The 54525-nt window shown below is 63.4% G+C and carries 59 protein-coding genes and 1 tRNA gene (2 of these 60 running past the window's edge); 21 read left to right on the plus strand and 39 right to left on the minus strand.

Going from position 1 to position 54525, the window contains the following annotated elements:
- Together rapZ and VOM14_RS22455 are read left to right on the plus strand one after the other, a co-directional pair.
- On the plus strand, positions 1-24 hold the end of the coding sequence (gene rapZ / locus VOM14_RS22450) for an RNase adapter RapZ (RefSeq protein WP_327630950.1). Its footprint begins 870 nt before the window's first position; 24 of the gene's 894 nt are visible here — the last part of the coding sequence; its start codon lies off the left edge, out of view; its stop codon occupies positions 22-24.
- A 39-nt stretch (positions 25-63) separates the two neighbouring features.
- On the plus strand, positions 64-699 hold the full coding sequence (locus tag VOM14_RS22455; RefSeq protein WP_327630951.1) for an LON peptidase substrate-binding domain-containing protein: 636 nt from the start codon (positions 64-66) through the stop codon (positions 697-699).
- Positions 700-722: 23 nt separating this feature from the next.
- Here VOM14_RS22455 and mutY read toward each other — a convergent pair whose 3' ends face one another.
- Both mutY and mutM read right to left on the minus strand, forming a co-directional pair.
- Positions 723-1844 carry an A/G-specific adenine glycosylase gene (gene mutY / locus VOM14_RS22460; protein WP_327630952.1) on the minus strand — a complete coding sequence of 374 codons (1122 nt, stop codon included), beginning with the start codon at positions 1842-1844 and terminating at the stop codon, positions 723-725.
- Positions 1845-1851: 7 nt separating this feature from the next.
- Entirely contained in the window at positions 1852-2682 is an 831-nt protein-coding gene (gene mutM / locus VOM14_RS22465; protein WP_327630953.1) for a bifunctional DNA-formamidopyrimidine glycosylase/DNA-(apurinic or apyrimidinic site) lyase, read from the minus strand.
- A gap of 87 nt (positions 2683-2769) precedes the next feature.
- Here mutM and VOM14_RS22470 point away from each other — a divergent pair, with 87 nt between their 5' ends.
- From VOM14_RS22470 to hisC, 8 genes are all read left to right on the plus strand, one after another.
- Positions 2770-4611: a tetratricopeptide repeat protein gene (locus VOM14_RS22470; RefSeq protein WP_327630954.1), complete on the plus strand. Its 1842-nt coding sequence runs from the start codon at positions 2770-2772 to the stop codon at positions 4609-4611.
- Positions 4611-5243 (plus strand): lipoprotein insertase outer membrane protein LolB, encoded by a 633-nt coding sequence (lolB, locus tag VOM14_RS22475; RefSeq protein ID WP_327631077.1) that lies wholly within the window; start codon positions 4611-4613, stop codon positions 5241-5243. Before VOM14_RS22470 ends, lolB begins: the two co-directional genes overlap by 1 nt.
- A 61-nt stretch (positions 5244-5304) precedes the next feature.
- Positions 5305-6186: a 4-(cytidine 5'-diphospho)-2-C-methyl-D-erythritol kinase gene (ispE, locus tag VOM14_RS22480; protein ID WP_327630955.1), complete on the plus strand. Its 882-nt coding sequence runs from the start codon at positions 5305-5307 to the stop codon at positions 6184-6186.
- Positions 6187-6238: 52 nt separating this feature from the next.
- A tRNA-Gln gene (locus tag VOM14_RS22485) sits at positions 6239-6315 on the plus strand.
- Positions 6316-6361: 46 nt separating this feature from the next.
- Positions 6362-7318, plus strand: a complete 957-nt coding sequence (locus VOM14_RS22490) for a ribose-phosphate pyrophosphokinase (protein ID WP_006048037.1) — start codon at positions 6362-6364, stop codon at positions 7316-7318.
- A gap of 164 nt (positions 7319-7482) precedes the next feature.
- Positions 7483-8100, plus strand: a complete 618-nt coding sequence (locus tag VOM14_RS22495; protein WP_327630956.1) for a 50S ribosomal protein L25/general stress protein Ctc — start codon at positions 7483-7485, stop codon at positions 8098-8100.
- 150 nt (positions 8101-8250) lie between these two features.
- Positions 8251-8853, plus strand: coding sequence for an aminoacyl-tRNA hydrolase (gene pth, locus VOM14_RS22500; protein ID WP_327630957.1), 603 nt, complete (start codon positions 8251-8253; stop codon positions 8851-8853).
- Positions 8854-8918: 65 nt separating this feature from the next.
- The gene (gene hisC, locus VOM14_RS22505) at positions 8919-9998 is read left to right on the plus strand and encodes a histidinol-phosphate transaminase (protein WP_327630958.1); all 1080 of its coding nucleotides are present in this window, start codon (positions 8919-8921) and stop codon (positions 9996-9998) included.
- Between the two features lie 70 nt (positions 9999-10068).
- Here the strand turns inward: hisC and VOM14_RS22510 are convergent, their stop codons facing one another.
- The 3 genes from VOM14_RS22510 to rsmD form a co-directional block, all read right to left on the minus strand.
- Positions 10069-10326: a YfhL family 4Fe-4S dicluster ferredoxin gene (locus VOM14_RS22510; RefSeq protein WP_327630959.1), complete on the minus strand. Its 258-nt coding sequence runs from the start codon at positions 10324-10326 to the stop codon at positions 10069-10071.
- A 63-nt stretch (positions 10327-10389) separates the two neighbouring features.
- On the minus strand, positions 10390-10905 hold the full coding sequence (gene coaD / locus VOM14_RS22515; protein WP_327630960.1) for a pantetheine-phosphate adenylyltransferase: 516 nt from the start codon (positions 10903-10905) through the stop codon (positions 10390-10392).
- Between the two features lie 112 nt (positions 10906-11017).
- Positions 11018-11632 (minus strand): 16S rRNA (guanine(966)-N(2))-methyltransferase RsmD, encoded by a 615-nt coding sequence (gene rsmD / locus VOM14_RS22520; protein WP_327630961.1) that lies wholly within the window; start codon positions 11630-11632, stop codon positions 11018-11020.
- 242 nt (positions 11633-11874) lie between these two features.
- On the opposite strand from rsmD, the gene ftsY reads away from it, so the two are divergent.
- A complete protein-coding gene (ftsY, locus tag VOM14_RS22525; RefSeq protein ID WP_327630962.1) occupies positions 11875-13047 on the plus strand; it encodes a signal recognition particle-docking protein FtsY in 1173 nt (390 codons plus the stop codon).
- A gap of 105 nt (positions 13048-13152) precedes the next feature.
- Here the strand turns inward: ftsY and maiA are convergent, their stop codons facing one another.
- Both maiA and VOM14_RS22535 read right to left on the minus strand, forming a co-directional pair.
- On the minus strand, positions 13153-13797 hold the full coding sequence (gene maiA / locus VOM14_RS22530) for a maleylacetoacetate isomerase (RefSeq protein WP_327630963.1): 645 nt from the start codon (positions 13795-13797) through the stop codon (positions 13153-13155).
- Positions 13798-13821: 24 nt separating this feature from the next.
- Complete coding sequence (locus VOM14_RS22535; RefSeq protein WP_327630964.1) at positions 13822-14520, minus strand: fumarylacetoacetate hydrolase family protein; 699 nt, start codon at positions 14518-14520, stop codon at positions 13822-13824.
- A gap of 226 nt (positions 14521-14746) precedes the next feature.
- On the opposite strand from VOM14_RS22535, the gene ybiB reads away from it, so the two are divergent.
- A complete protein-coding gene (ybiB, locus tag VOM14_RS22540; RefSeq protein ID WP_327630965.1) occupies positions 14747-15718 on the plus strand; it encodes a DNA-binding protein YbiB in 972 nt (323 codons plus the stop codon).
- Positions 15719-15781: 63 nt separating this feature from the next.
- Here the strand turns inward: ybiB and VOM14_RS22545 are convergent, their stop codons facing one another.
- Both VOM14_RS22545 and VOM14_RS22550 read right to left on the minus strand, forming a co-directional pair.
- Positions 15782-16165, minus strand: a complete 384-nt coding sequence (locus tag VOM14_RS22545; protein ID WP_327630966.1) for a nuclear transport factor 2 family protein — start codon at positions 16163-16165, stop codon at positions 15782-15784.
- Positions 16166-16208: 43 nt separating this feature from the next.
- A complete protein-coding gene (locus tag VOM14_RS22550; RefSeq protein WP_327631078.1) occupies positions 16209-16772 on the minus strand; it encodes an acyloxyacyl hydrolase in 564 nt (187 codons plus the stop codon).
- 362 nt (positions 16773-17134) lie between these two features.
- On the opposite strand from VOM14_RS22550, the gene rpoH reads away from it, so the two are divergent.
- Positions 17135-18070: an RNA polymerase sigma factor RpoH gene (rpoH, locus tag VOM14_RS22555; protein ID WP_327630967.1), complete on the plus strand. Its 936-nt coding sequence runs from the start codon at positions 17135-17137 to the stop codon at positions 18068-18070.
- A gap of 229 nt (positions 18071-18299) precedes the next feature.
- Here the strand turns inward: rpoH and nagE are convergent, their stop codons facing one another.
- From nagE to VOM14_RS22580, 5 genes are all read right to left on the minus strand, one after another.
- Positions 18300-20090 (minus strand): N-acetylglucosamine-specific PTS transporter subunit IIBC, encoded by a 1791-nt coding sequence (gene nagE / locus VOM14_RS22560; protein WP_327630968.1) that lies wholly within the window; start codon positions 20088-20090, stop codon positions 18300-18302.
- Positions 20091-20162: 72 nt separating this feature from the next.
- The gene (ptsP, locus tag VOM14_RS22565; protein WP_327630969.1) at positions 20163-22727 is read right to left on the minus strand and encodes a phosphoenolpyruvate--protein phosphotransferase; all 2565 of its coding nucleotides are present in this window, start codon (positions 22725-22727) and stop codon (positions 20163-20165) included.
- A gap of 38 nt (positions 22728-22765) precedes the next feature.
- On the minus strand, positions 22766-23773 hold the full coding sequence (locus VOM14_RS22570) for an SIS domain-containing protein (RefSeq protein WP_327631079.1): 1008 nt from the start codon (positions 23771-23773) through the stop codon (positions 22766-22768).
- Complete coding sequence (nagA, locus tag VOM14_RS22575) at positions 23766-24869, minus strand: N-acetylglucosamine-6-phosphate deacetylase (RefSeq protein ID WP_327630970.1); 1104 nt, start codon at positions 24867-24869, stop codon at positions 23766-23768. The genes VOM14_RS22570 and nagA overlap by 8 nt, the downstream gene beginning before the upstream one ends.
- Positions 24870-24957: 88 nt before the next feature.
- Positions 24958-25692 (minus strand): GntR family transcriptional regulator, encoded by a 735-nt coding sequence (locus VOM14_RS22580; protein WP_327630971.1) that lies wholly within the window; start codon positions 25690-25692, stop codon positions 24958-24960.
- Between the two features lie 368 nt (positions 25693-26060).
- On the opposite strand from VOM14_RS22580, the gene VOM14_RS22585 reads away from it, so the two are divergent.
- Positions 26061-26987, plus strand: coding sequence for a bifunctional helix-turn-helix transcriptional regulator/GNAT family N-acetyltransferase (locus VOM14_RS22585; protein ID WP_327630972.1), 927 nt, complete (start codon positions 26061-26063; stop codon positions 26985-26987).
- 6 nt (positions 26988-26993) lie between these two features.
- On the opposite strand, the gene VOM14_RS22590 is transcribed toward VOM14_RS22585, so the two are convergent.
- Complete coding sequence (locus tag VOM14_RS22590) at positions 26994-27806, minus strand: MetQ/NlpA family ABC transporter substrate-binding protein (RefSeq protein ID WP_327630973.1); 813 nt, start codon at positions 27804-27806, stop codon at positions 26994-26996.
- Between the two features lie 286 nt (positions 27807-28092).
- Between VOM14_RS22590 and VOM14_RS22595 the strand changes: the two genes are divergently transcribed.
- A complete protein-coding gene (locus VOM14_RS22595; protein WP_327630974.1) occupies positions 28093-28383 on the plus strand; it encodes a YciI family protein in 291 nt (96 codons plus the stop codon).
- Between the two features lie 18 nt (positions 28384-28401).
- On the opposite strand, the gene VOM14_RS22600 is transcribed toward VOM14_RS22595, so the two are convergent.
- The 5 genes from VOM14_RS22600 to VOM14_RS22620 form a co-directional block, all read right to left on the minus strand.
- Positions 28402-29019, minus strand: coding sequence for an SCO family protein (locus tag VOM14_RS22600; RefSeq protein WP_327630975.1), 618 nt, complete (start codon positions 29017-29019; stop codon positions 28402-28404).
- Positions 29020-29023: 4 nt separating this feature from the next.
- The gene (cyoE, locus tag VOM14_RS22605; RefSeq protein ID WP_327630976.1) at positions 29024-29929 is read right to left on the minus strand and encodes a heme o synthase; all 906 of its coding nucleotides are present in this window, start codon (positions 29927-29929) and stop codon (positions 29024-29026) included.
- A gap of 6 nt (positions 29930-29935) precedes the next feature.
- A complete protein-coding gene (locus VOM14_RS22610) occupies positions 29936-31045 on the minus strand; it encodes a COX15/CtaA family protein (RefSeq protein WP_327630977.1) in 1110 nt (369 codons plus the stop codon).
- Between the two features lie 23 nt (positions 31046-31068).
- Positions 31069-31752 carry an SCO family protein gene (locus VOM14_RS22615; RefSeq protein ID WP_327630978.1) on the minus strand — a complete coding sequence of 228 codons (684 nt, stop codon included), beginning with the start codon at positions 31750-31752 and terminating at the stop codon, positions 31069-31071.
- 67 nt (positions 31753-31819) lie between these two features.
- A complete protein-coding gene (locus VOM14_RS22620; RefSeq protein WP_327630979.1) occupies positions 31820-32536 on the minus strand; it encodes an SURF1 family protein in 717 nt (238 codons plus the stop codon).
- 111 nt (positions 32537-32647) lie between these two features.
- Here VOM14_RS22620 and VOM14_RS22625 point away from each other — a divergent pair, with 111 nt between their 5' ends.
- Positions 32648-32857: a twin transmembrane helix small protein gene (locus tag VOM14_RS22625; protein ID WP_121316432.1), complete on the plus strand. Its 210-nt coding sequence runs from the start codon at positions 32648-32650 to the stop codon at positions 32855-32857.
- Positions 32858-33019: 162 nt separating this feature from the next.
- Here the strand turns inward: VOM14_RS22625 and VOM14_RS22630 are convergent, their stop codons facing one another.
- The 8 genes from VOM14_RS22630 to VOM14_RS22665 all read right to left on the minus strand — a co-directional run bounded on the left by VOM14_RS22630 (position 33020) and on the right by VOM14_RS22665 (position 40227).
- Positions 33020-33877, minus strand: coding sequence for a cytochrome c oxidase subunit 3 (locus tag VOM14_RS22630; protein WP_327630980.1), 858 nt, complete (start codon positions 33875-33877; stop codon positions 33020-33022).
- Positions 33878-34013: 136 nt separating this feature from the next.
- A complete protein-coding gene (locus VOM14_RS22635; protein WP_327630981.1) occupies positions 34014-34223 on the minus strand; it encodes a DUF2970 domain-containing protein in 210 nt (69 codons plus the stop codon).
- A gap of 31 nt (positions 34224-34254) precedes the next feature.
- Positions 34255-34869, minus strand: coding sequence for a cytochrome c oxidase assembly protein (locus VOM14_RS22640; RefSeq protein ID WP_327630982.1), 615 nt, complete (start codon positions 34867-34869; stop codon positions 34255-34257).
- Between the two features lie 43 nt (positions 34870-34912).
- Positions 34913-35047, minus strand: a complete 135-nt coding sequence (locus tag VOM14_RS22645) for a cytochrome oxidase small assembly protein (protein WP_327630983.1) — start codon at positions 35045-35047, stop codon at positions 34913-34915.
- Positions 35048-35177: 130 nt separating this feature from the next.
- Entirely contained in the window at positions 35178-36791 is a 1614-nt protein-coding gene (gene ctaD, locus VOM14_RS22650; protein ID WP_327630984.1) for a cytochrome c oxidase subunit I, read from the minus strand.
- Positions 36792-36834: 43 nt separating this feature from the next.
- Positions 36835-38454 (minus strand): cytochrome c oxidase subunit II, encoded by a 1620-nt coding sequence (gene coxB / locus VOM14_RS22655; RefSeq protein ID WP_327630985.1) that lies wholly within the window; start codon positions 38452-38454, stop codon positions 36835-36837.
- A gap of 74 nt (positions 38455-38528) precedes the next feature.
- Positions 38529-39002, minus strand: a complete 474-nt coding sequence (locus tag VOM14_RS22660; RefSeq protein WP_327630986.1) for a DUF2244 domain-containing protein — start codon at positions 39000-39002, stop codon at positions 38529-38531.
- Between the two features lie 259 nt (positions 39003-39261).
- Positions 39262-40227, minus strand: a complete 966-nt coding sequence (locus VOM14_RS22665; protein ID WP_327630987.1) for a methyltransferase domain-containing protein — start codon at positions 40225-40227, stop codon at positions 39262-39264.
- 84 nt (positions 40228-40311) lie between these two features.
- Here VOM14_RS22665 and VOM14_RS22670 point away from each other — a divergent pair, with 84 nt between their 5' ends.
- Complete coding sequence (locus VOM14_RS22670) at positions 40312-41097, plus strand: ComF family protein (RefSeq protein WP_327630988.1); 786 nt, start codon at positions 40312-40314, stop codon at positions 41095-41097.
- 18 nt (positions 41098-41115) lie between these two features.
- Positions 41116-41586 carry a tRNA (uridine(34)/cytosine(34)/5-carboxymethylaminomethyluridine(34)-2'-O)-methyltransferase TrmL gene (trmL, locus tag VOM14_RS22675; RefSeq protein WP_327630989.1) on the plus strand — a complete coding sequence of 157 codons (471 nt, stop codon included), beginning with the start codon at positions 41116-41118 and terminating at the stop codon, positions 41584-41586.
- 26 nt (positions 41587-41612) lie between these two features.
- Here the strand turns inward: trmL and VOM14_RS22680 are convergent, their stop codons facing one another.
- The 5 genes from VOM14_RS22680 to VOM14_RS22700 all read right to left on the minus strand — a co-directional run bounded on the left by VOM14_RS22680 (position 41613) and on the right by VOM14_RS22700 (position 44585).
- The gene (locus tag VOM14_RS22680) at positions 41613-42137 is read right to left on the minus strand and encodes an O-acetyl-ADP-ribose deacetylase (protein ID WP_327630990.1); all 525 of its coding nucleotides are present in this window, start codon (positions 42135-42137) and stop codon (positions 41613-41615) included.
- A 118-nt stretch (positions 42138-42255) separates the two neighbouring features.
- Positions 42256-43254 carry an NAD(P)H-dependent glycerol-3-phosphate dehydrogenase gene (locus tag VOM14_RS22685; protein WP_327630991.1) on the minus strand — a complete coding sequence of 333 codons (999 nt, stop codon included), beginning with the start codon at positions 43252-43254 and terminating at the stop codon, positions 42256-42258.
- Positions 43255-43275: 21 nt separating this feature from the next.
- Positions 43276-43752, minus strand: coding sequence for a protein-export chaperone SecB (gene secB, locus VOM14_RS22690; protein ID WP_327630992.1), 477 nt, complete (start codon positions 43750-43752; stop codon positions 43276-43278).
- Between the two features lie 150 nt (positions 43753-43902).
- The gene (grxC, locus tag VOM14_RS22695; RefSeq protein WP_327630993.1) at positions 43903-44163 is read right to left on the minus strand and encodes a glutaredoxin 3; all 261 of its coding nucleotides are present in this window, start codon (positions 44161-44163) and stop codon (positions 43903-43905) included.
- The gene (locus VOM14_RS22700) at positions 44160-44585 is read right to left on the minus strand and encodes a rhodanese-like domain-containing protein (RefSeq protein ID WP_327630994.1); all 426 of its coding nucleotides are present in this window, start codon (positions 44583-44585) and stop codon (positions 44160-44162) included. Before VOM14_RS22700 ends, grxC begins: the two co-directional genes overlap by 4 nt.
- A 137-nt stretch (positions 44586-44722) precedes the next feature.
- On the opposite strand from VOM14_RS22700, the gene gpmA reads away from it, so the two are divergent.
- From gpmA to VOM14_RS22715, 3 genes are all read left to right on the plus strand, one after another.
- Entirely contained in the window at positions 44723-45469 is a 747-nt protein-coding gene (gene gpmA, locus VOM14_RS22705; RefSeq protein WP_327630995.1) for a 2,3-diphosphoglycerate-dependent phosphoglycerate mutase, read from the plus strand.
- A 362-nt stretch (positions 45470-45831) separates the two neighbouring features.
- Entirely contained in the window at positions 45832-47406 is a 1575-nt protein-coding gene (locus VOM14_RS22710) for a S41 family peptidase (protein WP_327630996.1), read from the plus strand.
- A 76-nt stretch (positions 47407-47482) separates the two neighbouring features.
- Positions 47483-48241, plus strand: a complete 759-nt coding sequence (locus VOM14_RS22715; protein ID WP_327630997.1) for a HesA/MoeB/ThiF family protein — start codon at positions 47483-47485, stop codon at positions 48239-48241.
- Between the two features lie 79 nt (positions 48242-48320).
- Here VOM14_RS22715 and ptsP (VOM14_RS22720) read toward each other — a convergent pair whose 3' ends face one another.
- The 6 genes from ptsP (VOM14_RS22720) to VOM14_RS22745 all read right to left on the minus strand — a co-directional run.
- Positions 48321-50069, minus strand: coding sequence for a phosphoenolpyruvate--protein phosphotransferase (gene ptsP, locus VOM14_RS22720; RefSeq protein WP_327630998.1), 1749 nt, complete (start codon positions 50067-50069; stop codon positions 48321-48323).
- Positions 50070-50278: 209 nt separating this feature from the next.
- Complete coding sequence (locus VOM14_RS22725; protein WP_327630999.1) at positions 50279-50548, minus strand: HPr family phosphocarrier protein; 270 nt, start codon at positions 50546-50548, stop codon at positions 50279-50281.
- A gap of 65 nt (positions 50549-50613) precedes the next feature.
- Complete coding sequence (locus VOM14_RS22730) at positions 50614-51102, minus strand: PTS sugar transporter subunit IIA (RefSeq protein ID WP_327631000.1); 489 nt, start codon at positions 51100-51102, stop codon at positions 50614-50616.
- Positions 51103-51418: 316 nt separating this feature from the next.
- Complete coding sequence (gene gshB / locus VOM14_RS22735; protein ID WP_327631001.1) at positions 51419-52375, minus strand: glutathione synthase; 957 nt, start codon at positions 52373-52375, stop codon at positions 51419-51421.
- A 117-nt stretch (positions 52376-52492) separates the two neighbouring features.
- Positions 52493-53782, minus strand: a complete 1290-nt coding sequence (gene gshA / locus VOM14_RS22740) for a glutamate--cysteine ligase (protein WP_327631002.1) — start codon at positions 53780-53782, stop codon at positions 52493-52495.
- Positions 53783-54027: 245 nt separating this feature from the next.
- Positions 54028-54525, minus strand: partial view of an ammonium transporter gene (locus VOM14_RS22745; protein ID WP_327631003.1) — the final stretch only. It continues 1014 nt past the right edge of the window; only the last 498 of its 1512 coding nucleotides appear in the window; the start codon falls outside the window, past its right edge — the gene reads right to left on this strand; it ends in the stop codon at positions 54028-54030.

Raw genomic sequence — 54525 nt, forward strand, 5'->3', positions numbered from 1 at the left:
GCGTCATCGAAGTTAGTGGCTTAACCGGCCGCATCGCGCGGCCTTAACTCGAAGCGTTGCGCCATGTCCTCTACTTCTACTGTGCTTGCAGATGTGCCGCTGTTCCCGCTGCATACGGTTCTGTTTCCCGACGGAATTCTGCCGCTGAAGATTTTCGAAGCGCGCTACCTCGACATGGCACGCGACTGCCTGCGGGAGAAGACGCCCTTCGGCGTATGCCTGTTAAAAAGCGGCGCGGAAGTCGCGCGAGACAACGAGCCTTCAGTGCCCGAATCAATCGGCTGTCTCGCGCAAATCGAGGAGTGCGACGTCGAAGCGTTCGGCATGCTGCTGATTCGCGCACGCGGCACGCGGCGCTTCCGGCTGCTGTCGCATCGCGTGGAAAGCAGCGGTTTGCTGGTCGGCATGGCCGAGCCGCTCGGCGAAGACCGGCCGCTCGAAGGCAACGAGCCGCTGGCCAAATTCGGCGCGTGCGCCGAAGTGCTGGAGCGGATCATTGCAACGATCCGTGAACGCGACCCGGAAAGCCTGCCGTTCGCCGAGCCTTTTCGACTCGACGATCCGTCCTGGGTATCGAACCGTCTTGCCGAAGTACTGCCGATCGCGCTGCGAGCGCGCCAGAAACTGATGGAAATGCTGGACGCCGGCGCGCGCATCGACGTGGTTCATCACTACATGCAGCAACATCAGTTGCTTTAGCTCCGAACGTCCGCGCCCATTCGTCAGATCAGCGAGCCCTGCAAGCTGTCCAGCAGCTTGCGCACGGGCGCGGGCACGCCGAAAGAATCGAGATCGCTTAGCGCAACCCATGCCGTATCGGCATCACCGAGCGCGGCGAGCGCACCGACCGCGCGATCCAGTTCCGCGAGCCGCGGCTCGATATCCAGCTTGAAATGCGTGAAGACGTGCGTGAGCGGCGCGAGCGGCGACACCGCTCCGTCACCGCCGAATTCGCGCGCGCGCACCGCGAGCGACGCTTCGTCGGCGGCTTCGGGCAAGCTCCACAAGCCGCCCCAGATGCCCGACGGCGGGCGCTTTTCGAGCATCACCGCGTTGCCGTCGCGCAGCACGAGCATCCACGTGCGACGCGTAGGCACGGCTTTCTTCGGGCGCGCCGCCGGCAGTTCACGCTGACGTCCCGTCACGTTCGCGACGCAGTCGCCGGCGAAAGGGCAACGCAGGCAGTCGGGCTTGCCGCGCACGCACAGCGTGGCTCCCAGGTCCATCAGGCCTTGCGTGTAGGCGCTAACTTCGTCGTCCGATGCATTCAAAGGCAACAGCGATTCCGCCAGCGTCCACATCGCATTCTCGACCCTCTTTTCGCCCGGAAAGCCTTCGACGCCAAACACACGCGCCAGCACGCGCTTCACGTTGCCGTCGAGAATCGTCGCGCGGGCGCCGAACGCGAACGACGCGATCGCGGCCGCCGTCGAGCGGCCAATGCCCGGCAATTCCGCGAGTTCGTCCACTGACGCCGGAAACGCGCCGCCATGCTGCTCGACCACGGCCTGCGCGCAGCGATGCAGGTTGCGCGCACGCGTGTAGTAGCCGAGGCCAGCCCACAGCGCCATGACGTCGTCGATGGGCGCGGCGGCGAGCGCGGCGACATCCGGAAACCGCGCGAGAAATTTCGCGTAGTACGGAATCACCGTCGACACCTGTGTCTGTTGCAGCATGATTTCCGACAGCCAGATGCGATACGGATCGCGCGTGTTCTGCCACGGCAGGTCATGTCGGCCGTGTTCGCGTTGCCACGCAATGAGCCGCGCGGAAAAGTCGGACACGAGCGCGGAAGGGAATGAAGTCGAACCGGAAGCTGAACCGGAAATCAGGCGTGAAGGCATTGAAAATTTAGCGCTGGCAGGTGGGACAGAAATAAGTGGAGCGCTGACCTTGCACGATCTGTCTGATCGGCGTGCCGCATACGCGGCACGGCTCGCCCGCGCGGTCATACACGAAGTAGTCGAGCTGGAAATACCCGCTCTCGCCGTTGCTGCCGACGAAATCGCGCAGCGTGCTGCCGCCTTTTTCGATCGCTGCGGCGAGCGTCACGCGCACCGCGTCCGCGAGGAGCCCATAGCGCACGAGCGAGACACGGCCCGCCGCGGTGGTAGGCCGGATACCTGCACGAAACAGACTCTCCGACGCGTAGATATTTCCCACGCCGACCACGATTTCACCGGCCAGCAACGCCTGTTTCACCGACACCTTGCGTCCGCGCGTGAGTCGATGCATCAGCGCGCCCGAGAACGCCGGCGAGAAAGGCTCGACGCCGAGACTCGCGAGCAGCGGATGCTCGAGCACGTCCCCGGCTTCGCGCGGGTGCCACAGCACCGCGCCAAAGCGCCGCGGATCGCGAAAGCGCAAAATGAAGTCGTCGAAAATCCAGTCGACGTGATCGTGTTTCGCCGCGGCGGGCGGATGCGGCACGTGACGCAGCACACGCAACGTCCCTGTCATGCCAAGATGCACGATGAACCAGCCCGCGTCGATTTCGAAGAGCAGATATTTGCCGCGCCGCTCCACGTTGCGCACCGTGCGGCCGCGCAAGGTCTTCGCAAGGTCCGGCGGAATCGGCCACCGCAATGCGGGCGTGCGGACCTCGACGCGCTCGACCTTGCGGCCGGCCACATACGGTTCGATTCCTCGTCGGGTAACCTCAACTTCTGGCAACTCTGGCATGTCTAACTGGTGTGCAACTTGCGTGAGTGGTTGTGCGCGTATTGTAGCGAGCGCGTTACAATCGTCCGAAACATTGAACGGATTTCCATGAACTTGTCCTTCGTGAAGCTGTTTTTGAAGCGCCCCGCCAGCGCATCCCGCGTGCCGCACGCCGTGTCCGCGCGACGGGTGCTCGGCGCAGCCGCGCTCGCCCTGTGGGCGCTGGGCGCAGCGCCCGCGCACGCGCAGGACCCGCAGCCGGGCCCCGACGACAACTCGGTCACGCTAACCGACTCGCTCGGCCCGGCGTCGGCGGAAGAAGAGAAGTCGCTGCCCAATGTGCAGTTGACGAGTCAGATCGTATTCCAGGTGCTCGCCGCCGAAGTCGCGCTGCAACGCAATCAGCCCGCGCCCGCGTATCAGACGTATCTCGCCCTCGCGCGCGACACGCATGATCCGCGCATGGCGCAGCGCGCCACCGAAATCGCGCTGGCCGCGCAAAGTCCGTCCGACGCATTGGCGGCCGCGCAATTGTGGCAGCAGTACGCGCCAAGCTCGGAGCGCGCCTCGCAACTGGACGCTTCGCTGCTCGTGCTGTCGGGAAAACCTGACGACGCGGAGCCGCTGCTCACGCGCGAACTCGCCAAGGTGCCCGCGGAAAACCGCGGCAATGCCATTCTCGCGCTTCAGTTGCTGCTCTCGCGCGGACCGAACCGGATCGGCGGCCTGCACGTGCTGCAAGACATGCTGAAGAACGACATGAACCGGCCGGAAGCGCAATTGGCGCTCGCGCGCCAGCAACTGGTTTCCGACGACGCGCCCGGCGCGCGCAAGTCGCTCGAACAGGCGCTCCAGATCAAGCCGGACTACTTGCCGGCCGCGCTCACGCTGTCGCAAATGGGTCCGGAGGAGCGCAAGGAAGGCATTGCGTCGCTCGAAAAATACGTGCAGCAAAATCCGAAGTCGCATGACGCGCGTCTCGCGCTCGCGCAAATGTATCTCGCGAGCGACCGTCTGGACGACGCGCAGAAGCAGTTCGAGGTCATGCACAAGGCCAACGCGAACGACCTTACGCCGCTCATGGCGCTCGCGCTCATCAAGATCCAGCAGAAAAATTTCAACGATGCGCAGGCGTACCTCACGCAGTACGCGCAGCAAGCCGAGAAAACGCCCGGCGCCGACGCCGGTCAGGCGTATATCTATCTGGCGCAGTTGTCGCTCGAACAGAAGAACGAAGCGGCTGCGAGCGGCTGGCTCGACAAGGTTTCGCCGTCCAGCCAGCAATACATGCCGGCGCAGATCACGCGCGCGCAATTGCTCGCCAAGCAAGGCAAGCTCGACGACGCGCGCAAGCAGCTCGCCAACCTGCATCCGGCCGATCCGCGCGACCAGGCGCTGCTCGCACGCACCGACGCGGCCATGCTGTTCGACGCCAAGCGCTACCCCGAGGCGGAAACACGCCTGCAACAAGCCACGGCCGCGTTCCCCGAAGACCCGGATCTGACCTACGACTACGCAATGGCCGCTGAAAAAAACGGCCACTACGAAGTCATGGAAGCGCAATTGCGCAAGCTGATCCAGACGCAGCCGGACAATCCGCAGGCCTACAACGCGCTCGGCTATTCGCTGGCCGATCGCAATCAGCGTCTCGCGGAAGCGGACAAGCTGGTGGAAAAGGCTTCGTCGCTGGCGCCGAACGACGCGTTCATCATGGACAGCGTCGGCTGGGTCAAGTACCGCATGGGCGACACGTCGGACGCGATCAAGCTGCTGCGCAAAGCCTATGACATTCAGCCGAACGCCGAAATCGGCGCGCACCTCGGCGAAGTGTTGTGGAAGTCCGGCAACCAGGAGCAGGCACGCGCCGCATTTCGCGAAGCGCGCAAGCTCGAACCGGACAACGAAACGCTCGTTAAAACGCTGCAACGTCTTCAGGTGAACGATCTTTGATGCGTCTTTCCCGCTTTTTTTCTTCTCCGTGCGTGCCGCGTCGCGCGGCGCTCGGTCTTGCGGCGGCGGCCGTCGTGGCCCTGGCCGGCTGTGCATCGGTGAAACCGCAAGGGCCGTCCACGTCGAATGCCGCGACCGCGGTAACGGCGCAAACGAGCCGTGCTTACCAGGGACGTTTCGCGGTCCAGTACAACGACCAGAACGGCCAGCAGCGCAACGCGTACGGCAATTTTTCGTGGCAGGAAACCGGCGACACGGTCACGTTGCAATTGCGCAATCCGCTTGGGCAGACGCTCGCGATCGTGACCTCGTCACCTGCTTCGGCCACGCTTGAATTGCCGAACCGCCAGCCGCTCACCGCGGACAATGTCTCCACGCTGATGCAAAACGCGCTTGGCTTCGCGCTGCCCGTCGAGGGATTGCGTTACTGGCTGCAGCCTTCGCCCGCGCCCACTTCACGCGCCAAAACCGAGAAGGACCCGCAGCAACCGTCGCATTTCAAGGAAATCATGCAAGACGGCTGGACGATCGACTATCTCGCCTACGCCGAAGCGCCGGCAACCGGCGTGAAACGGGTGAACCTGACCCGCTCGGAGCCGCCGCTCGACATCAAACTCGTGCTGGATCAGTAACCGCGCCCTCGCGCGAGCCTGCCGCTTATTCGGCGCCACGTGGCGCCTGTATCCTCGACTCATGATTGAAACCACCGATTCGCTGCGCGATTGCCTCGCGCCAGCGAAACTCAACCTCTTTCTGCACATCACCGGGCGCCGGGCAGACGGCTATCACACGCTGCAAACGGTCTTCCAGTTGCTCGACTGGGGCGACACGCTGCACTTTACGCGGCGAGGCGACGGCCTCGTCAAGCGCAGCACCGAAATCGCCGACGTACCACCTGAGCACGATCTCACCGTGCGCGCCGCGAACCTTCTCAAGGCGCACACGGGCTCGCCCGAAGGCGTCGATATCGAAATCGAAAAGCGTCTGCCGATGGGCGCCGGCCTGGGCGGCGGCAGCTCCGATGCGGCGACCACGCTGCTCGCCCTGAACCGGCTGTGGAAACTGAATTTGCCGCGGCTGGAATTGCAGGCATTGGCATTGAAGCTTGGCGCGGACGTGCCTTTCTTCGTTTTTGGAAAAAATGCGTTCGCCGAGGGTGTCGGAGAAGCTTTAGACGTTGTACAATTGCCGCCGCGTCATTTCCTGGTAGTGACGCCAAGGGTTCATGTTCCGACTGCAGCGATTTTCTCCGAAAAAGCGTTGACAAGAGATTCAAAAGCCCTCATAATTACGGACTTTCCTGCAGAACTTAGCTGCAACACTGAATGGCCGGAAAGCTTCGGCCGGAATGACATGCAGCAGGTTGTCGTGGGAAAGTACGCGGAAGTGGCGCAAGTGTTGCGATGGTTTGAAAACGTCGCACCGGCGCGGATGTCTGGATCAGGCGCAAGTATTTTTGCAGCGTTCCGTAGTAAAGCTGAAGCAGAAGCGGCGCAAGCCAAGCTGCCAGCCGAATGGAACAGCGCAGTAGCCGCCAGCTTAGATCAGCATCCACTCTTTGCTTTCGCGTCATAGGTTTTGCATCGTCGAACGAAACTCCACGTTCGGCGAAGCTCAAAGTTAGTGTAGGGGAGTCGCCAAGCTGGTTAAGGCACCGGATTTTGATTCCGGCATGCAAAGGTTCGAATCCTTTCTCCCCTGCCAAAAATTCTCGCATTTCCCCTCGCCCCCAGCCTGAAGCAGGTGCACGATGAGCAGCCATGACGGCCTGATGGTTTTTACTGGCAACGCAAATCCGGCGCTTGCACAGGAAGTCGTCAAAATTCTCGGTATTCCCCTCGGCAAAGCAATGGTTAGCCGTTTCTCGGACGGTGAAATCCAAGTCGAGATTCAGGAAAATGTGCGTGGCAAGGACGTCTTCGTTCTTCAGTCCACGTGCGCGCCGGCGAACGACAATCTGATGGAACTGATGATCATGGTGGACGCGCTCAAGCGTGCATCCGCCGGCCGGATCACCGCAGCCATCCCCTACTTCGGTTATGCACGCCAGGATCGCCGCCCTCGTTCGGCGCGCGTCGCCATCTCGGCGAAAATCGTGGCGAACATGCTGGAAATCGCAGGTGTCGAGCGGATCATCACGATGGATCTGCACGCCGACCAGATTCAAGGCTTCTTCGACATTCCCGTCGACAACATTTACGCTACGCCCGTGCTGCTCGGCGATCTGCGCAAGCAGAACTACGAGAACCTGCTGGTCGTTTCGCCGGACGTCGGCGGCGTGGTGCGCGCCCGGGCATTGGCGAAGCAGCTCAACTGCGACCTCGCGATCATCGACAAACGCCGCCCCAAGGCGAACGTTGCCGAAGTGATGAACATCATCGGTGAAGTCGAAGGCCGCACGTGCGTGATCATGGACGACATGGTCGACACCGCCGGCACGCTCTGCAAGGCAGCACAGGTTTTGAAGGAACGCGGCGCGAAGCAGGTTTTCGCCTACGCCACGCACCCGGTTCTGTCGGGTGGCGCCGGCGAGCGTATCGCCGCATCCGCACTGGACGAACTCGTCGTCACGGACACGATCCCGCTCGGCGAAGAAGCCCGCTCGTGCGCAAAGATCCGTTCGCTGACCAGCGCGGGCCTGCTTGCCGAAACGTTCTCGCGCATCCGCCGCGGCGATTCGGTCATGTCGCTGTTCGCTGAAAGTTAAGTATTTGCGAAGGCGCGGCGTATCGCTTCATGCGGCACGCGGCGCTTTTGCACAATCGGCGTGAACGAACGAAGGTTCATGCCGCAGCTCTGGGGCCTCAGCCATAACGGCTTGCGGGCCCCGTTTTTACTGCCTGGTCGCGGGCAGTGCATTGGAGATACAAGATGAAAGTTGTCGCCTTCGAGCGTTCTTTGCAAGGTACGGGTGCGAGCCGCCGCCTGCGTAACTCGGGCAAGACGCCGGGTATCGTGTATGGCGCGGATGCTGAAACGCAATTGGTCGAACTGGACCACAACGCGCTGTGGCACGCACTGAAGAAAGAAGTTTTCCACTCGTCGATTCTCGATCTGGAAATCGCTGGCAAGTCGCAACAGGTTCTGCTGCGCGACGTGCAATACCACCCGTTCCGTCAGCTCGTACTGCACGTGGACTTCCAGCGAGTCGACGCGAAGAAGAAGCTGCACACGAAGGTGCCGCTGCACTTCATGAACCAGGAATCGAACCCGGCAGTGAAGCTGTCGAGCGCGGTGATCTCGCACGTCGTCAACGAACTGGAAATCGAGTGCCTGCCGACGGCACTCCCGGAATTCATCGAAGTCGACCTGGCCAAGATCGAAGCGGGTCAATCGGTTCACGCCAAGGACATCCCGCTGCCGGCAGGCGTCTCGCTGGTTGCTCACCTTGAAGCAGAAAACCCGGTGGTTGCAGCTGCAACGATCCCGGCTGGCGCAGTGTCCGAAAGCGACGCCGCTGCTGATGAAGGCGAAACGCCGGCTGCTTAAGCGCCAGTCAGGCACTGAGCAAGTAATCCTCTCGATCCGTTTCCATGAGACGGTCGATATGACCCGCCGAGGTTCGCCCCGGCGGGTTTTTTTTCGGTTTTTTTCGGCCCCGCCGTATTCGGCGTGCGGGCCAGACGGACCCACACAATCATGATCAAGCTGATCGTCGGGCTCGGCAATCCGGGCGCCGAATACACCGCGACGCGCCACAACGCCGGCTTCTGGCTGGTCGACCAACTGGCACGCGAAGCCGGCACGACGCTGCGCGACGAGCGGCGCTTCCACGGCTTTTACGCGAAGGCGCGACTCCACGGGGAGGAAGTGCATTTGCTCGAGCCGCAGACTTATATGAATCGCTCGGGGCAGTCGGTCGTCTCGGTCGCGCAGTTTTTCAAGATTCTGCCCGATGAGATTCTGGTCGCGCACGATGAACTGGACATGCCGCCTGGCAGCGTGAAGCTGAAGCTCGGCGGCGGCAGCGGCGGTCATAATGGTTTGAAGGACATCACCGCGCACTTGTCGTCGCAGCAATATTGGCGGCTGCGAATCGGCATCGGGCATCCGCGCGACCTGATTCCGGAGAGCGCGCGCGCCGGCGCAAAGCCGGACGTCGCGAATTACGTGCTGAAGCCGCCGCGGCGCGAAGAGCAGGATGTGATCGATGCATCCATCGAGCGTGCGCTGGCAGTCACGCCGCAGATCATCAAGGGCGAACTCGAACGAGCGATGATGCAGTTGCATCGCAATTCGTAACGGCCCCGTTTGCAATACCCTGCCGCGCCGTCTGATCATCGGCTTCGCAAAGATAGGAGAATCGTTTGAGCCGCTATTGGAGTGACATCGTCCACCGTCTGACGCCCTATGTGCCCGGCGAACAGCCGCAGCTCGCGCATCCCGTCAAGCTGAACACCAACGAGAATCCCTATCCTCCTTCGCCGCGCGTGCTCGCGGCGATCCGCCAGGAACTCGGCGATGCGGCGGAGTCGCTGCGGCGCTACCCCGATCCGACCGCGCTCAAGCTGCGCGAAACGGTTGCCGCCTATCACGGCATCCGCGCAGATCAGATTTTCGCGGGCAATGGCTCGGACGAGGTGCTGGCTCTCACTTTCCAGGCATTGTTGAAGCACGACAAGCCGCTGCTGTTCCCCGACATCACATACAGCTTTTATCCCACTTACGCGCGGCTTTTCGAAGTCGACTATCAGACGATTCCGCTCGACGACGTCCTCGCCATCAACATCGACGACTATGCGGTGCCCAACGGCGGCGTTCTCTTCCCGAACCCGAACGCGCCGACCGGACGTCCTTTGCCGCTTGCCGACATCGAGCGGCTTCTCGCGAAGAATGTCGATTCCGTCGTCGTGATCGACGAAGCCTATGTGGATTTCGGCGCCGAATCGGCAATCGCGCTAATCGACCGTTACCCGAATCTGCTGGTGGTGCAGACGGTGTCCAAGTCGCGGTCGCTGGCGGGCATGCGTGTGGGTTTCGCCTTCGGCAATGTGGAATTGATCGGCGCGCTGAATCGCGTGAAAGACAGTTTCAATTCGTATCCGCTCGACCGCCTCGCGCAAGTCGCCGCGCGCGCGGCGTACGAAGACGACGCCTGGTTTCGCGACACCTGCGCGAAAGTGATGGCAAGCCGCGAGCGGCTGGCGGCGGGGTTGACGGCGCTCGGTTTCGACGTGGTGCCGTCGGCGGCGAATCTGCTGTTCGCGCGCCACGAAGCGTTCGACGCCGCGACGCTCGTCGCGCGGTTGCGCGATAAAGAGATTTTCGTGCGCCACTTTACGGCGCCGCGAATCGACCAACACTTGCGCATCTCGGTCGGCACCGACGCCGAATGCCAGATCCTGCTCGACGCATTGCGCGACATTTTCGGCGCTTACGTCGGCTAACCGCGGCTCGACGCAAAAAAACGGCGAGGCCCGCGCCTCGCCGTTTTCGTTTATTTGAAGCTGGATGACGTCACTCAGTCTTTGCCGCCTGCAGCGCGTGATACTTCGCCATCAAACCTTCCGGCGTTTCGAGATGTTCGGGGTCTCGCGGAATGCACTCGACCGGGCACACCTGAATGCACTGCGGTTCGTCGAAATGTCCGACGCACTCGGTACATTTCTTCGGGTCGATTACATAGATTTCCGGGCCCATCGAAATTGCGTCGTTCGGGCACTCCGGCTCGCACACGTCGCAATTGATGCACTCGTCGGTAATCATCAGGGCCATACTTCTCTCACTTCACGCCGGCGGGAGCCGACTCTCATCCGTCAAACCGACAGTTTACGCCGGTTACGGCTGCCCCGCCGAGCCGCCATTATTCGCGTCCAATGCCGCGACCTTTTCCTTCAGCCGTTTTTCGACCGATGGGAAAACGAACTTGCTCACATCGCCGCCCAGTTGGGCGATCTCACGCACGATCGTGCCCGAGATGAACTGGTACTGATCGGACGGCGTCATGAACATGGTTTCCACGTCGGGCAACAGATAGCGGTTCATGCCCGCCATCTGGAACTCATATTCGAAGTCCGACACGGCGCGCAGGCCGCGCACGATGACTCGCGCGTTGTTGGTGCGCACGAAGTCTTTCAGGAGCCCTTTGAAGCTCATCACCTGAACGTTCGGATAATGGCCAAGCACCTCGTGGGCGATATCAAGCCGCTCTTGCAACGTGAAGAACGGCTTCTTGTTGCGGCTATCGGCCACGCCGACCACCAGCGTGTCGAAAATGCTCGACGCACGCCGAACGAGGTCTTCGTGACCGCGCGTCAGCGGATCGAACGTGCCCGGGTACACGGCGACTACCATGAGATTTCTCCTCTCTTCAGACAGTTGGGCACGTCAAAGCGTCCACGCGACGCATCTGGCACCGGCCGCGCGCGTGGCGGCAAATCGCCCGGCGCCTGTTATGGAAGGCGCATTATTCCTCATTTTCGCGTTGCAGCAAATGGAAGTGGACGGCGCCCGCTTTACCCTGGCGGACAATCTCCCAGCCAGCAAGCGCTTCGTTCGCGTCCGGCTCCAGCGCGGCGCCGGACTCGACGTACAGAAAACCGTCTTGGCTGACGAGCGGAACAGCCAACGCGAGTGCCTTGTCGAGCAGATCGTCGCCGAAAGGTGGATCGAGAAACACCACGTCGAACGAAGCTGGCGGCAGGCTCGCGGCCAGGCGCAAGCCGTCTGCTTCGGCAATTTCGATCATGCGCGCCGCGAGGCGCTCCTGATTCGCCCGCAACTGACCGGCGGCCCGCGCGTTGCGCTCGACCATCAGCACACGCGCCGCTCCGCGCGACGCCGCTTCGAAGCCGAGCGCGCCGCTGCCCGCGAACAGATCGAGGCAGCGCTGGCCGTCCAGACGTTGTCCGAGCCAGTTGAACAGCGTTTCGCGGACGCGGTCCGGCGTGGGACGCAGCCCGTCGAGGTCGAGCACGGGCAGCGGCGTGCGTTTCCAGTCGCCGCCGATGATCCGGATGGCATGCGGCTTACCGCCCTTGGAGGAGGCGCCATGGGCGCGGGAAGGTGCTGAACGGGGCATGCAGATTCGATTACGTTGATAAAAGCGTCCGCGTCAATCAAGCAAGCGGACCGGAGCGCCCACGTTACCACAGGGGCGCCGCGCGTCCAGCCTGGCCGTTCGGCCTATACGACGTGGGACGGCGCGCCTGATAAAATGTGCGGCTTCCAGCGCCTTGCATCCCGCATTGCAACGCTGCCTGCCGCTCCCGCCGGTGCTGTACCGGCTGCGCGCATCGGCGCGCGCTCTCACCACGCCAGATCATGTTCAGCTTTTTCAAACGATTCAAGGGTTCGAAAGAGCCCGACAACGCGCCAGACGAGTCGCAAACCGCGCCTGAAGGCGTGGCCGACGAACCGGCTGTCGAGGCGCCCGCCGCGCCGCAAGTGCGCGCGCCCGCTAGCGTCGTCATGCCGCCCGCAGTCGCCGCGCCCCAATATCTGCCGGAAACAGAGCCCGAAGCCGAGGCGGATTTCGACGAAACGTCGCTCGAAACCGTCGAAATCGTGCCCCCGCCTTTGCAGGATGCGAGCGCGAGGCGCTCGTGGCTGACTCGCCTGAAAACCGGCTTGTCTAAAACAAGCTCGAGCCTCACCGGCATTTTCGTCGGCACGAAGATCGATGAGGATCTTTACGAAGAACTCGAAACCGCGCTGCTGATGTCGGACGCGGGCGTCGACGCCACCGAATTCCTGCTCGAAGCGCTGCGCGAGAAAGTGCGCGCCGAGCGTCTCACCGAACCGTTGCAGGTCAAGACGGCACTGCGCACGCTCCTCGTCGATCTGCTGAAGCCGCTAGAAAAGTCGCTAATGCTCGGGCGCGCGCAGCCGCTCGTCATGATGATCGCGGGCGTCAACGGCGCGGGCAAAACCACCAGCATCGGCAAGCTCGCCAAGCATTTGCAGAGTTTCAACCAGTCCGTGCTGCTGGCCGCCGGCGATACGTTCCGCGCCGCCGCGCGCGAGCAGCTCGCCATCTGGGGTCAGCGCAACAATGTCACCGTGGTGTCGCAGGAAAGCGGCGACCCGGCCGCTGTGATTTTCGACGCAGTCGGCGCGGCTCGGGCCCGCAAGATCGACGTGATGATGGCGGACACCGCCGGCCGTCTGCCCACGCAACTGCATCTCATGGAAGAGCTGCGCAAGGTGAAGCGCGTGATCGGCAAGGCGCTGCACGGCGCGCCGCACGAGGTGTTGCTCGTGATCGACGCCAACACGGGCCAGAATGCGCTCGCGCAAGTCAAAGCTTTCGACGACGCGCTCGGCCTGACCGGCCTCATCGTCACCAAGCTGGACGGCACGGCCAAAGGCGGCATTCTCGCGGCCATCGCGCGGCAGCGTCCGATTCCGGTGTATTTCATCGGCGTCGGAGAAAAGGTCGAGGACTTGCAGCCGTTTAGCGCCGAAGAGTTTTCCGACGCGTTGCTGGGCGGCTGAACGGCAATCGCGCGCAGGCACCGCCGCCCGCGTGGGTTCTCATACGGCCGCTGCATGAAAAAGGGCACTCCGCGGAGTGCCCTTTTTGTCTTCAACCTCACTGGATCATTCGGCGTCCGGCTGCACGCCCGGCGCCGCGCGCGCGAATGCATCGAGTTGCATCGCGTAATCGTGGATGCGCTGAATGGTCGGAAACTTCGCGGTATCAATCTTGAAGCGCTGCGCATTGAACACCTGCGGAATCAGGCAGGCGTCGGCGAGCGTGGGCGTGTCGCCGAAACACAGCTTGCCGGTGCGCGCGTCGGCCGCGAGATGCGCCTCGAGCGTCGCAAATCCCGCCTCGACCCAATGCCGATACCAGGCATCTTTTGCATCGTCGTCCACGCGCAGCGTGTGCTTCAGATACTTGAGCACGCGCAGGTTGTTCAGCGGATGAATCTCGCACGCCACCTGCAACGCCACCGCGCGCACAAACGCGCGGTCGGCGGGTGACTTCGGCAGCAGCGGAGGCTCCGGGTGGGTTTCCTCCAGATACTCCATGATCGCCAGCGACTGCGGCACCGTCTCGTGGCCGTCGATCAACGTGGGAACGATGCCGTCCAGGTTGACCTTGCGGTACTCCGGCCGCAACTGTTCGCCGCCGTCGCGCACGAGATGCACGGGCACATACTCGTAGGGCAGATTCTTCAGATTCAGCGCAATACGCACGCGATACGACGCCGAGCTGCGGAAATAGCTGTAGAGCTTCATGTCGTTGTCTCCTCCGAAACCGCGTCAGACGACGCGCACGCTCAGCTCGCCGAGACCGTCCACGCCGCCTTTCATCAGATCGCCGGGAACCACTGCGCCGACACCTTCCGGCGTGCCGGTGAAAATCAGATCGCCGGGTTGCAATTCGAACAGCGTCGAGAGATACGCAATGGTTTCGCCAATCGACCAGATGAGCTGCGACACGTCCGAACGTTGCTTCTCTTCGCCGTTCACGGAAAGCCAGATCGCGCCCTTGCCGATGTGGCCGACCGTCGAAACCGGATGAACCGGGCCGAGCGGCGCCGAGCGGTCGAAGCCCTTCGCGGTGTCCCATGGACGCCCCAGCTTCTTCGCCTCGGCCTGAAGATCGCGGCGCGTCATGTCGAGACCGAGCGCGTAGCCGTAGACGTGATCGAGCGCGCTTTCCGCCGGGATGTTCCTGCCGCCTTTGCCGATCGCCGCCACGAGTTCCATCTCGAAGTGGACGTTTTTCGACAGCGACGGATACGGAAATTCGCCCGTCTCGCCCGGCGCGACGTACAGCACGGCATCGGCCGGCTTGCCGAAGAAAAACGGCGGCTCGCGGTCGGGATCGTGTCCCATCTCGCGGGCATGCGCCTCGTAATTGCGGCCGACACAGTAAATGCGGCGCACCGGGAACTGCTCGCTGGACCCCACAACCGGCACCGCGACCACTGGCGCGGGTGCAAATACGTAACTCATCCCGTTCTCCGTTTTTTGATATGAGCCGCAAGGCGGCGATAAAAGGCGAGTGTAACGCGCGGCACCGGGCGGCGCGCGCCAGTCCGGCATGCGCCCGCGACAGCCGCGCGCCGCCCGCAATGTCTCGCCGCGCGGCTATAGATGCGATACTCACACCAGACAGCGTCCCTTGAATACTGTGGCGGCCCGCTCGCGAGCGGCACGCCAGCACGTCCACCTTACCCTCATGACAGACTCCGCCGACACCGCCGCCCCCTTTCCCTGCGCCCGTTTCATCAAGGAAATCGGACGCGGGCCGAACGGCGCCCGCGCGCTCACCGCCGACGACACCCGCGCGCTCTACACCGCCATGCTCGACGGCCGCGTCGGCGAACTGGAACTCGGCGCGATCATGCTGGCTTACCGCGTGAAAGGCGAAACCGCCGACGAACTCGCCGCGATGCTGGCGGGCGCGCATGCGTCGTTTGAGCCGGTGCACCTGCCGACCGGCGAATTCCAGCCGGTATCGATACCGAGCTACAACGGCGCGCGCAAGCAGCCGAATCTCGTGCCGCTGCTCGCGCTGCTGCTCGCGCGCCAGGGTGTGCCGGTCCTCGTACACGGCATCACCGAAGATCCGGGCCGCGTGACGAGCGCTGAAATTTTCACGCATCTGCGCATTCCGCACGCCGGCGCGCACGACGATATCGAAGACGGCCTCGCCGAGCATCGTCTAGCCTTTGCGCCGATCGAGGTGCTCGCGCCGAAACTCGCGCATCTGCTCTCGCTGCGCAAGCGCATGGGGGTGCGCAATTCGACGCACACGCTCGTCAAGATTCTTCAGCCGTTTGCGCCTGCGGGACTGCGCCTCGTCAACTACACGCACCCGCCGTATCGCGAGAGTCTCACGCAACTGTTCAACACGCATCCGGACGCGGCGGCCGGCGGCGCGCTGCTGGCGCGCGGCACGGAAGGCGAAGCGGTCGCCGATACGCGGCGGCAGGTGCAGGTCGACTGGCTGCACGACGGCATCTGCGAAACGCGCGTGCCGCATGAGCGCTCGTCGCGCGACGCGCCCGAGGTCGAGCTGCCCGAAGCGCGCGACGCAGCAACCACCGCGGCCTGGATCGGCGCCGTGCTGCGCGGCGAGGCGCCGGTGCCGAGCGCGATCGAGCGGCAGGTGGAGTTGATCGTCGACGTCGCGAGAATCGCGGCGTAGTGCGTAGTGCAATGAAGGAGGATTAGGCGCGGCCCGCGCGAGCGGACCCGAACCGGCAGCGCCTCACTCGATCGCGCAGCGCGTGGCCTGCCACGCGATTAGACGCCACTGCCCGTCTTCCTGCGTGTGGATCGCGGTGTAGGCGATCGGAAACAGCAGCGCGCCATTGTTCGCTTCCATCTCGATCAGCGCGCGGCCGGTCACGACGCAGGTCTCCCGGCCCACCGGCAACACCTCTTGCGATTGCACTTCGATCTGCCGGTAGCGACGCCGCCCGGCCGTGATGCCGTCGATGAACTGCCGCTTCGTCTCGCGCTTGCCGTTCGTGTGCACATAGCTCACGTTGTCCGCGAGCAGCGTGTCGAGCGATTGCCCGTCGCCCTCGACCATCGCGCGGAAGCGCTCCCGCTCCAGCCCGCGAATCGCCTCGATTGTCTTTGCCGCCATTGCTCAGCCCCTTGCACCGGTGAGCCGGACGTGGCCACGGTCGTCAGAAGTTATATTGCAGATATAGCTGGTGGAAATTTATACCAGGATTCGGCTCTTTGATACCGCCATTCGAAACATGCTGGAAGCGGTAGCCTGCCAGGTACTGCTGGTGGCCGCCGAACTGCACGCCCACGCCGGCCAGCTCGGCGAACTGGATCGCGGTGGACAAGGTGAGGGTCGAAGAAATTCGCGGGCTCGACAGCAGGCGGACACCTGCGCCCACTTCGGCGAAGGGCCGGATCGACCCCGCGCCGTTAATGAAGCGAATGATAGGCGTCACACCGATTTCGCCGATGTTCTCGTGCACATTCCCTTCGGTGGTATGCCACCAGCCGACGTGGGCTTCGCCGATCAGCGCGAAATGCCAGTCGCCGATCTGCCACCACGTGAGATTCGGGTCCCACACGAGGCCGAGATCCAGCTGTTTGATATGGTGGTCGCCGATTGCGCCCGCGACCTGCACGCCGAACTGATCCGCCGCGACGAGGCCTGAGCCACTGAACAGCACCGCCGCGCACAGAGTTTTGAGAGCCAGACCACGCACAGCGTTTTTTTTCTTGTTCATCGGGCACCTGAACTCAGCGAAGGTTGAACAATCTGTTACAGCTTTGCGTATTCTATCGACAATCCTCGTTCGGCGGATCGTATTAAGAAACTTGTTTTTTTGCAATTAATCACGTCAAAACACCCGAAAACGGTCGAATGTCACGCCGAATACGCGACCATCCGGTAAGTTCGACGGCTCGCACATGCACGCCCAAAGCGGCGTATCATGGCTATTGAATGTCGAATTTCAATAGGAATTTTCGGAACTTGGATGGCCCTACGGGCTCTAAGTATTAGCACTCGGGAAATGAGAGTGCTAACATCCAACGCTGGAGTCGTTACCTGAACACGCTTTTGCCTGATTCCAAAGGAGTTTTACACGTGAGCCATGCATTGACCCTTCCGAGTACTCTGAGCCCGTCGTCGGCTAAGGCCGCTCCGGCAGGTGCACTGGCGCTCTCGCATTCCTCCCTGCTGCCCGGGCAACTGGGCAATATCGACGCCTACATCCAGGCCGTAAATCGGATTCCGATGCTGACGCCGGCAGAAGAACGCCAGTTCGCCACAGAATTCCGCGAGCACGACAACCTCGAGGCTGCACGCCGCCTCGTGCTGTCGCACCTGCGGCTGGTCGTCTCGATCGCTCGTAACTATCTGGGTTACGGGCTGCCGCACGCCGACCTGATTCAGGAAGGCAATATCGGCCTGATGAAGGCCGTGAAGCGGTTCGACCCCGAGCAGAACGTGCGTCTCGTGTCGTACGCCATGCACTGGATCAAGGCTGAGATTCACGAATACATTCTGCGCAACTGGCGCATGGTGAAGGTCGCCACGACCAAGGCGCAGCGCAAGCTGTTCTTCAATCTGCGCAGCCACAAGCAGGGCTTGGGCGCCTTCACGCCGGACGAGATCGAAGGTCTCGCCAAGGAGTTGAACGTCAAGCGCGAAGAAGTGGCCGAAATGGAAACGCGCCTGTCCGGCGGCGACATCGCGCTGGAAGGTCAGGTTGAAGACGGCGAAGAGTCGTACGCGCCCATCGCGTATCTCGCCGACTCGCACAGCGAGCCGACCGCCGTGCTGGCTTCGCGTCAACGCGACAAGCTGCAAAGCGACGGTATTGCGACGGCGCTTGATTCACTGGACGCGCGCAGCCGCCGCATTATCGAAGCGCGCTGGTTGAAGGTGGAAGACGACGGTTCGGGCGGCTCCACGCTGCACGAACTGGCCGACGAGTTCGGCGTGTCGGCCGAGCGGATTCGCCAGATCGAAGCAAGCGCGATGAAGAAAATGCGCGGCGCACTGACCGAGTACGCGTAAGAAGTCAGACACGCGCCCTAGCAGGCGGTTAGGACGCCGCACGTGACGTCAGTCGCAAAGCCCTGCCCTCGTCAGACGGCAGGGCTTTTTTACGCGTGCATTTTTGCGCGATGCAGCCGCATTTTTGCGGCATTTTCGCGGTAGCTCGACTAAACGCGAGCATTACCGCATCGAGCGCGGCGATGAAGCGCCAGAGCGGCTTCGTCGCCACGTTCACGCTGACAAACCGTCACGCGGGCAGCGGCGTCGCCCCGCCGCTCGCCGGCATGCGCGTCGCCAGCGTTTCGGCGTAACGCCGCGCCGCATCGCCCACGACGACATGGAACGTGTCCGCCGAGACCCACGCCGTATCGAGCGTGGCAAGACGCTGCCGATCCACCGCCGACGGATCGCGCACGACGACACGCAGACGCGTTGCCGCGATCGCGTCGAGCGACACCACATTGCCCGCGCCGCCGAACACTGCGAGCCAGTGCAACGGTTCCGGATCGAGCGGACCCTTGGCCGCGCCTGCCGCGCCTGCCGCGCCTGCCGCGCTCGCCGCAACCACGGCCGGGGCCGCAGCCGCAGCGGCAGGAGAAGCCGCTCCCGCATCACCGCCCGCTTGCCCGATGACCGTGCGAATTTCATCGGCGATGATGTCCGCTTCAGGCCCGATGATCACCTGCACATTGGTCGCGCCCCGCTTGAGCACGCCGCGCGCGCCGATCGTCTTCAGTTCGTTTTCGGAGACCTTGTTCGCATCCACGACGGATAGACGCAGACGCGTCGTGCACGCATCCACCACCGAGAGATTCGACGCGCCACCCAGCGCCGCGATGTAACGCTGCGCGCGCGGCACCGCTGCGCCCGCAACGGGCGAAACGAAGCCGCCGGCGCTGAACGAATCCACCTGCTCGTCGGCCGTGGCCGGTTCGCGGCCCGGCGTCGCCATATTGAATTGGCGGATGAAGAAGCGGAACAGGCCGTAATAGACCACCGCGTACACGAGGCCGAGCGGAATCGCCCACCAGCCTTTGGTCGACAAGCCGTAGTTCAGCACGTAGTCGATTGCGCCTGCGGAGAACGTGAAGCCGATGTGAATGCCGAGCGCCGAGCAGATGGCGAGCGACAGCCCCGTCAGCAGCGCATGGATCACGTACAGCACGGGCGCGAGGAACATGAAGCTGAACTCGATCGGCTCGGTGACGCCCGTCAGGAACGACGTGAGCGCCATGGAGAACAGCAGCCCGCCGACCACCGCGCGACGCTCCTTCGGCGCTTCGTGAAACATGGCCAGACACGCGGCCGGCAGGCCGAACATCATGACCGGGAAGAAGCCCGTCATGAACGTTCCGGCCGTCGGGTCGCCGGCGAAGAAGCGATGCAGGTCGCCCGTCACCGCCGCGCCGCCCGGCGGCGTGAAGGTGCCGAACACGAACCACGACAGCGAGTTGAGGATGTGATGCAGACCCGTGACCAGCAGCAGCCGGTTCAGCACGCCGAACACGAACGCGCCGAGCGCGCCCGCCGTGGTCAGCCAGTGCCCGGCCGTGTCGATCACGCTCTGCACCGGCTGCCACGCGTAGCCGAACACGATGCCGAGCGCGAGACACACCACGCCCGTGACAATCGGCACGAAGCGCTTCCCACCGAAGAACGCCAGGTAGTCCGGCAGCTTGATGTCCTTGTACCGGTTGTACAGCAAGCCCGCGACGATCCCCGCCACGATCCCCGACAGCACGCCCATGTTGAGCTTGTCGTTGATGTCCTTCATCACCGCGACTTCGATCAGATAACCGATCGCGCCCGCGAGACCCGCGACGCCGTTGTTGTCCTTCGCGAAACCGACCGCCACGCCGATCGCGAAAAGCAGCGGCAGGTTGTCGAAAATCGCGCCGCCGGCGTCGGCGATCATCTTGATGTTGAACACGTCGGGTTGACCGAGCCGCAGCAGCAGGCCGGCAACCGGCAGCACCGCGATAGGCAGCATCAGCGCGCGTCCCAGGCGCTGAATCTTCAGAAACGGATTTCCATCCATTGATATCTCCAATCCTTGTCTCGTTGTCGACGAATGTCGTCGAGTTATCCTGCGTGGCGAACCGTGCCGGGTTCAGTCCAGCGGCCAGGTTTCGCGGCTTGCTGCTCTTACCGCCTGCGCCGATTCGAGCGCCAGCGCATCCTGGGCGCGTTGGCGGCACAGTTGATAATCGAGGTTGCGCACTCGCGCCTTGATGCCCGGCACCGACACCGGGTCCACCGACAGCTCGGTCACGCCGAGACCGACGAGAAGCGGCACCGCGAGCGGATCGCCCGCCAGTGCGCCGCACACGCCGACCCATTTGCCGTGCCGGTTCGCGCCCTGCACGGTCGCCGCGACAAGGCGCAGCACAGCCGGATGCAAACCGTCGGCTTGCGCCGCCAGATCGGCCTGGCAGCGGTCCATGGCGAGCGTGTATTGCGTCAGGTCGTTGGTGCCGATCGACAGAAAATCCGCGTGTTGCGACAGTTGATCGGCGAGCAGCGCCGCCGACGGCACCTCGATCATCACGCCGACTTCAATCGGCTCCGTGCGGCCCAATTCACGCGCGAATTCGTCGATACGCTTGCGGATGCGGATCAGTTCGCCGACGTCGGTCACCATTGGCAGCAGAATGCGCACGGCGCCGAACGGCTTCACCGCAAGCAGGCCGCGCAGCTGGTCGTCGAGCAGATCGGGGCGCACCTGCGCGAGGCGAATGCCGCGCAAGCCAAGCGCGGGATTCGGCTCCGGCGGCAGCGTGAGGTAATCGACTTCCTTGTCCGCGCCGACGTCGAGCGTGCGAATGATCGCGGTGCGGCCGCTCAACGCGTCGACAATGCCCTGATAGCTCTGCCGATGCTCGTCCGTGGTCGGCGCAGCAGCGCGGTGAATGAACAGCAATTCGGTGCGCAGGAGGCCCACGGAATCCGCACCGTTTTCGACGGCCGTTTTCGCGTCGTCGAGCGTGGCGATATTCGCGGCCACTTCGATCGCGCGGCCATCGGCGGTGAGCGCCGCTTGCTGCGACGTGCGGCGGTTCGCTTCTCGCACGCCCGCGAGACGCTTGCGCTCCAGGCGCGCGCGCTCCACGTCGAGTTCGGTCGGGGCAAATTCGAGGCGGCCAGTGCTCGCGTTCACCACCACTTGCGTGCCCTCGGGAATCGCATGCAACGCGTCGCCGACTGCCACCAGCGCGGGAATGCCCGCCTGGCGCGCGAGAATCGCCGCGTGCGAGGTCGCGCCGCCGCGCGCCATGACGAGCGCCGTGACACGCGAGCGATCCAGCGCCGACAGATCGGACGGCGTGAATTCCTCCGCGGCGAGCACGGCTTCGTCCGGCAGCGTGCGCGCGGCGGCGTTCGTGTAGCCGAGCGCGCGCAGCACGCGCTTGTCGATGTCGCGCAGATCGGCGGCCCGCTCGGCGAGCAGTGAGTCTTCGATATTGGCCAGGATGCCGGTTTGCGCGCGGATCGCTTCGCGCCACGCGAAGCCCGCGCTCTTGCCGAGACTGATCAGATCGCGCGCGGCGTCGAGCAACGTCGGGTCTTCGAGCAACACGCGATGCACCGCGAAGATGCCCGCCTCGCCGACCGCTCCGCGCTGCGACGCGTCGCGCACCGTCGTGCCGAGATCGGCGTCGACGCTCGCAATCGCCTTGTCGAGCAAGCGGCTTTCCGCCGCCGACGTGCCGCTCGCCTGTTCCGGCGGATCGATGTCCGCGTCGTCCCAGCGCACGAGCTTGCCGATCGCGACGCCGGGCGCCGCGCACACACCCGCGAGCGTGTTCGGCGCGAGAGCTTCGCCCGCCGCGAGCGCGACCGTTTGCGGCGCGGGCGAGCTTTGGCGCGCGGGCTTCTCTTCGACTTCGCCGTGCGCCTCACGCGTCAATTCATGAGCGACCGCATCGACCGCGGCCTGAGCTTGCGGGCCCACGCCGAGCAGTTCGACGGTCGCGCCCTGACCCGCGCCGAGCGCCAGCAGACCGACCACACTTTCGATCGCCGCCTTGCGCCCTTCGTAACGCACCTCGACGCGCGCGTCGAAAGCGCGCGCCGCTTCGCGAGCGCGCGCGGCCGGCCGCGCATGCAGCCCGCCCGCGTGAGCCAATGAGATTTGCGCGCGCGCCTCGTCGGTCACGCTCGTCGCGCTCACCTGACGCGATGCCGCAGCCACGGCGCCCTCGCGCGGACGCAGCAACAACAGCGGGGTTTCGCCCGCCTTCAGCACGCCTTCCTGAGCGCGCTCGACAATCTCGAACGCGTCCGAATTCGCAATTGCGATCACCGAGACGAGGCTCGGCGCATTCAACGCCACCTGATCCTGGTCGAACTCGATGAGCACGTCGCCGGCACGCACCTGCGCGCCCTGCTCGACCATCGGCGCAAAACCCTTGCCGTTCAGCTCGACCGTGTCGATGCCGATATGCAGCAGAATTTCAGCGCCTTCCGCGGTCGCCAGCGTCACGGCATGACCTGTGCGCGCGAGATGCGTGACGATTCCGTCGCACGGCGCGACGAGTCGCCCCTCGAGCGGATCGATGCCGATGCCGTCGCCGAACATGCCGCCCGAAAACACCGGGTCGGGTACGTTGGCGAGCGGCACGACCGGACCGGTCATCGGCGCGAGCAAAACAATATGGCCTTCGGAATGGCTCATTAAACGGGACTCCTCGACACGTCGCATCTGATTTCTCGTCAGTGAGTTTCGGTGACTTTGTTGAGATGGCGCGGCGCGTCGGGATTGCGCCCGCGCGCGGCCGCAAGGCCCGCGGCCATCACGTAAAAGGACAGGATGGCGCCGATCGGATCGAGCGCCGCATGAGCGGTGGTGGCCAGCGGCAGCGTCGCCTCGGGCACGTCGGACGGCGCCGCCAGCAGCACGCGCGCGCCGCGCGCCCGCATGTCGCGCGCGAGTTGCAGCAGACCCGCCTGCTCCGGCCCGCGCGGCGCGAACACGAGCAGCGGATAGTCGCGATCGATCAGTTCCATCGGACCGTGGCGCACTTCCGCGCTCGAAAACGCTTCGGCCTGAATGCCGGAGGTTTCCTTGAGCTTGAGCGCCGCTTCCTGCGCGATGGCGAGACCGAGACCGCGTCCGATCACGATCATGCGTTCGACGTCGCGCAGTTCCTCGACGGCCTTCGACCAGTCCAGCTTGCCCGCGCCTTGCAGCGCGTCGGGCAGCGTGTTCAGCGCGCCGAGCAGCGCGGCGTCGCCCTGCCAGTGGGCGACCAGTTGCGCGGAAATCGACAGCATCGCGATATAGCTCTTGGTGGCCGCGACGCTCAGTTCCGGGCCGGCGACGAGCGGCAGATGCCACTCGCACGCGTCGGCGAGCGGCGAGGCCGGCGCATTCACCGCGGCGACCGTCAACGCGCCGGCTTCGCGCAGCGCTTGCATCGTGCCGACCAGATCGGGGCTCTTGCCCGATTGCGAGAACGCGAGCGCGAGCTGATCGCGCACTTGCAGCGGCGCCTGCTGCAGCGTGGCGACGGACATCGGCAACGAGGCGACGGGCACGCCGAGCCGGCTCATGATCAGGGATGCGAAGTAACTCGCGGCGTGGTCGGAACTGCCGCGCGCGACCGTCAGCGCGACGTGGCGCGGATGCTGCGCGAGCCGCGCCGCCAGGGCCGCGACGCGCGAGGTGTCCGTGAGTTGCGCGGCGACCGTTTCGGCGGACGCAAGCGCCTCTTTAAGCATATTCGACAATTGCTTCTCCTTCGACGTAGGTCGCGCTCAACGCCAGTTCACGATCGAACACGACGACATCGGCCCACGCGCCGCGCGCGATGCGGCCGCGGTCTTCGATGCCGAGGTAGTCGGCGGCGTAGCGCGACAAACGGTTGGATACATCGGCGATCGGCAGACCGATCGAGACAAGATTGCGCAGCGCCTGATCCATGGTCAGCGTGCTGCCCGCGAGTGTGCCGTCGGCGAGACGCACGCCGCCGAGACACTTCGTCACATGCTGGCTGCCGAGACGGTATTCGCCGTCGGGCATGCCGGTTGCCGACGTGCTGTCCGTCACCACGTAGAGGCGCGGAATCGCGCGCAAGGCGGCGCGGATCGCGCCGGGATGGACGTGCAGCAGGTCGGGAATGATCTCGGCGAACTCGGCGTGCGCGAGCGCGGCGCCGACGAGCCCCGGATTGCGGTGATGCAGCGGCGACATCGCGTTGAACAGGTGCGTGAAGCCGCAGGCGCCGTGCTTGAGCGCGGCGACGGCGTCGTCGTAAGTGCCGAGCGAATGGCCGAGCTGCACGCGCACGCCGCGCGCCGCCATCTCCGAGATGATGTCCATGTGCCCGGCGATTTCCGGCGCGAGCGTGACCACGCGAATCGGCGCGATGGACAGGTACTTCAGCACTTCGTCCATGACGGCGGAGACGGCTGCGTCGGGCTGCGCGCCGAGCTTGCCGGGGTTGATGTACGGCCCCTCCAGATGCACGCCGAGCACGCGCGAGCAGCCCGCCGTGCGCACGCGCGCGACGTCGCCGAGACCGGCGACCACGCTCATCAGTTCGTCGCGCGGCGCGGTCATGGTGGTGGCGAGCAGGCTCGTAGTGCCGTAGCGCGCATGCGTGCGGGTGATCGTCTCGATCGCGTCGCCGGCTTCCATCACGTCGGCGCCGCCGCCGCCATGCACGTGCAGATCGATGAAGCCCGGCAGGATGTACGGGGCGTCGTTCGTCGCGGGATCGACGCGCTCGCCGGCGAGCGCCGTGATGCGGCCGTTTTCGTATTCGAGCGTGCCGTGAATCCACCCGTCGGTGGTGAGTATGTTTCCGGTCAGCATGGTTCTCTCTTGCAAGGCGTGATACAGGGCGTGGCTGAATTGCGCTCGACGGCGCCGCGTGCGGATACGGCCCGCTCGGATGCGGCGCTCAGGTCCGCAATTCAGCAACGAAGTCGTAGTAGTCGTCGCGGCAATAGGTGTCGGTCAACTCGATTGCGCGCTGGTCGGCGCTATAGCCGATACGCGTAATGACCAGCAATGCCGAGCGCGGTTCGATGTCCATGAGTGAAGCGATCTCGCTCGAAGCGTTGACGGCGCGAAAGTGCTGCAAGGCGCGCACGACAGCCGCGCCGCGTTGTTCCAGATAGCTGTAAAGCGACACGCCGATGGCATGCGGGTCGTGAACGATCACCGCCGGCAGCGCCGAATGCTCGACCGCCATCACGATGCCGTCGGCGCGGCGCAAGCGGCGCAGGCTCGCCACCATCGCGCCCGGAGACAGCCCAAGGTGCACCAGCTCGTCGCGATTGGCGGCGCGGATATCGCGCTCGAGCCACACCGAGTCGGGGCGAAAGCCGCGCTGCTGCATCTTCTTCGTGAAGCCGGTGAGCCGCGACAGCGGGTCTTCGACGCGCGGCGTAATGAAGCTGCCCGCGCCCCGCGCGCGCCGGATCAGTCCTTGCTCGACCAGCAACTCGATCGCCTTGCGCGCGGTGATGCGCGACACGCCGATGGCATCCGAAAGCGTGCGCTCCGAAGGCAGCGCCTCGCCCGCCGACCACACGCCGCAATGGATCGCGGTCGCAAGATTGCGTGCGAGCTGCAAGTACAGCGGCGTGACGTTGCGGGCGTCAGGCATTAGTGCGGACCAGCGAGTTTCCATGGCGCTCCGGGCGGCCGTCGCGAATAATCGGCCTGCGAAAATGAGAGCCCATTATATAACCAACATAATACCAGTCAACGAACTGGTTCTATCTTGGTATCGATTGGCGGAAAGGCTTGCGACACAAGGCCGACAGGCCTGTTTGGCACTTTTTCAGGCGCCTTTTCGATACCCAGGAATTACCCGTATTTGAGACAATTGGGATGGGCTTGCGTCCCAATTACGGACCAGAAGATCGGGCCCGCAAAAGCCGGTATTCGTATATCTCGAATCTCAATGACTCGCAGCGCCAAACGCGCGCCTTTGTTAATAGGGGCGCGTTCCAATATAGTGGTGCGTACGATTCCTCTTTATCCGGAGAGCAGCACTTGACCGATTCCGAGGCGCTCCGGCGAGCCCAGGCAGTCCGCCATTTCAATCGCTTTTATACCCGGCTGATCGGCGCTCTGCACGAGCACCTGATTAACAGCACGTTCTCGTTGACGGAAGTGCGCGTGCTGCGCGAACTCTCGCGCGGCAGCGCTCAAACTGCGTCCGCGCTCGGCCGCACGCTGGGGATCGACAGCGGCTATCTGAGCCGCCTGCTCACCAATTTCGAGCGCCACGATCTGATCACGCGGCGGCCGTCGGAGACGGACGCGCGCCAGTCGCTTATCGCGATCACGGACAATGGCCACGCAGCCTACGCGCCGCTCGATGCCGCGGCCAGTCAGGAAGTGCTGGAGCTGCTCGACGGCCTCAGCACCAGCTCCCAAGAACAACTGATCGCGTCGATGAAGCTCGTCGAGCGATTACTCGGCGAGAAGCCGCCATCGGAGACGGTCGAGCTGCGTGCGCCGCGGCCCGGCGAACGCGGTTGGCTCGTGCAGCGGCAGGCGCAATGGTTCGCGGCGCAATATGGCTGGGATCAATCGTTTGAGGGACTGCTGGCGCGCGTCGTCGCGGACCACACGCAGCGCAACGACACGGTGCGGGAAATGTGCGTGGTCGCCGATCAGAACGGCATCACGGTCGGCGCGGTGTGCATTGTCGCGGTGTCGGCGACGGTGGCCGGCGTGCGGCTGTTGTGGGTCGAACCCGATGTGCAGCGTCTTGGCATCGGCACACGGTTGATGAACGAAGCGACGCGCTTCGCGCGTCGCGCCGGTTATACCAAGCTGACGCTGACCACTGCCAGCACGCTGGAAGAATCACGGCGCCTGTGCAAGCGCGCCGGTTTCGAGCTTGTCAGCGCGGCGCAGGAGCGCCGCTTCGGCAAGATGCTGACGATCGAGCGATGGGAACTCGGCCTGTAATCCGCCTTAGAACGACGGCACCACCGAACCCTTGAACTGCGTCTTGATGAACTGGCGCACATCTTCCGACTGATACGCGGCAACCAGCTTCTTCACCCACGGCTTGTCCTTGTCCTGCGTGCGCACGGCGATCAGGTTCGCATATGGGCTGTGAAGGTCTTCGAGCGCGATCGCGTCTTTAGTCGGCTGGAGGCCGGCGGCAATCGCGAAATTGGTGTTGATCGCGGCGGCATCGACGTCGGCCAGCGTGCGCGGCAATTGCGCGGCGTCGAGTTCGAGCAGCTTGATCTTCTTCGGATTCTCAGCGACGTCGAGCGCCGTCGCGTTATTGCCGTTCGTGCCCGCGCCGGCCTTCAGCTTGATCACGCCTTGCGCTTGCAGAAGCAGCAGCGCGCGGTTTTCGTTCGACGGATCGTTCGGCACCGCGACCTTCGCGCCTTGTTGCAGATCTTTCAGCGACTTCAGCTTCTTCGAGTAGATCCCGAGCGGCGAAATGTAGGTCAGACCCGCGTTCACGATCTTGTAGCCGCGCTGCTTGATCTGGCTGTCGAGATACGGCTGATGCTGGAAGCTGTTCGCGTCGAGATCGCCTGCGTCGAGCGCGGCGTTCGGCTGCACATAATCGTTGAATTCGACGACCTTCACGTTCAGGCCTTCACGCTTCGCCACCTTCGTGACGACTTCCCAGATTTGCGCATCCGGGCCGCCGATGGTGCCGACCTTGATGACTTTGTCGTCCGCATGGGCGCCGAAACTGGTGACGATCGCCGCGCCGGCGATCACTGCTGAGAAGGCTTTGAGGATATTTCTGCGCTGCATGTGATTCTCGCTGTTTCTAATCGAATCCATTCGGGTGGATTCGGGTGATAGCCGGCCGCGACCGCTAATAACCGTGGATAAACGGCTGACGACGGGCCGCCGCCGGCTGGACTGCAAATGGTCTCATACGCTTCGCAAGATGGGAAATACCGCGATGGCATATAGATATGCGCGCGGCGAGCCGACGATTTCCATTGGCAGGCTGCCGCCAAAACCCCGCGCCGTAGCCGATAATTTGAAACCTTGCCGCGCGTGCCGCGGTTCGTTCAATTGCCTGAGGATGCCTATGTATGTCATCAACCTGATTTACACCGCTTCGCTCGACCGCATCGACGACGCGCTCGACGCGCATCGCGCATTTATCGCGAAGCAATTCGAAGCAGGCGTGTTTGTCGCGGCCGGCCCGAAAGTGCCGCGCGACGGCGGCATCATTTTGGCGGTGCGCATCGAGCGCGATAAGCTGGATCACATTCTCGCGAGCGACCCGTTCGCCGTGCAGAAGCTCGCGCGTTACGAGATCACTGAGTTCAAGACCACGCGGCTCGCGCCGGGGTTGAATCTGCCAATACCGGTTTGAGCGCGCGGAGTTGCCGCGTCAGTCGAGCAGCAGCTTGATGTCGTGGACCCACGGCGCGGCGCCCTGGCCGTCGCGTGCGAAGAGGCGCAGCTTGCCGTCGGTGTCGAACACATAGCTCGCCGCGGTGTGGTCCATCGTGTAGCTGTCGGGCGTCTTGCCCGGCACTTTCGCATAGTAGACGCGGAAATCTTTCGTGACCTTCTTCAACTGCGCCTCGTCTGCGGGACGCAAGCCGAGGAACGTCGGATTGAAGGCGGGCACGTATTGCGCGAGCAGCGGGGCCGTGTCGCGATCGGGATCGACGGTGACGAACAGTACCTGCACGCGCTTCGCGTCGTCCGGACCGAGTTGCTGCAACGCTTGCGACAGTTCGGCCATGGTCGTCGGGCAAACGTCCGGGCAATGCGTATAGCCGAAGAACAGCACCACGACCTTGCCTTTGTAATCCGCCAGTGTGCGGATTTTTCCGGACGTATCGGGCAACGAGAAATTGCTGCCGAATTGCGTATTGCCGGTAATGTCGAGGTTCTGGAATGCAGGCGGCTCTTTGCCGCAGCCAGCCACGAGCAACGCGCCACCGAGCGCGCAGGCAATCACAGCGGCACGCGCCGCGCGCGCGAAGCGGGTATTGAGCATGGTATTACGCGCCGATCACGACGCGCACATAGTGGTCGACCAGCAGCGCGGCAAACAGCAGCGACAGATAGACGATCGAATAACGGAAGGTTCGACGCGCCAGATCGTCCGAGTACTCGCGGTAGATTTTCCACGCATATGCGAGAAACACAGCGCCGAGCAGGACAGCCGCAGCGAGATATACCACGCCGCTCATGCCGGAGACGAACGGCATCAGCGTGACGGCGAACAGAATCACCGTGTAGAGCAGGATATGCAGCCGCGTGTACTTTTCGCCGTGCGTGTTCGGCAGCATCGGCAGGCCGGCGTTTTCATAATCTTTGCGGCGATACAGCGCGAGCGCCCAGAAATGCGGCGGCGTCCACACGAAGATGATCAGGACGAGAATCCACGCGTCGCCCGGCACGTGACCGGTGACCGCGGCCCAGCCGAGCGCCGGCGGCATGGCGCCCGACGCGCCGCCGATCACGATGTTCTGCGGCGTGGCCGGCTTCAGCAGCAACGTATAGATCACCGCATAGCCGACGAACGTGGCGAGCGTGAGCCACATGGTTAGCGGGTTGGCGAACGTGTAGAGCGTCCACATGCCGAGGCCGCCGAGCACGGCCGAGAACAGCAGAATTTGCGCGGTGGTAATTTCGCCACGCGCCGACGGACGCCATGACGTGCGACGCATTTTCGCGTCGATCTTCTGTTCGACGAGGCAATTGATTGCAAACGCCGCGCCGGCCAACAGCCAGATGCCGACGGTGCCGCCGATCAGAACTGTCCACGGCACCATGCCGGGCGTGGACAGAAACATGCCGATGACGGCGCAGAACACGGCGAGTTGCGTGACGCGCGGCTTGGTCAGAGCGATGTACTGGGACATCCGGCTGCCGGGCGTTTGGGAGAGAGTTGTGCTGTCCATGTGGGGTCACGCTGGCGCGGCATCGCGCGCGGGCAACACGGCGCGGCCGGGACGGCTATAAGCGATCCGAAAGTTTAACATAACGAGCAGAAGCAGCAGGATCGCCGCGCCGCCGTTATGCGCTACCGCAATGGGCAGGGGCCATTGCAAAACAATGTTCGACAGTCCCGTGACGAACTGGATCAGCACCACGAGCAGCACACCGTTCGCCGGGCGGCGCAGCGACTCGAAGCGCCGCATCTTCAGCGCGAACCACACGAGGTAGGCGATGACCGCGAATGCGAAGGTGCGATGCGTCCAGTGAATCGCTACCAGCGCGTCCTGCGTGATTACGTCGCCGTCACCCGTCATGCCGAGCGCGCGCCACAGATGGAAGCCGTGGGCGAAATCCATCGGCGGAAGCCATTGGCCGTTGCAGGTGGGGAAATCCGTGCACGCCAGCACCGCGTAGTTGGTGCTGACCCAGCCGCCCAACGCGATCTGCGCGATCAGCAGCACGAGGCCCGCCAGCGCCGCGGCGCGCCAGCGCGCGGCTTCGGGCTCGAACGCGGGCAGCGGCGTCTGCCGCGCGGCCAGCCAGCCGAGCGTGCCGAGCAGCGCAAGACCGAGCAGCAGGTGCGTTGTTACGATGACCGGTTGCAGTTTCAGCGTGACGGTCCAGGCGCCGAACGCGCCTTGCACGAGGATCAGCAACAGCAGCGAGGTCGGCCACCACGGCGACACATGCAGCGGCCGCCGCTTGATACGCGCCGTCCACGCAATGACCGTCTGCGCGATGATCAGCACGCCGATCGCCATCGCGAAATAACGGTGGATCATTTCGATCCACGCCTTCGTCATGCTGACGGGGCCAGTCGGCATCAACTGGTGCGCGGCCGTAATGGCCGCGTGCGCGATAAACGGCGACGACGTGCCGTAGCAACCCGGCCAGTCGGGACAGCCCAGCCCGGAATCGGTGAGGCGCGTGAAGCCGCCGAACATCACCAGATCGAGCGTGAGGAAGGTGGTCAGCCACACGAGCTTGCGGAATTTGTTGTCGTCGGCCTTGACCCACACATACGACAGCGGCAACAACGCGATACACAAGCCGATCAGGCCCAATTGCAGTACGAACATCTTCTCTTACCCACGTTGCGGCGTCAGCCGATGCGCGACCACTTCAGCAGCTTGGTCACGTCGCCCTTGATCTTGCTCGGGTTCGGATCTTTCGGAAAACGCATCATCAGATTGCCGTTCGGATCGACCATGTAGATGTGGTCGGTCACTTTGGCGCCGGCATCGGCCGGCAGCCAGGCCGACACCTGCGCCGGATCGGCGACCAGCATGTCCGTGTCGGCGTAGGCCTTTTGTATCACGTCCGCGACGTTGCCTGCATCCGTGCGCAGCCACACTTCGACGACGCGCTCGCGCTCCGGGCCCTGCGCTGCGCGGATTTGCCGCATGAAGTAGAGCTTGGTCGCGCACGCTTTGTCGCACGCACTGTTGTCGACCGAAATCAGCAGCCAGTGGCCGCGCAACGAGGCGAGCTTGACCGGCTTGCCGTCTTCGCCGGTCACGACGAGCGACTCCGGAATCGGCCGTTGTGGCTCGATGAGCGCGCCGTAGCTCGTGGTGCCGCCCGCCGGCTTGACCACGTAGTACATGAAATACGAGATGGCGATCGGCGCGCCGCAGACGATCGCCACCAGCAGCAAGATCCAGCGGCCACGCTTCCACGAGCCCTGCCCGTTGGGTTGGCCGGGCGTCGGTTTCGGTTTCGCAACGGCGGGTTGGCCTGCGGCGGGTTTGCCGGTTTGCGGCGAACGGGGAGATTGCGTCGACACTACATGACCTCTTTCAATGATTGTGCGGCTCGCCCGACTCATGCCGAATCGGGCAACGCGCGCTGCACTACACGCCGGCTGCGTGCTCTTTTCTGGCGGCGCGGCGCGCGGCGTACAGCCCGAAGGCGAGCGCCGCCACCGCCATGCCCCACCACTGGAACATGTAGCCGTAGTTGCGTTCCACGCCACTGGTGGGAGCCGGCCAGTCGCGCACGAGTTTGTCGCCGTCGTCGTTCAATTGCTGGATCACGAACGATTGCAACGGCAGTCCGGTTTCGGCGGCGTACGCGCCAACATCCACATTCTGGCGGATCGACTGATGCGCGGCCGAACCGCCCTGCCCAAGCTCGTAGGCGCGCGACGCATCCGCGCGCGCAATGCCTTCGATCTCGACTTCACCTTGCGGCGTGACGTACGGCGCGATCGTCTCGCGATTGTTCATATTGCGCGGCAACCAGCCGCGATTGACCAGCACGTAACCACCGTCCGCGAGTTTAAAAGGCATCACGACATAAAAGCCCGGCTGATCGTTATACGGACGATTATCGAGATACACCACCTTGTCGGCGACAAAGGTGCCGCGCGCCTTCACGCGATGAAATTCGATGTCCTTCAACGCCACCGGTGCGCCGTTGACGGGCTGCGCGGGCGCATTTTCGAACTGCGTGATGCGCGCCTCGAGCGCTTCCTTCTGATGCGCGCGGTCGCGCTGCCAGAAACCGAGCCGCACGGTCACCACGACGACGAACAGGATCAACAGCGCGGGAAGGAGCCGGAATTTCATCGACGGCACTCCATTCCTGGTCTCGGCGCGGCAGGGAACGTAGGGCAAAGCCCGGCGCGCGGTGAGATAATAACTGTCTTGCCTCTGCGCTTTTCCGTTTCAGCAGGTTCCATGCACATTCTCGTTCCCATTGCCTTCGCTCTGATCATCGCCAGCATGGTGTCGGCGTTGTACTTCATGATGCATGACAAGGGCAAAACCAAGCGGATGGTCTGGTCGCTCGCCACGCGCGTCGGGCTTTCGATCTCGCTGTTCCTCTTCATCCTGTTCGCACACTGGATGGGCTGGATTCAGTCGACCGGCATTCCGTACGGGCGCTAAGCCTGACGGCAATCACCGCCGCCCTAAACAAAACGCCGCCCTGACAGGGTCGAGGGCGGCGCTGCATCAATCCTGCGTATTGCTTGCGCGCCGCGTTCCACAAAACGTTGCACGCTCTCCCGCGCCCTGACCGAATAACAGGCGGGCGCAGGCTCAACAGCCTTACAGCCAGTACACGACGACGTACAGTCCGAGCCAGACCACGTCCACGAAGTGCCAGTACCAGGCCGCGCCTTCGAACGCGAAGTGATGTTCCGCCGTGAAGTGGCCGCGAATCATGCGCACCAGCACCACTGCCAGCATCGTGCCGCCGAGGAACACGTGGAAACCGTGGAAGCCGGTCAGCAGGAAGAACGTGGAACCGTACACGCCCGACGACAGCGTCAGATTCAGTTCGTTGTACGCGTGGAAATATTCGAAGCCCTGCAGGAACAGGAAGCAGACGCCCAGCACGAGCGTTGCCGCCAGCCACGCAATTGCCTTCTTGCGATGATCTTCACGCAGCGCGTGGTGCGACACCGTCAGCGTGGCGCCCGACGACAGCAGCAACGCCGTGTTGATGGTCGGCACCGGCCACGGCTGCATCGACTTGAAGGTCGATACGAGCGACGCGGGACCGTTGTTCGGCCACACCGCCGAGAAATCCGGCCAGATCAGCTTGTAGTCGAGGCTGCCAAGCTGATGCAGCGCGATTTCACGCGCGTAGAACAGCGCGCCGAAGAATGCGCCGAAGAACATGACTTCGGAGAAGATGAACCAGCTCATGCTCCAGCGATAAGACTTGTCGACGTTCTTGCCGTACATGCCGCCTTCGGATTCGGCAATCGCGTCGCCGAACCAGTGCCACAACGTAAAGAGCAGCCACAACAGGCCGACTGCAACGCCGATCGGCGCGAGCGGTTGTTCGTTGATCCAGGCCGCCAGCGATCCGAGCATGACCAGCAACCCAACGGCGGCGCTAATCGGATGCCGCGACGGATGCGGTACGAAATAGTACGGGCTCTCGTTTTGACCGCTCATTCTTGATTCTCCACTTCAGTCCAGTTGTTCCGGAATCTCCGGCTGTATCTTCGACGGCGCGTCTATACCGCACCGCTTCACTCTAATTCGTGGGCGTTGCTTCGCCCGATACTTCATGTGCGCCTAAGTCTGCGCCTCAGCCCACCACTGCGCGTACCACCAGGATCAGCACGCCGATAAAAATGGCCGCACCGATCAGCGCCGCGATAATCACATGCAGCGGGTTGAGCTGCGTGGCGTCGGCTTCCAGATCGCGCCGCTTGCGCACGCCGAAGAACGACCAGAACACCGCCCGCATCGACTGGCCGAAACTGCTTTTGCGCGAGCCGCCGCTGTTATCGCTCATGTGTTGTCTTCCTTCGCCGCGACCTTCGTCGTCAGGCGGGGTTGGCAGCGTTTGCCGCCGTCTCGGCCGGGAGCGCCACGCTTCCGACCTTCGCCGTTGCCGGCGTGTTCAACTCGAAGAACGTGTACGACAACGTGATGGTTTTCACGTCCTTCGGCAACTTCGGATCGACGACGAACACCACCGGCATCCGCTTCGTCTGATTCGCGGTCAACGTCTGCTGCGTGAAGCAAAAGCATTCGATCTTCTTGAAGTACTCGGTTGCCTGCTTGGGCGCGTAGCTCGGAATGGCTTGCGCCTGAATCGTGCGCGCCTGTTCGTTGCTCACGTCGTACATCACCGTCGTTACTTCACCCGGATGCACGTCCAGACTGCGCTGTTCCGGCTTGAAACCCAACGGGCCGCGCGCGTTCGCATCGAATTCGATGGAAATCGTGCGACTCATGTCGACCTGCGTATTCTTCGCCTCGCGCGCCGTGGCGTCACGCTGCACGAGGTTGTTGATGCCGGTGATCTGGCACATTGCGCGGTACATGGGCACCAGCGCAAAACCGAAGCCGAACATCATCAACGCGACGATGAACAGCTTGATCAGCATCGAACGGTTAAAAGAGCGATCGGCCTGAGCCGGCTGCTGCGTCGACATCTCAATCCTCAACAAACCTGCAAACCAGAATCGACCCGCAGCATCACGAGAACCAACCCTGACTGATGATGGCGCTCGCAAAAAAAGCCGCCGCGATGATGAACAGAACGAGACCAATCCGCCTGTTGCCCGCGCGAATCTGCTCCGGTGTACGTCTTTCGTGTGGATTGCGCGTCATGCTCGAGTTTCTGAATACCTTGTTACGGCCTTCGCAGTACTGCGTTGTCACAGACCTTGACACTGCGACTTCCGGCCCGGCGACGACAGTTCATGTCGCCACCGGAACCGGCCACCTCGCCGAACGACGATTATTCGACAGTCGGCGGGTTTTCGAACGTGTGGAACGGAGCCGGGCTCGGCACGGTCCATTCGAGGCCCGTTGCGCCGTCCCACGGCTTGTCGTCTGCCTTCACGTGCTCGCCGCCGCCGCGGTATGCGGGCAGCGCCACTGCGAACAGGAAGTAGACCTGCGCCAGACCGAAACCGAAGGCGCCGATCGAGATCACCTGATTCCAGTCGGTGAACTGTGCCGGGTAGTCGGCGTAGCGACGCGGCATGCCTGCGAGGCCCACGAAGTGCATGGGCAGGAACGCGAGGTTGAAGAAGAACAGCGACGCCCAGAAGTGAATCTTGCCGCGCGTTTCGTTGTACATCCAACCCGTCCACTTCGGCGACCAGTAGTACCAGCCGGAGAAGAGCGCGAACAGCGAACCCGCCACCAGCACGTAATGGAAGTGCGCCACCACGAAGTAAGTGCCGTGATACTGGATGTCGAGCGGCGCCATGGCGAGCATCAGACCCGACAGGCCGCCGAACGTGAACACGATCAGGAAGCCCACCGCGAACAGCATCGGCGTTTCGAAGGAGAGCGAACCGCGCCACATCGTGGCGACCCAGTTGAACACCTTCACGCCGGTCGGCACGGCGATCAGCATGGTCGCGTACATGAAGAACAACTGGCCCGTCACCGGCATGCCGGTTGCGAACATGTGGTGCGCCCAGACCATGAACGACAGGATCGCGATCGACGACGTTGCGTACACCATCGAGCTATAGCCGAACAGCGGCTTGCGCGAGAACGCCGGGATCACCTGCGACACGATCCCGAACGCCGGCAAGATCATGATGTACACCTCGGGGTGCCCGAAGAACCAGAAGATATGCTGGTACATGACCGGGTCGCCGCCGCCTGCCGCGTTGAAGAACGACGTGCCGAAGTGACGGTCGAACAGCACCATGGTGATCGCGCCTGCCAGAACCGGCATCACGGCGATCAGCAGATACGCGGTGATCAGCCAGGTCCAGACGAACATCGGCATCTTCATGAGCGTAAGGCCCGGCGCGCGCATGTTCAAAATCGTCACGACGATGTTGATGCCGCCCATGATCGACGAAGCGCCCATCAGGTGGACCGCGAAAATCGCGAAGTCCATGCCCGGGCCCATCTGCGTGGACAGCGGCGCATAGAGCGTCCAGCCCGCGGCGGTCGCGCCACCGGGTGCGAAGAACGAACCGACCAGCAGAACAGCCGCCACCGGCAGGAGCCAGAAGCTGAAGTTGTTCATGCGGGCAAAAGCCATGTCCGATGCGCCGATCTGCAGCGGCACCATCCAGTTCGCGAAGCCGACGAACGCCGGCATGATCGCGCCGAACACCATGATCAGGCCGTGCATGGTGGTCAACTGGTTGAAGAACTCGGGGCGCATGATCTGCAGACCCGGCTCGAACAGCTCGGCACGGATCATCAGCGCCATCACGCCCCCGGAGAGGAACATGGTGAACGAGAAGATCAGGTACAGCGTACCGATGTCCTTGTGGTTGGTTGCGAACAGCCAACGACGCCAGCCGTGCGGCGTTTCGTGGGCATGGTCGCCGTGCACGTGCTCGTGGCCCGCGACTACATCGTGTCCGATGCTAGACATGACAATCTCCTAATGCGAATACTGCGGTGCTGACCATGACACGTCAGGCAGCCGGGCTGATCTGAACACGCCGGGCTTCTTTCGCGTCGCTGCCGCCCGTGATCGTTTCCGGCTTCTTCAAAATAATGTGGTCTTCGGCGATGCCAGCTGCCTTCAACGCGTCGCGCACCGCTTCTGCGCGGCTCTTGGCGAGTTTGGCGTTGGTGTCGGCGGAGCCGGTGGCGTCGGTGAAGCCCGACAGCGTGAATTTCGCGTCCGGGTGCGCCTTCGCGTAGGCCGAGGCCGCCTCGACCGCCGCTTTCGCGTCGGCCGGCAGCGTGCTCTTGCCGGTTTCGAAGTAGACGCTGGCCGGCAGGGCGGCTTGCGATGCCGCCGCGCTGCCAGAGCCCGGCGCCGCTGCCTGCGCGCCCGATGCTTCCGAAGCCGCCGCTGCGCCGCTCGCCGCCGCGCCTGCGTCGGTCAAATGATTGCCGCCTTCCGGCAGTTTGCCGTTACGGGCGTCCGCGACCTGCTTCGGCTGGAGAATGTCGCCCGTGTGGTTGCCCCACGAGTTACGTTCGAACGTGATCACCGAAGCGATTTCGACGTCGTTGAGCGTGGGCGCCCATGAAGGCATTGCGTTCTTGCCCTTCAGCACGAGGCTGACGTGCTCGGCGATCGCGCCGTTGGCAATCTTGCTGCCGTCGAGCGCCGGGAACGCGCCCGCGCCCTTGCCCGTGGGCTGGTGGCAGACTGCGCAGTTCGCCGCGTACACCTTGCCGCCGCGTTCCATCAGCTCGGCCATGGTGTAGGTCTTGTTCGGATCGTCCTGGCCAGCGGCCATTTTCTTCTTCTGCGCGTCGACCCACTTCGCGTAGTCGTCGGTGGAGAGTACTTCGACCACGACCGGCATGAACGCGTGTTCCTTGCCGCAGAGTTCGGTACAGAAGCCGCGGAACGTGCCGACCTTTTCAGCCTTGAACCACGTATCGCGCACGAAACCGGGAATCGCGTCCTGCTTCACGCCGAAAGCCGGCACGTACCAGGAGTGGACCACGTCGTTCGCGGTGGTGATGATGCGGATTTTCTTGCCGACCGGCACGACGAGCGGATTGTCGACTTCCTGCAGGTAGGTGGTGGTAATCGGCTGACGGCCGTCGGTTTCCGCACGCGGCGTTGCCAGCGTGGACAGGAAGCTGATGCCCTCGCCCGGACCCTTCACGTAGTCGTAGCCCCACTTCCACTGGTAGCCCGTGACCTTGATGGTGACGTCGGCGTTGGTCGTGTCCTTCATTGCGACGACCGTCTTGGTGGCGGGCAGCGCCATCAACACGACGATGATGAACGGCACGATCGTCCAGATGATTTCGACGGTGGTGCTTTCGTGGAAATTCGAAGCCTTGTGCCCTTTCGATTTGCGGTGCGCAAAGATCGAATAGAACATCACTGCGAACACGCCGACAAAAATCACCGTGCACAGAATCAGCATGAACGTGTGGAGGCTGTAAAGCTCCTCAGCGATTTTTGTCGCAGGCGGCTGGAGATTGATCTCGTTGACGGCGGGGCCGCCCGGAACATCGCCCACTGCCAGGGCGGCACCGGCGAAAAGCAGTCCGCTCATCGCCAGCACGCCCATGAGCGCTCGCTTGATTGTTTTCATAGCTTCCTTACCCAAAATTTCCATTCAAACCCTCGACCCCGCTGACCCGCTGGCAGGCTGTTCCGCGCTCCCCGTGAACGCCGCGCGCCCCGACACGTCTAACAACGCGCGAGCCACATACGCAATTCGCCGGCAAACTGCGCGCGCCGGTGCTGCGCGAGATGCTGCCCGATCAGGATCGTCTCGCCGCGCGAGATCAGCCTGATCTGCTCGCGCGGTGTTGCGCCAGCCTCGATCCGCACCCAGCGCGGATTGAACTCGAACTGCGTGACCTGCTCGGCGCTGACCTGCTCGATCACGAGCCGGTTCGAAAACAACCGGATGCGCTCGTAATCCACAGCATGACGCGCATATATGGCAAACGCGACGCCCACCGCCAGCAACTCGATACCGGTAAACGGCAACACCAGCCAGGCGCCGACCAGAACCAGCATGAAAGCAATTGCCAACGAGAACAACGCAAGCGACACGTAGAAACAAACGAACTGCCGTGGCGATATGGAACAGTTGCGCTTCATCGTCCAGTCTTTGAGGACCGGCTGTGAATCCGCGAGCAGATCTGATGCTTCCATCGCTGCCTCCTGCCCGTTGGCACCACGGGTCGCCACCGCGCCACTTCATCTTGCAGCCCTGTGCCTCGGGCCTGCCGCCCCAAATGTGGGAACTCCAGGCGACAAACTGACGCATTATAGGCGCGATCCATAGCATCCACAAGCAAGGGCCGGTTGCCCCACAAGCCAGGCGCGACAAGCCTCTGCGCCGTTTTGCCGCACCTTTTGCACGTGTTTGGAAACGGTAATTTCAGACATAACAGATGCCCTCTTTACCGCTTTAGCGATTCCTTGACGAGCCCCGTCCAATGTCCTCTATTCGCACGATGCCATGCCCTTCCGCGGTCGTTCGCGGCACGGCCTTCCACGCGTGTCCGTAGATCACCTCGAAGGTCAGCGCGATCGTGCCGTCGCCGCGCCGGCGCGCTTCGAGCGCCGCCAGCAAGGCTTTGTGCAAGCGGCGCGCCGCCGCGCCCGAGGCGACTTCGCGCTCGAATGGATACGCGCCCCAACGGCGCACGTCCGCAAGCAGCGATTCGGGCGATTTATATGTGATTGTGATGGTTTCCTGATCCATCACGGGAATTTCGAAACCGCTTTCTACCAGCATGTCGCCAAGATCATGCATGTCGACGAAGTCAATCACATGCTTGTGCGAACCGACGCCATGCGCCGCCTCCACTTCGGCGTATGCACCGCGCAACTCCTTCAGCGTGTCGGGGCCGAGCGTGCTGAACATCAGCAGGCCGTTCACCTTGAGCACGCGCTGCCACTCGGGAAACACGAGATCGGGCCGCGAATGCCAGTGAAGCGCGAGATTAGACCAGATGAATTCGAAGGCGCCGCCCGCGAACGGCAGCGCGGCAAAGTCGGCCTGAGCGAAACGCGGACCGCGCGCGCCAAGCGCTTTGCCGAGCGTGGCCGGCAGGAAGCGCCGCCAGCTCGTGTCGCCGGAATCGTGGCGGAGCGCGCGCGCGAGCATGCCGCGCGACAGATCCGTGCCGAACACCGGCGCTTCCGGAAAGCGCTCGCGCAACGCGGGAATGTCTTCCCCCGCGCCGCAGCCGGCGTCGAGCACGCTCGTCGGCGCGACCTTGATGTAGTCGAGACGCTCGCGCATACGCTGTGCGATTTCGCGCGGAAGGAAGGCGACGTCGTCGAAGGTCGCTGCGCGGCGGTCGAAAATCCGCCTGAGGCGCCGGGAATCGTAGGCCGGACGGCCTGATTGAGCGGAAGTTGGGGACATGGGTGTCGTACTGGCGTTGAGCCCGAAGTATACTCGTTCGCTTTCTTCCATTCAGCGTGAAAGGCCATTGCGGGCAGTCCGGGCATGCCAATCCAAGCATCTTCTTCGTTATCCGGCGACCGGTTCGCGCGATTCGCGCGCGGTCTGGGCACCGCGTGGCCGCGTGTCATGCAGGCTGTGCTGCCGAACGCCTGCGCGCTGTGCGGCAATTTGTCGCATAACACGTTGTGCGCTTTTTGCGACCAAGCGTACTGGAACGAAGCCGCCCTGCGTTGCCGCATTTGCGCGGCTGCTTTGCCTTCCGCGCGAAGAGAGCATCGCGCGTCTTACCGTTGCGCGGGCTGCATCACCGAAGCGCCGCCGTTCGACGCGAGTTTCGCGCTCGCCGACTATCGCGCGCCGCTTGACACGCTCGCCGTCGGCCTCAAGTTCCGCGCCCAGTTGATGCTGGCCCACGAGTTCGCGCGGCGTCTTGCGCGCCTTGCACAAGACGCCTGTCAAGATCCGTCCGACTGCCCGGACGTGATCGCGCCTGTGCCGCTCGCCAGCAAACGGTTGATCGAGCGCGGCTATAACCAGGCGTGGCAGATTGCCAGACCGTTGGCCCGCGCGTTGCATGTGCCCGCGGACGCGACCTTGCTGTGCCGGGTGATCGATACCGCGCCGCAGTCGCGGCTCGATCTGGACGCGCGCCGCCTGAACGTGGGCCGCGCGTTCAGGCTTGCTCGAAGCGTGGAAGGGCTGCACGTGGGCATCGTCGACGATGTGATGACGACCGGCGCGACGCTCGAAGCGCTGGCTCGCACGCTGAAAGCGGCAGGCGCGCGGCGGGTCACGAACTTCGTCGCGCTGCGCACACCGAAAAACTAGTTTCTACCTGGTCACTTTATGTTCAATGTCGTTCTCGTCGAACCGGAAATTCCGCCGAACACCGGCAACGTCATCCGCCTGTGCGCGAATACGGGCGCGCGTCTGCATCTGATCGAGCCGCTCGGCTTTCCGCTCGACGACGCTAAGCTGCGCCGCGCCGGCCTTGACTATCACGAATATGCACAAATGAACGTGCACGCCGACTGGGCCGCGTTCGTCGCAAAAGAAACGCCGGACCCGGCGCGCATGTTCGCGTTCACCACGCGCGGCTCGGGCCGCTTTCACGAGCACTCGTTTCAATCCGGCGACTGGTTCGTGTTCGGCGCGGAAACGCGCGGCCTGCCCGACTCCGTACTCGGCCAGTTCGCCAACGAGCAACGCGTGCGCCTGCCGATGCGTCCGGGCAACCGCAGCCTGAATCTGTCGAATACCGTCGCGATCGTGGTGTTCGAAGCGTGGCGTCAGATGGGCTTCGAGGGCGGCGCCTAACAACGCCTGATGGCACTTAACGGCGCTCATCGACGCTTCAACTCGGCTTCATAGCGCTCGAACATCGCCTGATCGAAGCAGGCGAAAATCACCTGGTCGAGTTGCGGCATGCGCGGCAGATTTTCGAGCACGGTTTCCACCGCGATTCGAACTGCTTCATCGGCGGGAAAACGGTAGATGCCGCAACTGATCGCGGGAAAGGCGATGCTCGCGCACTGCGGCTCGCGCGCCACTTCAAGCGCGCGCTGATAGCACGACGCGAGCAGGTCCGCCTCGCCATGCGTGCCGCCTCGCCAGACCGGGCCCACCGCGTGAATCACATATTTCGCCGGCAAACGATAGCCGCGCGTGAGCTTTGCGTCGCCGGTCGCGCAGCCCCCCAGTGTTTCGCACTCGTGCAGCAACTCCTTGCCGGCCGCCCGGTGAATGGCGCCGTCCACGCCGCCTCCGCCCAACAGCGAGGTATTGGCTGCGTTGACGATCGCATCCACTTCGAGCGTCGTGATGTCGGCTACCCGTGCTTCCAGTGTGCAACGATCGATGCTGAGCATGTGAACCTCGCTGATCCGAAGCGTCAATACACAGTGGACAGCGAGAACAGACAGCCGTTCAGCGCTTTACGCGCCGAACGGCCGATTGAAACGACTCGGAGAAGAGATCCGGCAGAACTTATTCGGCCTTGGAATCGCGCCGCAACAGGGCGTTGACCGCGTCGCGCGGCGCCACGCCGTCAAACAGCACGGCGCACACGGCCTGAGTGATGGGCATGTCGATTGCGTGAGCGCGCGCGATTGCCAGAACCGCCTGCGCGCAACGCACGCCTTCGGCCACATGACCGAGGCCGCCCAGAATGTCCGCGAGCGAGCGGCCCGCGGCGAGTTGCACGCCGACCGTGCGGTTGCGCGACAGATCGCCCGTTGCGGTCAGAATCAGATCGCCCAGGCCGGTCAAACCCGTGAACGTCTCCGCGCGTCCGCCGAGCGTCACGCCGAGGCGCGACATTTCAGCGAGGCCACGCGTGATCAGCGCCGCGCGTGCATTCAGGCCGAGACCGAGACCGTCCGCGATGCCGGTCGCAATGGCCAGCACGTTCTTCACCGCGCCGCCCACTTCCACGCCGACGATGTCGTCGCCGGTATAAATGCGCATTGCGCCGTGATGGAACGCGGCGACCGTGCGCTCGCGGCACGCCGCCGACGCGCTCGCGATAGTCAGCGCGACCGGCAAGCCCTGCCCGACTTCGCGCGCAAAGCTCGGGCCCGACAGCACGCCATTGCTGCCGTGCTGCGGCAGTTCCGCCGCGACCACCTGATGCGGCAACAACTGCGAATCGGCTTCGAAGCCCTTGCACAGCCACACGACATGCGCCGGCACGCGGCCGGCGTCGCGCATCGACCGGAACAGACCGCGCAGTCCAGCCACCGGCGTGGCGACGACGCATAGCGCGTCGTCGGCGAGCGCGTGGCCGAGCGATGCATTCAGATCCGCTTCATAGCGAAGCGCGGGCGGCAAAGCAACGCCCGCCAGATAGCGGGCGTTCTCGCGCGAAGCGCAGAGTTCGGCGACCAGCGCGGGCTCGCGCGCCCACAACACGGTGTCGTGTCGAACGGCCAGATGGCCGGCGAGGGCGGTGCCCCACGCGCCGGCTCCAAGGACAGCAACCTTCATGGCCGGCACTGCCCGGGACACTTAGTGCGTGACGCCGTTTTGCGCCGCCGCCGCGCCGTCCTGGCCGCTCATCTGCGCGAGGCGTTGCTCGTAGAGCGCCTGGAAGTTGATTTCGGCGAGGTGGATCGGCGGGAAGCCGGCGCGCGTGATCGCGTCGGCAATGTTCGAGCGCAGGTACGGGAACAGGATCGTCGGGCACGCAATGCCGACGAGCGGATCGATCTGCTCAGTGGGAATGTTGCGGATGTCGAAAATACCGGCTTGCTTGGCTTCGATCAGGAACGCAACCTTGTCCGCGACCTTGGCCGTCACGGTGCCCGTGACCAGGATTTCGAACACGGTCTCGGCAAGGCGCTCGGCCTTCACGTCGACTTCCACTTCGACCGACGGCATATCCTGCTCGAGGAAAATAGCCGGCGAATTCGGCTGCTCAAGCGACATGTCCTTCAGGTAAATGCGTTGGATGTTGAAGAACGGCTGGTTATTCTCGTCGGACATGATGAAGTGATTCCCTGATAGGTATGCGTAGCGGCGGCCCATGAACTCACGGGCCGCCAGATAGTTGCGGCGCGCCGCCTGCCCTCTCGGGGCGACGCTGCGCCGACTTGTGTTTCACCCGCCGGGACACGCGCGCAGAGGCGCGCGGATTCAGGCGGCTTCGAGCAGAGGCGTCAAACCGCCCGCGCGATCGAGCGCGGAAAGGTCGTCGTATCCGCCGACATGCGTCTCGCCGATGTACACCTGCGGCACCGTGCGACGACCGGTCCGGGTCATCATTTCCTCACGACGGGCCGGGTCCTTGTCGATCAGTACTTTTTCAATATGCTCGACGCCGCGCGACTTTAAAAGACGTTCGGCCATCTGGCAATACGGGCACACCTGCGTGCTGTACATGATCACTTTGTTCACTTGGCTACTCCTTGTTTCACCACCGGCATGCCGGCCTTCTGCCACGCGTCGACGCCGCCTTCGAGAACGTGGACTTCCGCGAATCCCGCGTCCTGCACGATGCGCGCCGCCTTGTTCGACTGCTGGCCGGTCTGGCACACCAGCAGCACGGGGTTGTTCTTATTCTTCACGAGTTGGGCGACTTTTGCTTGCAACTCGGCGAACTCGAGGTGCCGCGCCGCGGGCAGATGGCCCTTGGCGTAGTCGGCCGACGGACGCAGGTCGATCACCGCCGCGTTGCGGCGGTTGATCAGTTGCGTGGCCTGGGCCGCCGAGAGGCCGCCGCGGCCGCGCCGGGTGATGGTCGGCCACAGCAGCAATCCGCCGGAGATGATGAGGATCGCGATCAGGACAAGGTTTGAGTAATCAGTGAAAAACTTCACGGAAAATCCGCCGAAAAAGAGAGAAATCGAAAAGGGCAATCCAGCCATTATAAAATAACCGTCTGACGCGATGGCGACGCTCCTCGACGAGCACCTCGCAGCGCTCTACCGCTTCCTCACTACCGACCGGCAATCTTATGTACAAACTCGTTCTCATCCGCCACGGCGAATCGACGTGGAACAAGGAAAACCGCTTCACGGGCTGGGTCGACGTCGACCTCACCGAACAGGGCAACCGCGAAGCGCAGCAGGCGGGCATGCTGCTCAAGGAATCCGGCTACGCGTTCGACATCGCCTACACGTCGGTGCTGAAGCGCGCGGTCCGCACGCTGTGGCACGTGCAGGACCAGATGGACCAGATGTACATCCCCGTCGTGCATTCATGGCGGCTGAACGAGCGCCACTACGGCGCGCTGTCGGGTCTGAACAAGGCCGAAACCGCGGCGAAATTCGGCGACGAGCAAGTGCTCGTCTGGCGCCGCAGCTACGACACCCCGCCGCCCGCGCTGGAGCCGACGGACGAGCGCGCGCCCTACGACGATCCGCGCTACGCGAAGGTGCCGCGCGAGCAGTTGCCGCTCACCGAGTGCCTGAAAGACACCGTGGCGCGCGTGCTGCCGCTGTGGAACGAGTCGATCGCGCCGGCCATCAAGTCGGGGCGCAAGGTGGTGATCGCCGCGCACGGCAACTCGATCCGCGCGCTGGTGAAGTACCTCGACAATATTTCGGACGACGACATCGTCGGGCTGAACATTCCGAACGGCGTGCCGCTCGTCTATGAACTCGACGAAAACCTGAAGCCCATCAAGCACTACTATCTGGGCGACCAGGAAGCGATCGCCAAAGCGCAGGCGGCTGTCGCCAAGCAAGGCAAGGCGGGCTGATTCCGCTCGCGCCGCGCGCCGCTGCCGCTTTGCGCTCTACTTTGTTAGAGAACGTGGCAATTAATGCAGCAGCGTGCGGCCTTCAAGGTAAAGGCAACTCGACGCGACCAATGGATCACGCCGACCGGCAAGACATACCGGTTGACGTGGTCCGTTTTTGTCAAGCGCGCCATTCTCGCGCCATCCGCGGGTTGCGGCGCACGCGCTTGCGCACCGCGCGCGCGTAACGCCGAACCTGAGCGGCTTCGCGCTGTCGAATCACGATTGCCTGCGCCGCGCCCTCTGTGGGCGGGTGTGCAGTTATACTTGTCCGTCCCCATCTCTATCGACGCTGCCACGCGCTTCCGACCGCAACAGACTCTATGCGAAAGAACCTGAAAAATATCGGCCTGATCGCCGCGGGCCTTGCTACCGGTGTATTTGCCACCCTGCAACTTTCGGCCTCGGCCCAGCAACCCGCCAGCGCCGCCACTCCGCTGCCGCTGGACCAGCTCAGGCTCTTTGCCGAAGTGTTCGGGCAAATCAAGCACGAGTACGTCGAACCCGTCGACGATAAAAAGCTCCTCACCGCCGCGATCAAAGGCATGGTGTCGAGCCTCGACCCGCATTCGTCCTATCTGGACAAGACCGATTACGAGGAATTGCAGGAGCAGACCAAAGGTCGCTTCGCTGGCCTCGGCATTGAAATTTCGTCGGAAGACGGCCTGATCAAGGTGATCTCGCCAATCGAAGACACGCCCGCGTTCCGCGCCGGCATTCGTCCGGGCGACCTGATCACGCGCATCAACGACAAGCCCGTGCGCGGCATGACGCTCGATCAGGCCGTCAAGCAGATGCGCGGCGAGCCGGGCACCAAGGTCACGCTCACCATCTTCCGCAAGACCGACGACCGCACCTTCCCGCTCACCGTCACGCGCGCCGTGATCAAGGTGCAGTCGGTCAAGATGAAGATCCTGGCGCCGGGCTATGCGTATGTGCGTATCACGAGCTTCCAGGAACGCACCACACCTGATCTGGCCGCGCGTCTGCAAGACATCGCGCGTCAGCAGCCGAACCTGAAGGGCCTCGTACTCGATCTGCGCAACAACGGCGGCGGTCTGCTGCAAAGCGCGGTCGGCGTGGCGGGCGCGTTCCTGCCGCCTAACTCGGTCGTCGTATCCACTAACGGCCAGATTCCGGATTCGAAGCAGGTCTATCGCGACACTTACGACAACTACCGTCTGCAGTCCTTCGACAGCGATCCGCTGAAAGACGAAGCGCCGATCTTCAAGACGGTGCCCATGATCGTGCTGACCAACGCCTACTCGGCGTCGGCTTCGGAGATCGTCGCGGGCGCGCTGCAGGATCAACACCGCGCGCTGATCGTCGGCAAGACCACCTTCGGCAAGGGCTCGGTGCAGACCGTGCGCCCCATGACTGCCGACACCGCGCTGCGTCTGACCACGGCGTACTACTACACGCCGAGCGGCCGCTCGATCCAGAACAAGGGCATCCGTCCTGACATCGCGGTGGATCAATACGCCGAAGGCGATCCGGACGACGCGCTCGTCACGCGCGAAGTCGACTACTCGAATCACCTTGCCAACACGCAAGACCCGAACGAGAAGAAGGAAGCCGAGAAGCGCGAGCAGGACCGCATGGACCAGTTGCGCCAACTCGAAGAGCAGAACGACAAGAAAACGCCGGAACAGCGTCAGAAGGACCGCGAGCGCAAGCCGGTCGAATTCGGTTCCGCCGACGACTTCATGTTGCAACAGGCTCTGAGCAAGCTCGAAGGCAAGCCGGTGCAGGAATCGAAGTCGCTGACCGAGCGTCGTCTCGCGCAGAGCAAGCCGGCCACGTCGGCGTCCGCACCGGTCGCGGTGAAGCCGACGCAACCGGTGCCGGGCGCGTCGAATGCCGCACCGGCATCGGCTCCGGCCACGCAAGGCAAGTAAGCAGCACGATACGCAGCACGACCTCACGTGTCTTCGCGGCGAAGTTTGTCGCGAAGACACGGCGCAACACCCCGCCATGAATGACGATCAACTCCTTCGCTATTCCCGCCACATTCTCGTCGACGAAATCGGCATCGAGGCGCAGCAGCGTTTTATCGATGCTCGCGCCATCGTCGTCGGTGCGGGTGGGCTGGGCTCGCCCGTCGCAATGTACCTCGCGGCAGCCGGCGTCGGACGCTTGACGCTGGTCGATGCCGATACGGTCGACCTCACCAATCTGCAACGCCAGATCCTGCATGTAAGCGCGTCGGTCGGACGCAAGAAGGTGGATTCCGGCCGCGACATGCTCGCGCAGATCAACCCCGAAGTGCGAGTCGACACTGTGGCCGAACGCGTCGACGATACCTGGCTCGACCGCGAAGTGCCGGGCGCTACCGTCGTGCTCGATTGCACGGACAACTTCGCCACGCGCCACGCGATCAATCGCGCGTGTGTGAAACACGGCGTGCCGCTCGTGTCGGGCGCGGCGTTGCGCTTCGACGGCCAGATCAGCACCTTCGATTTCCGCGACGAAGCCTCGCCGTGCTACGCATGCGTGTTTCCGGAAGACCAGCCATTCGAGGAAGTCGCGTGTTCGACCATGGGCGTGTTCGCGCCCACGGTCGGCATTATCGGGTCGATGCAGGCGGCTGAAGCGTTGAAAGTGATCGGCGGAATCGGCACGCCGCTGACAGGCCGGCTCACCATGCTCGACTCGCTGCGCATGGAGTGGACCACCATGCGAATTGCGCGTCAGCCGGATTGCCCCGTGTGCGGAGAACGTCACGCAAGCTGAGCGCGCATGAGCCCGACCGGAAGCCACAACAATGAGAAACGCCGCACATGTGCGGCGTTTCTCATTCAAGGCGCGGCTATCAAGCTTGCATCACACGCTTGAGCGCGGCCTGCACTTCTTCGGGTTCGAAAGCGGCCAGCACGTCGGCCACCGGCTTCTCCAGCGTCTTCAGATGCGAGCGCAAGACTTCCTGCTTGACCTCCAGCAATTGACTCGGATGCATCGAAAACTCGGTGAGGCCCATGCCGAGCAATAGACGTGTCAACGTCGGATCGCCCGCCATTTCGCCGCACACCGACGCCGGCACGCCCGCGCGCTTCGCCTCGCGCAACGTGAACGCGATCAGATGCAGCACCGCCGGATGCAGCGGGTCGTACAGATGCGCGACCGAATTGTCCGCGCGGTCGATGGCGAGCGTGTACTGGATCAGATCGTTCGTGCCGATGGACAGGAAATCGAGCCGCTTCAGAAAGAGCGGCAACGCAATCGCGGCGGCCGGAATTTCGATCATCGCGCCGACCTGCACGTTCGGGTTGTACGCAATGCCGGCGTCGTCCAGTTGACGCTTGGCTTCGCGGATCAGATCCAGCGTTTGATCGATCTCCTGCGCATGCGCGAGCATCGGCACCAGAATCTTCACCGAGCCGAACGCCGACGCACGAAGAATCGCGCGCAGTTGCGTGAGAAACATTTGCGGCTCGGACAGGCTCCAGCGAATCGCTCTGAGACCCAGCGCCGGATTCGGCGCGGTTTCATAACCGTCGCCGCCAGTCATGGAATCGAGCGGCTTGTCCGCGCCGACGTCGACTGTGCGGATCGTGACCGGCAGACCGTTCATCAACTCGACTGCGCGCCGATAGGCTTCGAACTGCTCTTCCTCTTCGGGCAAGCGGTCCTTGTGATTCATGAACAGAAACTCGGTGCGAAAGAGGCCCACGCCGGTCGCGCCGGCGTCGAGCGCCGCGCGCGCGTCTTCCGGCAATTCGATGTTCGCGCACAGCTCGATGCGCGTGCCGCAGAGCGTTTGTGTCGGCGAAAATTTGAGGCGTTGCAACTTGCGCTGCTCAAGCGCTTTTTCGCTCTGACGATACGAGTATTCCTCCAGCACGATCGGCGCGGGATCGACGATCACAATGCCGTGATCGCCGTCCACGATAATCAGATCGTCCTGGCGAATCAGCGCGCTCGCGTGCTGCACGCCGACCGCCGCCGGAATGCCCAGACTGCGCGCGACGATAGCCGTATGCGACGTGCGGCCGCCCAGGTCGGTGACGAAGCCCTGGAACGTTTGCGTTTTGAACTGCATCATGTCGGCGGGCGCGATGTCGTGCGCGACCACGATCATTTCGTCGCACGCGCCGTGCACGCCATCCACGAGCGTGGCCGACGCGCCCGCCAGCGCCTTCAACACGCGCTCCACCACTTGCTCGATGTCGGCTTTGCGCTCGCGCAGGTATTCGTCTTCGATATCGTCGAAATGACGCGACAGCCGTTCGAGTTGTTCGGTCAGCGCCCATTCCACGTTGTAGCGGCGCGTGCGGATCAGGTCGATGGTTTCCTGAACGAGCATGGCGTCGTTAAGGATCATTGAATGAACGTTGATGAAGGCGCCCATTTCACTGGGCGCATCGGCGGCGAGGTCGGCGCGCAAGGCGTCCAGCTCCTGATGCACACGTTGCTGGGCCGCGCGGAACCGTTCGACCTCGCCCTCGATCTGGGCGTGCTCGATCAGATAGTGGTCTACGTCAAGTGCAGCCGGGGCGATCAGATAGGCCCGCCCGATGGCGATACCGCGTGACACGGGAATTCCATGCAGCGTGAAGGACACGCGCACCTCCTCTAGTTGTGTGATGCCGCGGCAAACCGCTGCAATGCTCTCAGACTCTCGTCGACATTATAAATTCCACGCCCCCGCGCACGCATGCGAATGGTGTGTGCAGCGCAGCACGAAATGCCGTAATTAAAAGTAAGCCGCGCAAAAAAAACGCCGCGGGATAGCCGCGGCGTTTTCATTCATTGCGATCTCGATCCGCGAGCTTACTGACCTTCGCCGAATTTATCGGCGATCAGTTTCAGCAATGCGTCCATGGCGTCCTTTTCGTCGGTGCCTTCCGTTTCGATCAGCACCGTGCTGCCGATGCCCGCGGCGAGCATCATCACACCCATGATGCTTTTCGCATTGATACGGCGGCCATTGCGGCTCATCCAGATTTCCGACTGGTAGCCGCCCGCGAGTTGCGTCAACTTGGCCGACGCGCGCGCGTGCAACCCCAGCTTGTTCACAATAGTCGTTTCCTGTTGCAGCATGTGTAGGTCCGAAGCGCGGGTAAGTGTTGTTGTGAAAAGTGAAACTGCCAGAACAATACGATCGACTACAAGCCTGCCGGCCCCGTCTTCTGCGCGAGGTCCGCGTCGGGCGGCAACGCGGGCAGACAGTCGCCGGCGACAGCAGCGGCCTCGGCGGGCGCGGCTGTTGCCGGTCCGATCGCGTGCACGCCTTTGGTCGCGCCGGCGAGCGCTTTGTCCACCAGCGTGTCGAGCGGCGTTGCGCGATAACAGACCGCGCGCACCAGCATCGGCAGATTGACGCCGCACAGCACGCGCACGTCTTGCACCGAGGCAAGCCGCCCCGCGATGTTCGCCGGCGTCGCGCCGAACATGTCGGTCAGCACGAGCGCGCCGTTCTCTTCCTTCAGACGCTCGATTTCCGACTGCGCGAAAGCGACCATCTGTGCGGGATCGCAGTCCGGCGAGACGTCGATCACGCCGATGCGAGCCGGCAGGCCACCATAGATATGCGAAATACAGTCGCGCAACGCGGTGGCAAAAGGAGCGTGCGCAATGATCAGAATGCCTGCCATGTCAGCCTTACTGCAAAAAGACGGCCCCAAACGTGGATCGGAACCGGGTCCGATTCACCTGCGCCCTCGACCGGCCGTGGGCCATGAGAGCCGGGAATGCACCATTTCACGAGCGGCGCGGTGTTCAACGTGCATGCGCATGACGCCGTGCCGGAGCCACGTGTACAACTTGACGCGGAGAGCGGGCATTGTAGCAGGCCCATTTTGGCGTCAACGCCGGCGTCCCGCGCCATGCGGATCGGCAGCCGGCCTGCTGGTTCGTCAGTGACGCAGTTCGGGGCCGCGGCTCACATTCGGCCATTCAGCCGCGCCCGATTCAGCCGGCCGCGCGCTCCAGCGCGTCGATGAACATGGCGGCGACGTCGAAGCCCGTCTGGTCCGTGATCTCGCGGAAGCACGTCGGGCTCGTCACGTTCACTTCGGTGAGCCAGTCGCCGATTGCGTCCAGTCCAACGAGCAGCAGACCGCGTGCCGCGAGCACCGGCGCGAGCGTATCGGCGATCTTGCGATCCTGTCCGGACAGCGGCCGCGCGACGCCCAGCCCACCCGCCGCCAGATTGCCGCGCACCTCGCTGCCTTGCGGAATGCGGGCGAGCGAATACGGCACGGCCTCGCCGCCGATCAGCAGAATGCGCTTGTCGCCGTCCTTGATTTCGGGGATGAACTTCTGCGCCATCACCGTACGCGCGCCGTCGTGGCTCAACATTTCGATGATGGAACCGAGGTTCATGCCGTCCGCTTTCACACGGAAGACGCCCATGCCGCCCATGCCGTCGAGCGGTTTCAGAATCACGTCGCCGTGCTGCTCGTGGAACGCGCGCAGGCGCGCCGGGTCGCGCGTCACCAGCGTGGGCGCGACGAATTCCGCGAACTCGCCGATGGCGAGCTTTTCCGAATGATCGCGAATGGCCTGCGGCTTGTTGAAGATGCGCGCGCCGGCCCGCTCGGCCAATTCCAGCAGCCACGTGGACGTGACGTATTCCATGTCGAACGGCGGGTCTTTGCGCATCAGCACCGCGCCGAAGCTTTTCAGCGCGCGCGGCGCGGCGGCTTCGGCCGCATACCAGACGTCGCGATGCAGATCGGTCGCGTCGCCGGTGATCGTAAAGCGCTGCACGTTCGCTTCGACGTCGCCGCCCGTCCACGCCAGATGCTTCGGCTCGCAGAAGTGCAGCGTATGGCCGCGGCGCGCGGCCTCGGCCATCATCGCGTAAGTGGAGTCCTTGTAGATCTTGAACTGCGTGAGCGGATCGGCGATGAAAAGAATGTCCATGAAGGTTCCGTTGCGCCCTGCTGGGCCTGGCGTTGATCGTGAAGTTGACCGTGGAGGCCCTCGCTGAAAATGGCACGAGCGGCATGCGCGCCGCCTGCCGCCTTCCACGGTTCGGATTTAAACCTGAATGGCTTCCGGGTCGGTCTTTTCCAGTTCGACCGATGCCGCCAGGAGGCCGAGCCGCGCCACCACGCCGTACATATAGAAGCGGTTCGGCGGTGCCGCGCCGGGCTTCGCGTGCGCATCCGGCAACGCCGTGTGCTCGAAGCCGAGCGGCACGAAGTGCATGCCCGGCGCGTTCAGATTCTGGTCGCGCTCGCGGCTGCCGTGCACGCGGTAGAACCCGCCCACCACGTACCGGTCGATCATATACACGACCGGCTCGGCCACTTCCTCGCCGATGCGCTCGAACGTGTACACGCCTTCCTGCACGATCACGTCGTGCACTTCGAGACCGTCTTTGGTGGCGGCCATTTTCGCGCGTTCGCGCTTGGTGAGCGCCGCTACTTCCGACGCGTCGTGCACCGTCATCACGCCCATCCCGTAGGTGCCCGCGTCCGACTTGATGACGACATACGGTTTTTCGGAAATACCGTACTCGCGATACTTTTTCGCGATCTTCTTCAACACGCCGTCAATCGCCTCGGTCAGCGCTTCTTCGCCCGTGCGCTCCTGGAAGTCGACGCCTTCCACATGCGCGAAATACGGATTGATCATCCACGGATCGATCTCGACCATTTTCGAGAACTTCTTCGCAACGTCGTCATAGCACGAGAAGTGCGTCGATTTGCGGCGAACGGCCCAGCCGGCATGCAGCGGCGGCAGCAGATACTGCTCGTGCAGATTTTCAAGCACCGGCGGAATGCCGCCCGACAGGTCGTTGTTCAGGAGGATCGAGCACGGGTCGAAATTCTTGAGTCCCAGGCGCCGCTGCGAGCGTTCGAGCGGTTCGAGCACGAGCTTCTGGCCGTCCGACAACGCAATGGTGACCGGCCCGTTGATGCTTTCGTCCAGCGTGCCGAAGCGCACGTTCAAACCGGCCTGACGCATGATCGCGGCGAGCCGCGCGACGTTCTCCAGATAGAACGCGTTGCGCGTGTGGCGCTCGGGAATCACGAGCAGATTCTTGGCGTCCGGGCAGATTTTTTCGATCGACGCCATGGCCGCCTGCACGGCAAGCGGCAGCACTTCCTGCGGCAGATTGTTGAAAGCGCCGGGAAACAGATTGGTGTCGACGGGCGCGAGCTTGAAACCCGCGTTGCGCAGGTCGACCGAACAATAGAAAGGCGGCGTGTGCTCCTGCCACTCGAGCCGGAACCAGCGTTCGATTGCGGGCGTAGCGTCGAGGATCTTCCGCTCAAGATCGAGCAGCGGGCCGTTTAACGCCGTAACTAGGTGCGGAACCATTGATCACTCGCAGACTGGAGAAAAAAGATTGTAGAGCAAATGCTTTGTCCATTTGGGGACGGTTTCTCCATTCGCAAGCTAGCCGGAATGCATTCTCTCTATTGCCATGATAGACAGCGAAAAGTGCTGTTAACAAGATGACGAGCAAGAAAAAAGCCCGCCAGAAAGGCGGGCTTGAATCGCTGTGCTTGAACGTGTCGCTGGCGCTGGCCGAACCCGGGAGCGCGGGCTCGCCAGGCCTGTGTTTATTCGACGTGTTCGCCGTGCAGGCTGACGTCGAGGCCTTCGCGTTCCTGTTCTTCCGTGACGCGAATGCCCATCACCATGTCAATGATCTTGAGCAGGACGAAGCTGACCACGCCGCTGTAGATCAACGTGGTCAGCACGCCCTTGGCTTGCAGCAGAACGCTGCCGTCGAAGCCGCCGATGTCCTTCACCGCGAACACGCCGGTCAGCAGCGCGCCCACGATCCCGCCGATGCCGTGCACGCCGAAGGCGTCGAGCGAATCGTCGTAGCCGAGCTTGTGCTTGAGCCACGTGGCCGACCAGAAGCAGACCACGCCTGCCACGATGCCGATCACCAGCGCGCCGAGCGTCCCGACGAAGCCCGAAGCCGGCGTGATCGCCACCAGACCCGCCACCGCGCCCGACACGATACCGAGCACCGACGGCTTACCCTTCGTCGCCCATTCCGCGAACATCCAGGCGAGCGCCGCGGCCGCCGTCGCGACTTGCGTGGCGAA

This window comes from Paraburkholderia sp. MPAMCS5 (assembly GCF_036016995.1).
GTDB lineage: Bacteria > Pseudomonadota > Gammaproteobacteria > Burkholderiales > Burkholderiaceae > Paraburkholderia.

What these genes read in the sequence shown, in the direction of transcription:
- VOM14_RS22455 (WP_327630951.1), top strand. Translation starts at nt 64, where the DNA reads ATGTCCTCTACTTCTACTGTGCTTGCAGATGTGCCGCTGTTCCCGCTG.
- mutY (WP_327630952.1), bottom strand. Translation starts at nt 1,844, where the DNA reads ATGCCTTCACGCCTGATTTCCGGTTCAGCTTCCGGTTCGACTTCATTC.
- mutM (WP_327630953.1), bottom strand. Translation starts at nt 2,682, where the DNA reads ATGCCAGAGTTGCCAGAAGTTGAGGTTACCCGACGAGGAATCGAACCG.
- VOM14_RS22470 (WP_327630954.1), top strand. Translation starts at nt 2,770, where the DNA reads ATGAACTTGTCCTTCGTGAAGCTGTTTTTGAAGCGCCCCGCCAGCGCA.
- lolB (WP_327631077.1), top strand. Translation starts at nt 4,611, where the DNA reads ATGCGTCTTTCCCGCTTTTTTTCTTCTCCGTGCGTGCCGCGTCGCGCG.
- ispE (WP_327630955.1), top strand. Translation starts at nt 5,305, where the DNA reads ATGATTGAAACCACCGATTCGCTGCGCGATTGCCTCGCGCCAGCGAAA.
- VOM14_RS22490 (WP_006048037.1), top strand. Translation starts at nt 6,362, where the DNA reads ATGAGCAGCCATGACGGCCTGATGGTTTTTACTGGCAACGCAAATCCG.
- VOM14_RS22495 (WP_327630956.1), top strand. Translation starts at nt 7,483, where the DNA reads ATGAAAGTTGTCGCCTTCGAGCGTTCTTTGCAAGGTACGGGTGCGAGC.
- pth (WP_327630957.1), top strand. Translation starts at nt 8,251, where the DNA reads ATGATCAAGCTGATCGTCGGGCTCGGCAATCCGGGCGCCGAATACACC.
- VOM14_RS22510 (WP_327630959.1), bottom strand. Translation starts at nt 10,326, where the DNA reads ATGGCCCTGATGATTACCGACGAGTGCATCAATTGCGACGTGTGCGAG.
- coaD (WP_327630960.1), bottom strand. Translation starts at nt 10,905, where the DNA reads ATGGTAGTCGCCGTGTACCCGGGCACGTTCGATCCGCTGACGCGCGGT.
- rsmD (WP_327630961.1), bottom strand. Translation starts at nt 11,632, where the DNA reads ATGCCCCGTTCAGCACCTTCCCGCGCCCATGGCGCCTCCTCCAAGGGC.
- ftsY (WP_327630962.1), top strand. Translation starts at nt 11,875, where the DNA reads ATGTTCAGCTTTTTCAAACGATTCAAGGGTTCGAAAGAGCCCGACAAC.
- maiA (WP_327630963.1), bottom strand. Translation starts at nt 13,797, where the DNA reads ATGAAGCTCTACAGCTATTTCCGCAGCTCGGCGTCGTATCGCGTGCGT.
- VOM14_RS22535 (WP_327630964.1), bottom strand. Translation starts at nt 14,520, where the DNA reads ATGAGTTACGTATTTGCACCCGCGCCAGTGGTCGCGGTGCCGGTTGTG.
- ybiB (WP_327630965.1), top strand. Translation starts at nt 14,747, where the DNA reads ATGACAGACTCCGCCGACACCGCCGCCCCCTTTCCCTGCGCCCGTTTC.
- VOM14_RS22545 (WP_327630966.1), bottom strand. Translation starts at nt 16,165, where the DNA reads ATGGCGGCAAAGACAATCGAGGCGATTCGCGGGCTGGAGCGGGAGCGC.
- VOM14_RS22550 (WP_327631078.1), bottom strand. Translation starts at nt 16,772, where the DNA reads ATGAACAAGAAAAAAAACGCTGTGCGTGGTCTGGCTCTCAAAACTCTG.
- nagE (WP_327630968.1), bottom strand. Translation starts at nt 20,090, where the DNA reads ATGGATGGAAATCCGTTTCTGAAGATTCAGCGCCTGGGACGCGCGCTG.
- ptsP (WP_327630969.1), bottom strand. Translation starts at nt 22,727, where the DNA reads ATGAGCCATTCCGAAGGCCATATTGTTTTGCTCGCGCCGATGACCGGT.
- VOM14_RS22570 (WP_327631079.1), bottom strand. Translation starts at nt 23,773, where the DNA reads ATGCTTAAAGAGGCGCTTGCGTCCGCCGAAACGGTCGCCGCGCAACTC.
- nagA (WP_327630970.1), bottom strand. Translation starts at nt 24,869, where the DNA reads ATGCTGACCGGAAACATACTCACCACCGACGGGTGGATTCACGGCACG.
- VOM14_RS22580 (WP_327630971.1), bottom strand. Translation starts at nt 25,692, where the DNA reads ATGGAAACTCGCTGGTCCGCACTAATGCCTGACGCCCGCAACGTCACG.
- VOM14_RS22590 (WP_327630973.1), bottom strand. Translation starts at nt 27,806, where the DNA reads ATGCAGCGCAGAAATATCCTCAAAGCCTTCTCAGCAGTGATCGCCGGC.
- VOM14_RS22595 (WP_327630974.1), top strand. Translation starts at nt 28,093, where the DNA reads ATGTATGTCATCAACCTGATTTACACCGCTTCGCTCGACCGCATCGAC.
- VOM14_RS22600 (WP_327630975.1), bottom strand. Translation starts at nt 29,019, where the DNA reads ATGCTCAATACCCGCTTCGCGCGCGCGGCGCGTGCCGCTGTGATTGCC.
- cyoE (WP_327630976.1), bottom strand. Translation starts at nt 29,929, where the DNA reads ATGGACAGCACAACTCTCTCCCAAACGCCCGGCAGCCGGATGTCCCAG.
- VOM14_RS22610 (WP_327630977.1), bottom strand. Translation starts at nt 31,045, where the DNA reads ATGTTCGTACTGCAATTGGGCCTGATCGGCTTGTGTATCGCGTTGTTG.
- VOM14_RS22620 (WP_327630979.1), bottom strand. Translation starts at nt 32,536, where the DNA reads ATGAAATTCCGGCTCCTTCCCGCGCTGTTGATCCTGTTCGTCGTCGTG.
- VOM14_RS22625 (WP_121316432.1), top strand. Translation starts at nt 32,648, where the DNA reads ATGCACATTCTCGTTCCCATTGCCTTCGCTCTGATCATCGCCAGCATG.
- VOM14_RS22630 (WP_327630980.1), bottom strand. Translation starts at nt 33,877, where the DNA reads ATGAGCGGTCAAAACGAGAGCCCGTACTATTTCGTACCGCATCCGTCG.
- VOM14_RS22635 (WP_327630981.1), bottom strand. Translation starts at nt 34,223, where the DNA reads ATGAGCGATAACAGCGGCGGCTCGCGCAAAAGCAGTTTCGGCCAGTCG.
- VOM14_RS22640 (WP_327630982.1), bottom strand. Translation starts at nt 34,869, where the DNA reads ATGTCGACGCAGCAGCCGGCTCAGGCCGATCGCTCTTTTAACCGTTCG.
- VOM14_RS22645 (WP_327630983.1), bottom strand. Translation starts at nt 35,047, where the DNA reads ATGACGCGCAATCCACACGAAAGACGTACACCGGAGCAGATTCGCGCG.
- ctaD (WP_327630984.1), bottom strand. Translation starts at nt 36,791, where the DNA reads ATGTCTAGCATCGGACACGATGTAGTCGCGGGCCACGAGCACGTGCAC.
- coxB (WP_327630985.1), bottom strand. Translation starts at nt 38,454, where the DNA reads ATGGAAATTTTGGGTAAGGAAGCTATGAAAACAATCAAGCGAGCGCTC.
- VOM14_RS22660 (WP_327630986.1), bottom strand. Translation starts at nt 39,002, where the DNA reads ATGGAAGCATCAGATCTGCTCGCGGATTCACAGCCGGTCCTCAAAGAC.
- VOM14_RS22665 (WP_327630987.1), bottom strand. Translation starts at nt 40,227, where the DNA reads ATGTCCCCAACTTCCGCTCAATCAGGCCGTCCGGCCTACGATTCCCGG.
- VOM14_RS22670 (WP_327630988.1), top strand. Translation starts at nt 40,312, where the DNA reads ATGCCAATCCAAGCATCTTCTTCGTTATCCGGCGACCGGTTCGCGCGA.
- trmL (WP_327630989.1), top strand. Translation starts at nt 41,116, where the DNA reads ATGTTCAATGTCGTTCTCGTCGAACCGGAAATTCCGCCGAACACCGGC.
- VOM14_RS22680 (WP_327630990.1), bottom strand. Translation starts at nt 42,137, where the DNA reads ATGCTCAGCATCGATCGTTGCACACTGGAAGCACGGGTAGCCGACATC.
- VOM14_RS22685 (WP_327630991.1), bottom strand. Translation starts at nt 43,254, where the DNA reads ATGAAGGTTGCTGTCCTTGGAGCCGGCGCGTGGGGCACCGCCCTCGCC.
- secB (WP_327630992.1), bottom strand. Translation starts at nt 43,752, where the DNA reads ATGTCCGACGAGAATAACCAGCCGTTCTTCAACATCCAACGCATTTAC.
- gpmA (WP_327630995.1), top strand. Translation starts at nt 44,723, where the DNA reads ATGTACAAACTCGTTCTCATCCGCCACGGCGAATCGACGTGGAACAAG.
- VOM14_RS22710 (WP_327630996.1), top strand. Translation starts at nt 45,832, where the DNA reads ATGCGAAAGAACCTGAAAAATATCGGCCTGATCGCCGCGGGCCTTGCT.
- VOM14_RS22715 (WP_327630997.1), top strand. Translation starts at nt 47,483, where the DNA reads ATGAATGACGATCAACTCCTTCGCTATTCCCGCCACATTCTCGTCGAC.
- VOM14_RS22725 (WP_327630999.1), bottom strand. Translation starts at nt 50,548, where the DNA reads ATGCTGCAACAGGAAACGACTATTGTGAACAAGCTGGGGTTGCACGCG.
- VOM14_RS22730 (WP_327631000.1), bottom strand. Translation starts at nt 51,102, where the DNA reads ATGGCAGGCATTCTGATCATTGCGCACGCTCCTTTTGCCACCGCGTTG.
- gshB (WP_327631001.1), bottom strand. Translation starts at nt 52,375, where the DNA reads ATGGACATTCTTTTCATCGCCGATCCGCTCACGCAGTTCAAGATCTAC.
- gshA (WP_327631002.1), bottom strand. Translation starts at nt 53,782, where the DNA reads ATGGTTCCGCACCTAGTTACGGCGTTAAACGGCCCGCTGCTCGATCTT.